Below are 57,671 nucleotides of genomic sequence, written 5' to 3' on the forward strand. Positions count from 1 at the left end.
GGCCGGGGCCGGCACGAACAGCACCATGATGGCGACGAGGGCGGGCCCGCCGACGGCCGAGGAGTTGTAGGAGAGCGCGTCGTAGGCGAAGGCCCGCCGCTTGTCCGGAATGGCGTCGGAGACGAAGCTGGAGAGCCCGCCCATGAAGAACGGGGCGACCGCTCCGGCCACGGCCAGCGCGGCGAAGACGACCGGCAGCGGGATCTGGCCGAGGAACGCCGTGATCGCGAAGGCGATGGCGGTCAGCACGCCGGACGCCGCGATGAGCAGGCCCGGCCTGCGGGCGCGGTCGAGGGCCGCGCCGACCAACGGGGCGGCCACCACGCTCGGACCGAGGGAGACCGAGACCAGGGCGCCGCCGAGGAGGACGTCTCCCGTTTGCTGCACCGCGAGGATCGGGATCGCCACGGCGGAGCCGGCAATGGCCAGTCTCGGCGGCGCCGACGCAGCAAGATATCCGAGGGCGCTCATGAGAGTGGAAGGGCTCCTTTCGGCCTGAAAACAGCAGGTTGTCGACCCGCCAGTCGAATGCGTGCTGGCTGTGCCGAGCACGCCCCGTGAGCTGACAGCAATGGATTCGTACCTTTGACTGTCGGATTACGTGGGGTCTGCTCGGCACAGCCAGCAATCGGTCCTCGTGGGCTTGGGTCGCTTAGGCCCAGATGTCGCCGACGGTGAACCCTTCGGTAAAGGGGTCGTCTTCGTCCAGGACGATGGTGCTCTTGGCGAAGATCCAGCTGGTTCCGGTGACGGTGGGAACGACTGCCTTCTTGTCACCGATGCTTGCTTCTTCCACGAGGCGTCCGGTGTAGACGTTCCCGAGGATTCCCTGGTGGCGGAAAGGCTGGTCGAGCGCCAGCTCGCCTTTGGCATGGAGTACGGCCATTTTCGCGCATGTTCCCGTGCCGCACGGGCAACGGTCCAGGCCCCCGGTCCAGGTGGCGGGGTCGTCCCAGGAGAACTCGCCGGATGCCATGGTCACCACGTTCTTCCAGTCAGCGTTCGGGTCGTCTGTTGGACCCGAGAGCTGTGTAATGGTGATGCCCACCCCTGGGTAGTCCGGGTGTTCTACCGGCAACTGCTCGATTGCAGCCTCGCGGATCATCGAGGAAATCCGGGCGATCTCAGCTCCGTGTTCGGGAATGAGTTCGAGTCCGGGGAACTGGCGGACGTCGGCTATGACGTAGAACATTCCGCCCCATGCCACGTCGACGGTTACTTTCCCAAGGTGCGGCACGTCGATTTCGGCGTCGAGGTGCGCGGCAAACGCCGGGACGTTTTTGAAGGTCACGTTCTTGACCTTGCCGTCCTTGCACTCGGCCTTTACTTTGATGAGCCCGGCCGGCGCTTCCAGGGTGAGTTCGGTGACAGGTTCCTTCATGGGCAGGATCCCGGTTTCCAGCAGTACGGTCACTACGGAGATCGTGTTTCCGCCGGACATGACCGGGTACTCGATTTGCTCCATGATGATGTACCCGGCATCAGCCTCGGGGTGCGTCGGAGGAACCAGGATGTTGCAGCAGTGCGGCGGGTAGCCTCGAGGCTCGCGCAGGAGCAGCTTGCGCAGTGCATCATCCTTCTTTTCCAGCCAGTGCATCTTTTCGTACACCGAGTCACCCGGAATGTCCGGGATCCCGCCCGTGACGACCCGCATGGGAGTTCCCGCATGAGTATCGACGACTTGAATTTCCCGTGTGTAAGCCACGGTCTTCTCCTATCAGCTCTTGAGTGAAGCGGCCTGGCTGTTGAGTGAACCGGCCTGGCTCAGTTCCAAGGAACGGGTTTCCGGTGCCATGAGCACGGCGACGATGAGTCCCACCAGGGAGATTCCCGCACAGACGAGCATGGTGTTGCCGATACCGATTGCCGCCAAGGACAACGGAACAAGGTAGGTGCCGGTCGCGGCGCCAATGCGGGAGACGGAGGTGCAGAGCCCCATGGCCGAGCCCCGGATTTCGGTGGGGAAGAGCTCGTTCGGGTAAACATATTGGAGCACCTGTGCGCCGCCGATGAATACCGCATAGGAGCTGAACAGGATCAGGGTGAGGACCACTGAGCTATCGGGGAAGAACCCGAGCAGCAGCAGCGCCAGACCGGACCAGAGGAAGCTGTGGATCAGCAGTTTGCGGCGGCCGAGGGGAGCGATGGTCAGGACTGCGAGCAGGCAGCCAATCACGAACATCGAGGTGATCACGATGGATCCGACCGACGCCAGTTCATCCTCCAGGCCCATCAGACCGAGGATCTGCGGGGCGAAGGCGTAGATGGCGAACTGGGGAATGATCGAGCAGGTCCAGAAGACGCTGACGAAGAAGATCCGCTTGCCGTAGCCGGAGTGGAACAGCGCGCTGATCGGCACCTTCGTCGTGGTCTCGGGCTCGGCAAGATCGTCGACGGAGTAGCCGTCGCCGTAGACCTTCTTGATCACTGCCTCGGCTTCGTCAATTCGCCCTTTGCTCACGAGCCAGCGCGCCGACTCGGGGGTTCCGTGGCGCAGCAACATGAAGATCGCGCCCGGTACCGCAGCGCTGGCCAGGGCCCAGCGCCAGGCGTCGTCTCCGCCGATGCGCAGGATCACTTCTCCGACCGCGTAGGCGGCCGCGGCACCGATGAACCACATCATGACGAGGGCCGCGAGAATCGGACCGCGTTGCTTCTTCGGCAGGAACTCCGCGAGCAGCGAGGTGGCCAGCGGGTGATCGGCGCCAATAGCCACACCGAGGAGGAAGCGGAGGGCAATCAGCCACCAGGCGTCTTCCACCCAGAACTGGGCGAGGGAGAACAGGACCATGGCCAGCAGGTCGAGTACGTACAGAAGTTTTCGGCCGATCTTGTCCGTCAGTAGTCCGACGAGGAAGCCGCCGAAGAACATCCCAACCAGCGGGGCGGCAGCGATGAGGCCCTGCTCCATGATGCTGAGGTTGAGGGCGCCGGTCATTTGCAGCATGACTACGCCGATGATGCTGAGGATGTAACCGTCCAGGAACGGTGCGGCCGACGAGTACACGGCCAGCCTCTTGTGGAATGTGTTGAGTGCTACGTCTTCGAGCGAAGTGCGGCTGATGCTCGTCACGTCGATCTCCTTCGATCTGTTAACTGCGCCGGCGCCGGGAACCCGTGCGGTTTGTACGAACGGGAACGGGTTCCCGGCGCCTGCGGTTTGGGGAAGGCCGGGGTTTAGTCCTCGGCGGCGAAGCGGAAGAGCTTCTTGTTGGCGAACTCTTCGATGCCGAAGCGGCCGAGTTCGCGTCCGTAACCGGAGCGCTTCACGCCGCCGAACGGCACGTCGGCACCTTCCAGCCCGGCCTGTCCGATGAAGACCATGCCTACGTCGAGCTGGTTGCCCACGCGTTCGGCGTGCTCGTAGTCCTTTGAGATGACCACTGCGCCGAGCCCGTACGGCGAGGCGTTGGTCAGCTCGATGGCTTCCTCGTCGCTGGAGACCTTGTAGAGCTGTGCCACCGGACCAAACAGCTCCTGCCGGTAGACGTCCGTGTTCTCGCTGATGCCGGCAAGAACCGTAGGCGTGTAGACGTTGCCTTCGGGTTCGTTGTTGCCGACCAGTACCTGTGCACCCTGCTCGATGGCCTGCTGCACCTGTCCCACGAGGGTCTTGGTCGCCTTTTCGGAGGACAGCGGTCCAAAGTCGCCGTTGTCGTACGACTGGGCGCTGATGGCTGCCGTGAACTTCTGCGCGAATTCGTCGTAGTAGGTGTCGCGTACGACGACGCGCTTGGTGCCGTTGCAGGCCTGTCCGGTGTTTTCCATGCGGCCGGCCAGCGCCTGTTCCACGGCGTGGTCCACATCGTCGGTGTCGAGCACGAGGATGACGTCAGAGCCGCCCAGTTCCAGGACGCACTTCTTCAGGTGCCGTCCTGCCTGTTCGGCAATGATCGCTCCGGTGCGTTCGGAGCCGGTCAGTGAGACGCCCTGAACCCGATCATCGGCGATGATCGTTGAGACCTGCTCGTGGGTGGCGAAGACATTGACGTAGGCACCTTCCGGGAATCCGGCGTCTGTGAAGATCTCCTGCAGGGCGAGAGCGGATTCGGGGCACTGTTCCGCGTGCTTCAGGATGACGGGATTGCCGAGGATCAGGTTGGGTACGGCGAAGCGTGCGACCTGGTAGTACGGGTAGTTCCACGGCATGATCCCGAGCAGCACGCCGATGCTCTGGCGGCGCACCAGGGTGCGCAGGCCGTCCTCGACGGAGAGGATCTCGTCGGCGAGCCAGGTCTCGGCGTTGTTTGCGAAGCTGCGGGTGATATCGGCGGAAAATTCGACTTCACCGACCGCCTGGGCGAGCGGCTTTCCCATCTCGCGGTTGATGATGGCAGCGAGGGTGTCCTTGCGCTCGATGAAGAGATCGGCGGCGCGCTGGGCGAGGGCTGCGCGTTCGGCGACGGTGGTGGTCCTCGACCACTGGCGATAGGCGGCCTGAGCGGAGGCGAGGGCCTGCTCGATCTGCGCGTCCGTGGCGTGGGGGTATTCCGTGATGGTTGCCCCACTGGCCGGGTTGATGACGGCGTACGTGCTCATGGGTGATTCTCTTTCGTTGTTGTCAGTACTGATTGAGTGCACCGGCGGCGTTCCCGCCCGGGATTACGGCCGCAGCCCCTGCGAGGCGCGGCTCTCCTCGCGAATGTGGATGAGGGTCGGCCGGTCCGCCGCCAGCGCATCCTTGACCAGTGCTCCGAGATCGGCCGGGTCTTCGAGCTCGACGCCGAGGCAGCCCAGCGAGCGGGCGAGTGCCGGGAAATCGGGGGAATTCAGCGCAACGGAATGCACCGGGTCATTGCGGTCGACCATTTCGTTGTGGATTTCGCCGTAGCCGCCGTTGTCATAGACCAGTACCGGAAGAGCCACCCCGTACTGGGCCGCCGTAGCCAGTTCGGTCGCGGAGAACATCATTCCGCCGTCGCCCTGGAGGACGACCACCGTGGTTTCCGGTGCGGCGATCTTTGCACCGATGCCGGCAGGCAGCCCGTAGCCCAACGTCCCGGCTCCGGTGGGGAAGAGGAAGGAACGCGAACGCTTGGGCCGCAGCACCGCCAGCGCCCCGTTGTAGGCGACCATCGCATTGTCCGCGGCGATGACGGTGTTCTCGGGCAGCACCTCATCGAGCGAGGCCAGCGAGGCCAGCCAGGTCTTCGCGGACCGCTGCTGCGCCTCGATAATCCGTTCCTTGAGCGAGGCGACGCGGCCGGCTGCGGACTCGTCCGCTCGCACCGAGAGTGATTCCAGCGCGATGTCGAGCTGCCGGAGCGTCTCCCGGCTATCGCCCACGAGAGGATGACTGGGATTCGCGTTGGCGAACAATCCGGCAGGATCGACGTCGATACGGATCAGTGTCTTGGGCAGCTTCGGCATGCCGCCGAACCAGTCCGCGGAAGCGAACTCGGTGCCGACTGCCAGCACGGCGTCGGCCCCTTCGATAAGTTCGACGAACTCCGAGAGCTGCATTCCCGAGCCCAGGGCCAAGGGATGGTCTTCCCGGAGGACGCCCTTGCCATTGGTGGTCGTGATGACCGGGGCGCCGAGGCGCTCGGCAACCCGCTGGACCTGGGTTGAGGCGTTTGAGGCGCCCCCGCCCGCGAGCACAACGACGTTCCCGGCCTGGGCGAGTGCAGCGGCGGCACGGTTTACCTCGGCCTCCGGGGCGACCTCATAGGTTCCTGTCGCCAGGGGCACGATATTTTCGACCACAGCGGTCTCATCGAGCAGGTCGAGCGGGACCTCGAGGTATTCCGCCCGGCGGCGGCCGCGGTTCAGGCGGGCAAAGGCCTGCGCGACTGCAGCGGGAATTTCGGCAACGCTTTCGACGCGGTGGCTTTCCTGCACGACACCGGCCATGGCGCCGCGCTGGTCGCGGAACTCGTGCAGCAGCCCGTTGCCGTGGCTGGGGTGCCCGGTGGGCATACCCGGAGCGATCACCAGAATCGGCACCGAATCCGAATAGGCCTGGCCGAGAGCAGTGGCAGCGTTGAGCGCTGCTGGACCGGTCGTGGTGACGACGACGCCGACCTTGCCCGTCGAGCGCGCGTAACCATCGGCGGCGTAACCGGCGCCCTGTTCGTGGCGAGTGGTGATGTTCCGGATGCCGTTGCCCGGCATGGCCGCGAAGATCGGGAGATTGTGCGTGCCCGGGATGCCGAAGACCGTGTCAACCCCGTGCTCGGCCAACGCGGAAACGAGCACCTCGCCGCCTGTGCGGGGTTGCGTCGGTACGGGATGAGTCATGTCGAATGCTCCTTATTAGCCATGGCTGGTTCTTGGTGTACTTGCTTGCGTAGTTGATTCGCCAATATCTGCAAGCCCTTGGATGTCCATCCAGCTTGCGGCAGATGTGGCGGGAATCACTACTGTTTATTTGGATATGAAATCTGCAACCTTCATCACAATTGCCAAGTGAATCGGGTTGGGCGCGTTGAGGGGTTTCCTAGCCTTGCTTGAAGGGTTCGCTAGACACCCAAGGGAGGTGGCAGGCACCCTGTAGCGTTAGCGTCCGCTCACGATGTTGGCGATGCGGGCGAGGACATGCGTCTGCGGGTTCTGGGTCGCGTTCTCTCTGCGGTCTGCGTAGCCGTAGGCAGCATAGAGAGCCTTCGCGCCGATCCAGCGAACCGGTTCAAATTCCCAGTTCCGTGCCTGGCGTCCGACCCAGGGCAACCGGGTGAGCGCGGTTTCTTTACCCAGTAGCAGGTCTGCCACGGTGCGTGCCGCTAGGTTGGTACCGCTGACGCCATGACCGACGTATCCGCCGGCACGGGCAATGCCGGTGGCGCTGTCGTAGTTCACGGCCGCGCACCAGTCCCTGGGAACGCCGAGGACCCCGGTCCAGGTGTGGTCGATGCGGACGTCGCGCAGGATCGGGAAAATTTCGGCCAGTCTGTTCCGCAGGGACTGCACAGTCACCTCCGCGGTGCGACCGTCCCGGTTGAAGCTGGATGCGAAGTTGTAGGGAACCCCGCGGCCACCGATGGCAATCCGTGAGTCTGCGGTCTTATGCATGTAGGTGAAGCTGTGGGCGACGTCGCCCAACAGTTCGCCGCCGGCCCAGCCGATCGATTCCAGCACGCTATCCGAAAGCGGCTCGGTGATGATCATGCTGCTGTTCATCGGAAGGAGCCGCCGGTGCTGACCGGGCAGCGAAAGGCTGTACCCCTCGAGTGCTTCAACGATGTGCTTTGCCCGCACCTGTCCGCGTTCTGTCGTGACGACACGGGGTGCTACGGCAGTCGCCTTGGTGCCCTCGTAGATCGTTACCCCGCGCCGCTCGACTGCGCGGGCGAGACCGAAAACGAACTTGGCCGGGTGGACGCGCACGCAGTGCTGGGTGCCGTAGCCGCCAAGGGCTCCGCGTACCCGCACGCGCTCCTGGATGTCCGCTGCGGAGAGTTCCTGGACATCTTCTTCGCCCCAGCCCTGGTGCTTCATTTCCCGAATATGGGACTTGGCGCGGGCGAGCTGTGCCTGGTTGCTGGCAAAGTGGATGAGCCCGGTTTCGGTGACCGCGTTTCCGAAATCCTCGCTGCGGGCGATCTGGGCGGCTTCGCGGATGGCTCCGAACATCTCGCGCTGCAGGTCACGGGCCGCCTCAGGCCCGTGCGTCGCGGCATAGCGGCGGAACTGGCCGGCCGGTTCCGCGCTCATCCAGCCGGCGTTGCGGCCGGAGGCGCCGAACCCGGCGAATTCCTGTTCGATCACGGCGACCTCGAGGTCGGGTCGTGCCGTCTTGAGGTAATAGGCAGTCCACAGGCCGGTCAAGCCGGCGCCGATGATCGCCACGTCGACGTCGATGTCTCCGTTCAGGGCGGGTCGCGGGGTGGGGCGGCCGCCAGCATCGCGGATCCAGAAGGACACGTCTCCGTTGGTGATGGTGGATGTCGTTTCCGTAGCGCTCATTGTCGCTCCTCTTTCAATAGTGGGTCATTCAGGCGTCCAGCTGGGACGGGAGGCCCGCCGGTCCGGTGCCGGCGCCAAGTGCGTTTCCTACGCGAAAGGGTTCGCGGAGAGGGTGTATTTGGTCTGCAGATACTCATGGATGCCCTCGGCGCCGCCTTCGCGGCCGAGTCCGGAGGATTTCCAGCCGCCGAACGGGGCGCCGGCATTGGATACGACGCCCACGTTGAGGCCCATCATGCCCGTCTCCAGGCGCTCGATCATGCGTTGTCCGCGGGCAAGGTTTTCCGTGTACACGTAGGACACGAGTCCATAGTTCGTGTCGTTGGCCATGCGCACGGCCTGGTCCTCGTCGTCAAAGGTGGAAACGGCGAGTACCGGACCGAAGATCTCCTCGCGAAGGATTTCGGACCCGGCCTGCAGATCGGACAGGACGGTCGGCGCGAAAAAGGTTCCCGGTCCCTCGATTGGGGCCCCGCCGGCATGAAGCGTCGCGCCCCGGGCTACGGCGTCGTCGACCAGGTGCTTCACTTTCGTCACGGCGCGCTCATCGATCAGCGGGCCGACTTCGACGCCGTGGTCCGTGCCGCGGCCGACGGTGAAGGCCCGCGCGTGCCCGGCAAGACGCCGGGCGAACTCGTCGGCGAGCGAATGATGAACGATAAAGCGGTTCGCGGCCGTGCAGGCCTGGCCGACGTTCCGGAACTTCGCCTTGAGCGCGCCTTCGACAGCCCTGTCGAGGTCTGCGTCGTCGAACACGATGAAGGGCGCGTTGCCGCCGAGTTCCATTGAGGTGCGCAGGACACCGCGGGCTGCCTGCTCCAGCAGGCGGATGCCCACGGGAGTGGAGCCAGTGAACGAGAGCTTGCGCAGGCGCGGGTCCCGGAGCAGCGGCTTTGACACTGCGCCCGCCGACGACGTCGTCACCACATTCACAACACCGGAGGGCAGTCCGAGCTCTTCAAGCAACGACACGAAGAACAGTGTTGATAATGGCGCGAGCTCAGGGGGCTTGATGACGACGGTGCATCCCGCGGCGAGGGCGGGCGCGATCTTGCGGGTGGCCATTCCCAGCGGAAAGTTCCAGGGGGTGATCAGCAGGCAGGGGCCTACGGGGTGCTGCGTGATGATCATGCGTCCGGTACCCGTGGCGTTCTGTCCGTAGCGTCCTTGAATACGGGGAGCCTCTTCACTGAACCAGCGAAGGAAGTCGCCGCTGTAGGCGACCTCGGCCCGCGATTCTTCAAGCGGTTTTCCCGTTTCAATCGTCAAGAGAAGGGCGAACTCTTCCGCCCGTTCCTGCAGCAGATCAAACGCGCCACGCAGCAGGTCTGCCCGCCGGCCCAAGGACGTGGCCGCCCAATCCGCCGATGCCGCGTCGGCAGCATCCAATGCGGCTATCCCGTCTGCCCTCGAGGCGTCGGCGACCTGCTTTACGATGCCGCCGGTGGCAGGGTCGCAGACGCCAAGTGTTGCGCCTTCGTCCGCAGGGCGCCATTGGCCTCCAATGAAGAGCCCGTCAGGCACCTGCGCCAAGAGGTCAATTTCATGCTTCACGGAGCCTGCTTCTGTTTCGGGAGTGGATGATCGTGTAGACCTTGACGATGCTGTCGGCGACGACTCAGCGCCCCTTCCAGCCGGGACGCATCAGAACCGTCACCCCGGGCTCCAGCTCCGTGACCGTCCCGTCGCTGTCGACGAGCTGCCCGGAACCTTCGAGGATGTGGATGTACTCCAGGTAGCCGGTGTGATCCGTTTCGAACTCACCGGTGCTGACCCGCCACAACCCCAACTGGTAGGCCGGGGTATCTTCCAGCACCAGGGTGGCTGCAGCCGGCGCACCTTCGAGAACACGCTCATGCGCGATCGGGACCGGGTCCGGCCAGACGATGCTCGAATCCACTCGGGTTGCGGCAAACCGGGACGCAAGATTCATGCGGTTCTCCTTGGAAGATGTTGGTCGTTGTCAGCCTGTTCGGAGAACCACCCTAAGTGAGCCAGGCCACGCTTGTAATAGTCACTAGTGCTGGACAGTTGCCATTTTTTAGACAATTGTTAAATTCATGAGTACGCGCATGACGGTCGCCGACCTTGTCGGCAATCCAAGCCTTGATAGCCATCTGCTTAGCGGGGAGCAGGGGCTTGACCGAACTGTTTTGTGGGCTCATTCCTGCGAGCTGTCCCACCCTGAGCGTTGGCTGGGTCCTCATGAGCTGCTCATGACCATCGGCCTGTGCATTCCGCAGGGTGCGCAGGCGCAGCGGGAGTTCATCGCCGCGCTTGATGAGGCCGGCCTTGCCGGAATTGCCGTAGGCGAGCATGGGCTTGCGCCCCGCCTGACCAACGCCATGCTGGCGGAATCCGATGCCCGCGGCTTTCCGATTCTTGCGACCCATCCGGACACACCGTTCGCGGCTTTTGGCCGCACCGTCGCTGCTGCCAACGCGGACAGTCAGACGATGGGCGTGCTGCTGCTGGCCAAGCTGTATCAAATAGCCGGTCAGCGTGACGCGGCCAGCCGCCGCTCAGGGGCAGATCTAGGCGACCTCTTTGGTACCCGTCTGACGGTCTTCGATGAAGCTACCGGCTGCATTCTCATCGGAGAGGGTCTTCTCGCACCATCGGTTCCGCGGGCTCATTCACTCCGGACCCAGCGGCCTTCCCTGTTTTTTGTTGAAGAAGATTCGGCTCTTGACGGGTTTGCGCTTCTTCATCTGGCCCAGGTCCTCGCGGTCGACGTGAACACCATCATCCAAGAGGCGATGGGCCGCATCAGGGAAGGAGCGGCCGCTGTCGAGCTTGCACTCAATGGACGGAAGGAAGGGCAGGCGGCCCTGTTGGAGGCGTGGGGCGGCACGGGCGGGGCTTTTCGTGCTGTAGTCACCGCGTGCGACGTGGCATTGCGCGTGCCGCTCGCCCTGGCTCTGGCCGGAATTCCCCCGACGCTGACAGAAAGCGCCGACAGGATTGTCCTCGCTGTCCCCGTCCATGAACTCGAGCGGGTCAGAACAATCCTTGGACAGCTGGGAACGACTTCCGGCGTTTCGGCGGAGCACGGTGACGTTGCAGACCTCTCAGGGGCCGTAGCCGAAGCAATGTCGGAATACCATAACGCTCAGGCCCGACAGGAACCGTGGCGGGAATTCAGCGGCAAACAGGTCTCACTGCTCGCTCGATCACGAACCGAAGCCGAACAGATCATTGCTTCGGTGCTGGGCCCCTTGGCATCGGACGAGCCGCGGTCCGTGTCGTTGCGCGAGACCCTATTCACGTATCTGGACAGCGACATGCGTTGGAACGTCACGGCCGATGAACTTCACCTGCACCGTCAGAGCCTCGTTTATCGCCTCGACCAGGTCGAGGCGATAACAAACCGCAGCGTCCGACGCACCAAAGACCTCTCTGAATTCTGGCTTGCGCGGTCCGCATGGAAATTGCTCCACTCATCGGACTAACTTCCTCGATTCACCGCCTTTGACTGACATTCGAAACCTCAAGGGGAAGCTCAGCGGACCATGGGCGGGTTCAACCTACACCTGAGGTCAACAAATCGGACCGGGCGCGCGTTCAACACCTGTAAACGAGGTGAACCGGTCGCTCCTTCATGGCCGGCGCTGAATGCACGGGCATCCGCGGCGAGCTGAACGATCACACTCCGTACATCTGTCTAGATTTCCCGAAGATTCTGCATATTGTCTAATTCCCTTCCGTTGCCTTTGAATCGTAATCTCGGTCACAGTGATTCGCGCAACTAGGGAGCTGGAACTATGCAGGGAACTCAAGGACGTCACTCCGTGGCAGTGCTCGGAGCAGGACTCGCCGGCTTGGCAGCCGCCACGCAGCTGGAAGCGGACGGGATGGACGTCACGGTCTTTGAGGCGCGTGAGCGTGTAGGCGGACGCCTCTGGTCCGAAACGATCGAAGCCGGACGTAAGGAGCCGTGCGTCATCGAACGAGGCGCCGAGTTCGTACTGTCCGGCTACACCTCGATGCGCCGACTCCTCGATGTCACCGGGCTCGACTTGGTGGATACCGGGATGAGCTATTACGTCCGCGCGCTGGCCGACACCCCCGACATCACAACCGACGACGTCGTCGGTGCCGGCCGGGAGGCCGCGGCCATCGCCAAGACCTTCACAAGCCCCCCTTCGGCAGAAGAGGTGCTCCAGCGGCTGGACCTCGAACCGCGCCTGGTGGACGCCTTGCGGGCCCGGATTGAAATATCCACGGCCGTGGCCGCCAGCGACGTCAGCGCTGAGACGCTGGAGAACATTGCCTCTTTCGAGCCGCGCCCAAGCTGGAGGGTCAGCGGCGGCAACCAGGAACTGCCCAAGGCCCTTGCCGCCCGGCTGACCGGGACCATCCGTTTCGGTGAGTTCGTTCAGGCGGTTGAAGCTACGGACGAGGGCTATATCGTGCGGGCTTCTACCGGTTCGAGCCGTTATGACTCGGTTGTAGTAGCACTGCCACTGGCCCTCATTCGCGGTGCGTCCGCCGTTACGATGCCCCTGCCGGAGTGGAAGGTGACTGTGTTGAACCGGGTCCTGCAGGGGGACGCCGCGAAGCTTCACATCCCGCTGCGCGAGGTGCCCGAAACGAGTGCAGTGATGTCTACGAAAGACCGGTTCTGGACGTGGACTGCGATGGATGCCACCGGCTCCGTCACGCCGGTCCTTAACTCGTTCATGGGTTCCCCTGCCGCCCTGGACAACACCCGGGCGGCGGTGAGTCATGACGCCTGGGCCGCCCAAGCACGCCTTATCCGCCCTGATCTGGCCTTTGGGGATCTTGATTCCGCCGTTTCCACGATTTGGCGCAACGATCCGTTGGCCCGCGGTTCCTATGCGGCCTACAGCCCGGCCACGAACCGGGAGGACATCGAGCGGCTCGAACAACCTGTGGGAAACATCTACTTCGCGGGAGAGTACGCAGACCCGGACTTCACTGGCCTGATGGAAGGCGCCATCCGCAGCGGGGAGCGGGCAGCAAACCGCATCCGGGACGCTGTTTTGGCGTCGACTCCCTGAATCGAGGGGTTGGGGACGATTTGGAACCGGCCGTCTGAGACAGGCGGCGGTAATTCGAGGAGATTTTCATGACTGATGTTAGTCCCAGGGGCGGCACTCCGGCGGTCTCGCGAATCGAGACGCGGTCCATCGACTACGTGCCGTTGCACGAACGAGGAGGAAAGCTCTTCGATCAGGCCACGATCTGGTTTGCCGGCAGCGCGCAGCTTCTTAGCCTTGCGACCGGTGCCATCGGCATCTCCATGGGCCTTAATCTGGGCTGGACACTGATCGGGCTGGCCCTTGGAGCGGCGCTTGGCACGATCCCCGTATCAGCACACGCCACTCAGGGGCCGCACCTGGGCCTGCCTCAGATGGTGCAGTCCCGCCCGCAGTTCGGCCGATACGGCGCCTTACTCATTTGGGCCATGGCGCTTGTCGTCTACTGGGGGTACGTGGTTCTGGGAGGCAATCTCCTGGGCGCGACGGCGGCCGAACTGAACCTTGGTACGTCACCGCCAGTCTGGGCGGTCATCACCTGCATCGTCGCCCTGGTACTCGCGATCTTCGGCTACCACTGGCTGCATATCGCCCAGCGGATTATCACGGTTGCGCTGGTCATTGCCATCGTCGTCTATCTGGTGGGCCTGACAGCCGGAGGCCTTGTTCCGGCTTCTGCCTTTGACCTTTCCCAGACCTTCGACCCGGTGTCATTCATGGTGGTTGTCTCTGCTTCCACCGCATACCAGCTGACCTGGGCGTTCTTCGTGTCAGACTACTCCCGGTACATGCCGCCGACGACCCGCAAGTCGGCCATCATCACATTCACGACGGGCGGGCTCTTCTTCGGTCTCTTCTCTTTCATGGCCGTTGGAGCCATCTGCGCCGCCCTGCTGCCCGAAGAAGGTGTGCTCGCCGGTGTGGCTGTCACCGGTGACTACGTCTTCCCTGGTCTGGGGGCCATCCTGCTGGTGACCGGCGGCCTGGGTCTGCTCGGCCTGATGGCAATGTGCGTCTACGGGGGTTCGCTGACACTCATCACCGCGCTCGACAGCATCCGCCCGGTTCGCCCGACACGCCGAATCCGCATAGTGACGATCCTGCTCGTCGGTGTGACGGGGGCAATTGCCGCAGCAGGTCTCCCGGAGGATTTCCTCAATACAAGCTTCGCCGCCGTCCTGGCCATTCTCGGCTACCTCATGGGTCCCTGGACGGCAGTCAACCTGACCGACTTCTTCCTGGTTAGGCGGGGACGCTACTCCGTCCGGGAGATGTTCCGCACGGACGGAGTGTACGGCTTGTGGAACTGGCGGGGGATCCTTGCCTACCTGATTTCGTTCGCCGTCATGATCCCTTTCATGTACCTCAGCTTCTACCAAGGCCCGATCGCTGCGGCGATGGGTGGATTCGATATTGCATTCTTCGTGGGAATTCCCATCGGTGGTGCCGCGTACTGGCTCCTCTGCCGCAACCTTGATCTGGAAGCCGAACTGCGCGTGATCGAACATGCCGACAAAGACCTCGAATCCATTGGTAAACCCGTCGAATAACAGGGCAGCAAAGCTGCCATCCGCTACGAAAGGCGAAAGGAAAACCGTGACCGTCAACGATTGGCAAGAAATCCTCGACCAATGGGTGCAAATCCGAAAGGACGGCCGGGTCGTTCGTACCGGCTATGTAGACGCGGTCACCGACCGGGCGGACATCCTATGGCTACGGGGACACGGAGCCCAGCAGCGCCAGCTTTTCGAAAAGACCGAAGGCTATTTAGTAGAAGCCCTACCCCATCTGTGAAGCCCCAGGGACTGCTAAGACATGCGGCGGTTCAGAAAAATACGACAAAGGCCAGCAGCCGCCACACGATGCTGAAAGGAATCCGATGACAATTCAACTGGAGACAGTCTGCGGCGCCAGCAATGGAACCTCAGCACCTGCGGTCACCGACGAACCGGAGGACCGACACGATTGCCCCTACTGCTGGGGTCCTGAAACAGACTGACCCATTGACCGGTTCCATTGCGGCCGAGGCACTCCGCGGAAGCTTTCCGTCTACCCCATCAAGCCCGGGCGTTTCCGGCCCTAAAACCTCAACGAAAGAAGATTCAACCAGATGAAAGATGTAGTAATCGTCGGCGCCGGTCTCGCTGGTCTTTCGGCCGGGTGGCGGCTGCGTCATTGGGACACGCTGCTGCTGGAGGCGGACGGGCGGGTCGGCGGGCGGATCCGTTCGGAGCGCCGCGGGGACTACTGGTTGAACTGGGGCGGGCATGTCTTCGCCGGTGCCGGGTCGTCCACGGATGCCCTGCTCAGCGAGGTCGGTGTTTCTGCTGTCGAGATCCCCGGGTCGCTGCAGGCCCTGTCGATGAACGGCAAGTTCATCCGCAAGGGGCACATCGCCACGTACCCGTTCCGGATCCCGATGTCCCTGTCGTCCCGGATCGATACGCTGCGCGGCGGGATGAAGGTCGTGGGCGGCGTCGCCAAGTACACCCGGGTGGTGCGGAAGCGGGCGGGGGAGTCCGGGGCGATGCGCCAGCAGCGGATCTACGACTTCCATAACGAGGAATCCTTCCAGGACTACATCGGCGACCTGAGCGAGGACGCGGCCGCGCTGTTCAAGACCACCGTGACCCGGTCGGCCGGCGACATGGACCAGATTTCGGCGGGTGCGGGGATCGGCTACTTCAGCCTGGTGCTGGGCTTCGGCCAGGGACTGAACCGCGGCATCGTGGGCGGGCCGTCGACCCTGACCGAAACGATCGCGGCGTCGCTGGGCGACCGCATCCAGCTCGGTGCCGCCGTGCAGGAAGTCGTGCACAAGAAGAACTCCGTCGTCGTCCGCTACACCCAGGGCGGGGTGGACCGCGAGGTGGAGGCCCGCGCCGTCGTGCTCGCCACCACCGCGGACGTCTCGCACCGCGTCGGCGTGGACCTGCCGGAGGAGCTGCGCGGCGCGCTGAGCCAGATCAAGTACGGCCCGCACGTCAGCACGGCCTTCCTGACCAACGAGACCTCGGCGCGGCCCTGGGATGACATCTACGCCATCGCGGCCCCGAAGCGCTCGTTCGCGATCGCGCTGAACCAGGCCAGCATCGTCCGCGGCACCGAATCGGTGCGCAAGCCCGGCGGCAGCTTCATGACGTTCTCGCCCGCCGGCCTCGGCCGCGCGCTGCTGGAGAAGAGCGACGAGGACGTCATCCAGACCCACCTCGCCGATCTCGACCAGGTCCTCGGCCACGGCTTCGCCGACAGCGTCGTGGAGGCCAAGGCGGCGCGGTGGAAGTCGCCGTATTGCTTCCCGGGCCGGGCCAGGCTCCAGTCCACGCTTATGCGCGGAACCAACCGCGTCTTCCTGGCCGGCGACTTCCTCGGAACCCTCTATACCGAAAGCTCGATCACCTCCGGGTTCTCGGCGGCACAGGAAGCCGCCAGCCTGCTCGCCACCCAGCGCCAGGCGCGGCCGAACCCAGGTGAGGGCCCTGCCGGAATGTCTGAGCGCACAAGTGGCCAGAACTTGGCTAACAGCTAGCCTAAGTGGAACGGTCGACCGATTAGCAGGCAAAGCGAGGAATACGGGTGAAGCAGGTTCCTATCTCCGACGACGACGGCGCCGCGCCCTGCCATTGCGGCTCGGATCCCGGCGATTCCCCCGGGACTCTCACGATCGACCAATTACTACTTCAGAGCCGCATGGGGCTTGAGCGTGTTCACGCTTCGGATCTTGAGCGGGAGATGGCAGCAGGGGCCCTTGTTGTTGACACGCGGCCGGTCGATCAGCGAGACCGGGACGGTGATCTTCCGGGAGCGGTTGTCATTGACCGAAACGTGCTCGAGTGGCGGCTCGATCCTTCCAGCCCCCACCGGCTCCCGTTCGCTGACGACCCCGCTCGGCGGATCGTGGTCGTCTGCAACGAGGGCTACAGCTCCAGCCTCGCTGCACACACCCTGCAACGGCTGGGACTGTCGCGTGCGACCGACCTTATCGGCGGTTTCCAAGCCTGGGCAGCGCTGCGTAGGCGGCCCGCCTGAATAAACGCCTGCGCTGGAGTCATCGCCGATACGAAATCCAGGACTCTGGGCTCCTCGGAACGGGAGCTTCGCCGCTGCCTCTATCCGCGCTGTCTTGACGCGGACAGCGGCTGCTATGCCTGAAGGGCGGGGGAGTCCGGCGCAAAGGGTTTCGCCAGCCACTGCCGCGCCTCCTTCTCCTCTTCGAAGTACCGGCTCGGGTACCCGGGCGCGTGAACGTCCAGGAAGAACTTGGCGATGAGGCGATCCACGCCGGATGGGCCGACAAGTGCCAGTGCCGAGACGTTCAGCCGGGTGGCAAAAGCCCGGAGGGCGTCGCGGCTGAGAGAAGCCATGCCGTTGAGCTGCACCAGCATCGGGCGGCATTCGTTCGGACTCAGTTCTTCAAGCCGGACCAGGAGGTTCCGGGCATCTTCGGTGGTGACGTCCAATCGGGGCTGCCATTCGACACGGATCAGCGAACTATGGTCACAGACCATGACAAAGCGGTCTGGCCCGGCTTTGTCCTCCATGGACACCTCCTTTTTCACGACCTCCAGTAATGCTGCCGTCACAGGTTCTCAAACCGGCTGTGCATTCGGCAGCCCTGATCAATATAAGGGCGCGATCGGGAACTCAACGGCCGCCCATGCAAAAACGCTCGGCTGGGATAACCCAGCCGAGCGTTTTTGGGGTGCTATCCGCGGCCCGTGCAGGCTACGCGAAGTGCTTCGGCAGCGTCGCCTCGTGGGCTTCCTTCAGCTCGGCGAGCGGGAGGGAGAACTGGCTCTGGAAGTCCAGGGCGCCGATCTCCGTGTCCACGACGCCGATCCGGATGTGCGCGAAGCCGCGGGCGGAGCACATGTCCTTGAACCGGACCTCTTCGCTGCGGGCCACGCTAACGACGGCGCGTGCCTGGCTTTCGCTGAAGAGTGCGGTGAACAGGTCCACACTGTCGCGCTCGCAGAGCTCGCCGAGGCCGATCCGGGCGCCCACGCCGAAGCGCAGTGCCATGTCGGCCAGGGCCGCGGCGAGGCCGCCCTCGGAGAGGTCGTGCGCGGCGTCGATCATGCCGTCGCGGGAGGCGTTGACCAGCAGCTCGCCCAGCAGCTTCTCGGCCGCCAGGTCCAGCTTCGGCGGCTGCCCGCCGAGGTGGCCGCGCAGGTTGGCCCACTCGGAGCCGTCCAGCTCGTCAGTGGTCACGCCCATCAGGTAGATGGCCTGGCCGTCCTCGCGCCAGCCCGAGGGGGTACGGCGGGAAACGTCGTCGAAGCGGCCCAGCACGCCGACTACCGGGGTCGGGTGGATGGCCACGCCGCCGGTCTGGTTATAGAGCGAGACGTTGCCGCCGGTGACGGGCACGCCGAGCTCCATACAGGCGTCGGACAGGCCACGCACGGCCTCGGCGAACTGCCACATGACCTCGGGGTCCTCGGGGGAGCCGAAGTTCAGGCAGTCGGTGACGGCCATCGGCACGGCGCCGGTGGTGGCGACGTTGCGGTAGGACTCGGCCAGGGCCAGCCGGGCGCCCTCGTACGGGTCCAGGTAGGCGTAGCGGCCGTTGGCGTCCGTGGAGATGGCGACGCCCAGGCCGGTTTCCTCGTCCACGCGGACCACGCCGGCGTCGTCGGGCATGGCCATGGCGGTGTTGCCCTGCACGTAGCGGTCGTACTGGTTGGTGACCCAGTCCTTGGAGCACATGTTCGGCGAGGACATCAGTTCCAGCACGGCGGCCTTGAGCTCCTCCGGAGAGGACGGCCGGCCGGCGTCCGCGGCGGAGCCGGTGAACGCGTCGCCCTGCACCTTGTCCAGCCACTCAGGCCGATGGAACGGCCGCTCGTAGACCGGGCCCTCGTGCGCCACGGTGCGGGGATCGACGTCGACAATCTTCTCGCCGTCCCATTCGATGATGAGCCGGCCGGTGTCGGTGACCTCGCCCAGCCAGGAGTACTCGACGTCCCACTTGGCCATGATCGCCTCGAACGCCTCGACGTTCTCCGGGGTCACCACGGCCATCATGCGTTCCTGCGACTCCGACATCAGGATCTCGCCCGGGGTCAGGGTCGGGTCGCGCAGCAGCACGCTGGTGAGTTCTATGTGCATGCCGCCGTCGCCGTTGGAGGCCAGCTCGGAGGTGGCGCAGGAGATGCCGGCGGCACCGAGGTCCTGGATGCCCTCCACCACGGAGGCTTTGAACAGCTCCAGGCAGCACTCGATGAGCACCTTCTCCGCGAACGGGTCGCCGACCTGGACAGCCGGCCGCTTGGACGGTTTCGCGTCGTCGAACGATTCCGAGGCCAGCACGGAGGCGCCGCCGATGCCGTCGCCGCCGGTGCGCGCGCCGAAGAGCACCACCTTGTTGCCGATGCCGGACGCGTTGGCCAGGCGGATGTCCTCGTGCCGCATGACGCCCACGGCCAGCGCGTTGACCAGCGGGTTGCCCTGGTAGACGGAGTCGAAGACGACCTCGCCGCCGATGTTCGGCAGGCCGAGGGAGTTGCCGTAGCCGCCGATGCCGGACACGATGCCGTGCACCAGCCGGGCGGTGTCCGGGTGGTCGATCGCGCCGAAGCGCAGCGGGTCCATCACGGCCACCGGGCGGGCGCCCATGGAGATGATGTCGCGGACGATGCCGCCGACGCCGGTCGCGGCGCCCTGGTACGGCTCGACGAAGGACGGGTGGTTGTGGGACTCCACCTTGAAGGTCACGGCCCAGCCGTCGCCGATGTCAACGACGCCGGCGTTCTCGCCGATCCCGACGAGCAGGTGTTCCTTCATCTTCTCGGTGACCTTGTCCCCGAACTGGCGCAGGTGCACCTTGGAGGACTTGTAGGAGCAGTGCTCGCTCCACATCACCGAGTACATGGCCAGCTCGGCCGCGGTCGGGCGGCGGCCGAGGATCTCGACCACGCGCTGGTACTCGTCTTCCTTCAGGCCCAGCTCGGCCCAGGGCAGGTCCGTGTCCGGCGTCTGCGCCGCGTGCGCCACGGTGTCGATGTTGAACTTGCGTCCCTCGACGTGCTCCACGGCATCCGCGGCACCGCCGAAGCTCTGCACATGCTCGTTGCGCAGTTCCTCGGCCGTGGCCAGATGGGTCTCGACGGGGACGTCGGAGGTGCGGTTGGTCTCAGTCATTTACTTGGCACCTGCCACAATCTTCTTCAGTACGGAGATGAACACGCCAAGCCCGTCCGTGCCGCCGCGCAGGTCAACCGGGCCGGCCGCGGAGAAATCGGGGCCGAATCCGGCTTCCGTCGCATGCTCCGGGTGGGGCATGAGTCCGACGACGTTGCCCGCCGCGTTCGTGATGCCGGCAATGTCGCGGCGGGACCCGTTGGGATTGGCGCCGACGTAGCGGAAGGCCACACGGCCTTCGCCCTCGAGCTCGTCCAGCGTCTTCTCGTCCGCCACGTACTGGCCGTCCTGGTTCTTCAGCGGCACCACGATCTCCTCGCCGGCGGCGTACTCGCTGGTCCAGGCCGTGTCGGCGTTCTCGACCCGCAGCCGCTGGTCCCGGCAGATGAAGTGCAAATGGTTGTTCTTGATCATCGAGCCCGGCAGCAGATGCGCCTCGGTGAGGACCTGGAAGCCGTTGCAGATGCCCAGCACCGGCAGGCCGCCCTTGGCGGCGTCCACGATCTGCTCCATCAGCGGGGCGAAGCGCGAGATCGCGCCGGCGCGCAGGTAGTCGCCGTAGGAGAAGCCGCCAGGGATGATGACGGCGTCCACGCCCTGCAGGTCATGGTCGCCGTGCCACAGGCTCACGGCGGTGCCGCCGGCCAGCCGGACGGCGCGGGAGGCGTCCCGGTCATCCAGCGTGCCGGGGAAGGTGATGACGCCCACGCGCGCGCCGGAGAGGCCGCGGTCGGGGGCCGGCGAGAAGTCGCCGATCAGCGGGGTTTCAGACATTATTCGCCGGCTCCGATGGTCGCGTCGACAATGACCTCCACCCGGGTGACGTCCTCGATCACCGGGTTGGACAGCAGGGTGGCGGCGGCGTGGCGGGCCTGCTCGAGGATCTCCTCGGTGACCTCGCCCTCCACGGTCAGTTCGAACCGCTTGCCCTGGCGGACCTCGCCGAAACCGGTCTGGCCCAGCCGCCGCAGCGCGCCGGCAATGGCCTTGCCCTGCGGATCAAGGATTTCGGGTTTGGGCATGACATCAACAACGATCCGTGGCAACGGTCACTCCTGTGTTGGGAACGGGCTCTTTGAACGAAGCGAGGCACGCGGAAACCGCTGCACGGTCTGTGCAGGAAAAGTGCCGTCTCACGCTGACCCAGCGCTCCGCGAGCTTGCACCCTCCATTCTACCGGCTGAAGCAAACCGCGAATTCTACGCCAACGTCGCCTACGGTCAGTAGCATCGGTCTATGGCCGAGAAACCACAATCCATGCTCCTGCCGATCATGGCCGTCGCGGTCGCCGGCGGCCTTGCCCGGCTCGTCATCCGCAAGTACCGCGGCGACCGCCAGGCAGCGCGCGCCGCGCAGGAAGACCTGGCCCGCCGTGTCAGCGAGGCCGTGCGCAAACCCCGTTCCTGAGCGGCCACCTCGCCTGCCAGCAGCAAAGCCGGCTCTGGCACCCGGGAACGGCCCTAAACCTTCCCGGCCGCCCCGCCGAGCAGGTCCTGCATGGCGTTCCACTCGGAGATCTTGCAGCCGTCGGTCAGCGTGAAGGTCTTGTTGACCTCCCGCCCGTCGATGGTGCCGGTGACGTGGGCCTGCTGCGGGCCGCCGTACTGCTGGGTGCAGGAGCGGTTGGGGTCAGGCTGGGTGAAGAAGACGTTTTCGGCATGCTGCACCAGCGCCGCGCAGGCCGCGTCCGGATCCTGGACCGTGGAGCTTTCCATCGGCTGGGAGTCGACGCAGACGAGTGTCTTTTCCTCCTTGTAGTCCGCGCCGGAGGTCGAGACCGAGATCTTCAGCTTGGCGTCCACGGGGGCTCCTTCCGCAGGGCTCGACGGCGGCGCGCTGCCGGGGCCGCTCGAGGCCGGCTGGCTCGCCGGCGGGCTGGTTTCCCCAGGCCCCTCGCCGCCGGGCGCGCAGCCGCTCAGGAGCAGTGCCAGCGCGGCGGGCACGCTCAGCAGGGCCAGTGCCGTCCTTGAGCCAGCGCGTTTGCGGTCCATGTTCTCACCCTTCGATCGTCTCCAGTGCGGCCAGCAAGCGGCCGCGCAGCCATTGCGATTCATCCGCGAAGCCGCGCTGGGCGGCCGCGTACTGCGCGCGGCCCTCGGCGGTTTCGATGCGGATCGGCTCATATCCCCAGGCGGCGAGATCATACGGCGAGGCCTGCATGTCCATCTCGCGGATCCGCCAGGACAGCTCGAAGCAGTCCATGACGAGTTCGCCGGGCAGTGCAGGAGTGAGTTTGTAGGCCCACTTGTAGAGGTCCATGTTGGCGTGTAGGCAGCCGGGCTGTTCCATGTCCCGCTGGTTCTCCCGGCTCAGCCGCAGGGTGTTCAGCGGTGCCGCCTGCGGCGTGTAGAAGCGGAAGGCGTCGAAGTGCGAGCAGTTGATCCGGCTCGCCTCGACCACGCCATCCGTGCCCTCCGCACCGAGCCGCAGCTCCAGGTATTCGTGCCGGACGCCGTTGAGCCGCGACTTGTAGACCATGGCCCATTCGTGCAGGCCGAAGCAGGCGAACCGGGCCGGACGCGCCGCGGTCGCGGCCAGGATGCTCCGGGTGAAGGACACCGTCTCGGTCCGCTCGCGGAGGAACCGCTCGGCGTCGAAGGTGACCGCTCCGCCGTCGTTAATGTCCTGTTCCGCCCGCTCCGCGTCCGTCAGCGCGCGGTAGTACTTCCAGCCGGCGCGTTCCGCCGCGGCTTCGCCGGTGAGTACGACGCCGGCGCCCGGGTGCCAGCGCAGCAGCTGGCCGGGCTTCTGGGTGTAGTAGGTGAAGAGGAAGTCCTCGACCGGGTGCCTGCGCCCCGCCGAGCGGCGCTCCAGGTACGGCTCGGCGAAGCGGGAGGCGCGGCGCTGGTGCGCCTCCTCGCGAGCCTGCCAGTGCTCCGGGCCCAGCACTTCCAGCCGGGTCAACTGCGACTGCATGATTCTATTGTCGCAAAGACGGGCTGCTATATCACTTCCTTAGGCTCGGGGATAGACTTTGACTGGTTATTGGGTGGGACCGTCGTGAACATTCCTGAAAGGGTTCTTTGAGACTATTTCCTCCGCTAATTTGAGCTCACAGATCCCGCCGGTAGTGGCTTCGGCCACGCAGTTGGGGGGAGGGGCCGGCCGAATGGCCGGAACGCCAGCCGCCCGGAGTTGATTCGTTTCCGCGTCGGGCAGCGAGCAGCCGGCGGGTCTGGGGGCCGGACCAAGTTGGTCCGTCCCACAGGGATGAAAGGCGTTCCAATCTCATGACCAAGCAAAGCAGAGGCTTTGTGCGGCGGCGCTCCTTCCGCGCCGCCACGGCACTCGCACTGGGATTACCCCTCGTACTATCCAGCCTGGCAGGACCGGCGGCCGCAGTCGGGCCCGCCGATCCTTCGGGGCAGCCGAGCGTCCAAGCCTACAAAGACGGCCAGTACATCGTGCTGCTCAAGGGCGAACCTTTGGCAACCTACGACGGCGGGGTGGCCGGCATCGCGGCGACCAAGCCCGCCAAGGGCAAGAAGGTGGACGCGGGCAGCCCGCAGGCCCAGAAGTACGCCGCCCACCTGAACCGGAAGCAGCAAGAGGTCGCCGCCGCGGCCGGCACCTCGATGGGGCAGAGCTTCACGACGGCGGTCAACGGGTTTACTGCAGACCTCACCGCGGAGCAGGCGGCGGTCCTGGCCAAGAACCCGCAGGTGCTTTCCGTTTCCGAGAATAAGCAGCTCAGCCCGGACTACTCCAGCACCGAGTTCCTCGGCCTGCCCGGCAAGGACGGCGCTTGGGAGAAGCAATACGGCGGCACGGCCAATGCGGGCAAGGGCGTGGTGGTCGGCGTGATCGACACCGGCTACTACCCGGACAACGCCTTCCTCTCCGGCGAGGAGCCCACGCGGCTGGCCCGCGGCGCGACGCCCGAGGTCGGAGTCCCGTACCTCACCACCGACGGCAAGATCGCCATGCTCAAGGCGGACGGGGAGACGTTCATCGGCGACTGCCAGAAGGCCCAGGGCAGCAGCAACAGCACGCGCGCCTGGACCGGCAAAGAGTGCAACAGCAAGGTCCTCAGTGCCCGGTACTACGCCGAGGACTTCCTGAAGCTCGTGCCGCCGGCCGAGCGCGACCCGAACGAATCGATTTCGCCGCTGGACATCGACAGCCACGGCACCCACACCTCCACCACTGCCGCCGGCAACCACGGCGTCAAGACGAGCGTGGACGGCCGCGACTTCGGCGAGGGCTCCGGCGTCGCCCCCGCGGCGAAGGTCTCGGTCTACAAGATCTGCTGGGAGGACACCAACCCCTCGACCGGCGGCTGCTTCACCTCGGCCTCCGTCGCCGCCATCGAACAGGCCGTCAAGGACGGCGTCGATGTGCTGAACTACTCGATCTCCGGCAACAACAACTCGGTGCTGGATCCGGTGGCCCTGGCGTTCTTCAACGCGGCCGCCACCGGCATCTTCGTGTCCGCCTCGGCCGGCAACTCCGGTCCGACGGAAACCACCGTCAACCACAGCGCGCCCTGGCTGACCACCGTCGCGGCGAGCACGTTCTCGAACGAGCTGCAGGGCACGGTGGAACTCTCCGACGGTTCCAAGTACCGCGGCGCCTCGATCATGAGCTCCGAGGTCCCGCAGACAGCCCTGATCCTCTCGCGCAACGCCGCGGTCAAGGATGACGGGAAGAAGGAGACGGACGAGACCGAGAACGCCCGGCTTTGCCTGCCGGGGTCGCTGGACGCGGCCAAGGCCACGGGCAGGATCGTGGTCTGCGAACGCGGCGTCAACCCCCGCGCGGAGAAGTCCGTGACGGTGAAGGACGCCGGCGGCGTCGGCATGGTCCTGGTCAACGTGCCCACCGGTTCGCTGGACCTGGACCAGCATGCGGTGCCAACCGTCCACATTAACGACGACGGTTTCCTCGCCAAGGTTGCGGCGGACTCCGGCCTGACGGCGGCGCTGGTCAACCACGACACCACCGGCCAGCCCGAGCCTCCGCTGCCCCAGATCGCGGACTTCTCCTCGCGGGGCCCGTCCACGGCGGTCGGCGGCGACCTGCTGAAGCCGGACATCGCGGCGCCCGGCGTCGGCGTGCTGGCCGGCGTCTCCCCGATAGTAGGCGGCGAAAACTTCGGCTTCATGTCCGGCACGTCCATGGCCGCGCCCCAGGTGGCCGGCCTGGCCGCGCTCATGCTGGGCGAAAACCCCAAGTGGTCGCCCGCGGCGGTGAAGTCTGCCATGATGACCACGGCCGCCGACGTGCAGACAGCCGACGGAGCGGCCAATGAGGACAAGTTCGCCACGGGCGCGGGCGAGGTGGACGCTGCTGCGATGGCCGACCCCGGGCTGGTCTACGATGCCGATGTGCTGGACTGGGCGGGCTTCCTGGAGACGGCCTCCGGCGGCGACGTCTGGCCGGACGTGAAGCCCATCGCCGCCAAGGACGTCAACGTTCCCTCCATAGCGCTGGGCACCTTGACCGGCCCGGTCACGGTGACCCGCACGCTGACCGCGCTCGAGCCGGGCAGCTACTCCGCCGCTATCGACGTCCCCGGAGTGGACGCCGTCATCGTGCCTGAGCAGCTCGAATTCACCCAGGCCGGCCAGTCGCTGGATTTCACCGTCACCTTCACCAACGACAGCGCAGAGTACGGCGAGGCCGCGATGGGCGAGCTGACCTGGTCCAGCACCGACCACACCGTCACCGCGCCCGTGGCCCTCACCCCGGTGGCCGCTTTGGCTCCGCCCACCGTCACCGTCGACTCCGCCGCCGCATCCGGCGAGCAGGCCATCGACGTGACCTCCGGGACGGACAACCCGATCGACATCACCGTGGAAGGCCTGGTCAAGTCCAACGCGCTGACCGAGGAGAAGACTCCGGATCCCAACAACATCACCGCGGCCAGTTCCATCACCAGCACGCTCACGGTCCCGGCGGGTGCCACCACGGCAGAGTTCGCGATCAACTCCGCCGCCGAGACCGCGGACTGGGATCTGTACGTGATGACGCCGGACGGCGAGCAGATCGCCGTCGCCACCGCCAACACCAGTGAGAGCCTGACCCTCACGGCGCCCGCGGCCGGCGACTACCAGGTTGTCGGACACCTGTGGGGCACCTCGGACGGCGCGGCCACCGCCACCGGCACGCTCAACACCGTTGCCCTCACCGGGGACGCCGGGAACCTGACCGTAACGCCGAATCCTCTGGAGCTGCCCAACGGCCAGTCCGGCAAGGTCACGGCCAAATGGAGCGGGCTCGGCTCCGGCAGCTGGGTCGGCCTGGTCAAGTTCGGTGACAGCGCCTACACCACCCTGACCATCAACGTCCCGTAGCGCTAGCCGCCGGTTCGTCCGTCACGGAAGGAGCCCCGTCCAAGCGGCGGGGCTCCTTTCTTGCGCGGGCCGGGCCGCTCTCGGTCAGGCGGCGGGGCTCCTTCCGTGCGAGGCGCCGGGCCGCCCTCGGTCAGGCGGCGCGCTGGGCGCGCGTCCGACGCCGTCGCCCTCCCCGCCAGCCCAGCGTCTTCCCGGCTTGGCTTCCCGAGCATTCCCCGGCGTTCGTAGCCTCGCGCCGCGGGCGTCTGATTGCCACGGCTCCCTGAACTCCCCGCGGATCAGCGCTTGTTCCCTGCTTTACCCTTCAAGCAACGACCTGACCTGCGACGATGTCCGGCATGGATTTCAAAGCTGGGGAGTTCGCGTTTGGCTCAGTCGCCAGACGGCGCGGTCAGACGGCCCGCTGGGCGGCGTCGATGAGCCGCCGCATGGAGGCGTTGAGCTCCTGCAGCATGCCGCGGTCCAGCTCCAGCCGCTCCAGCATGGTTCCCGGAACGGCCAGCGCCCGCTCGCGCAGCGCCGCCCCGGCGTCGGTCAGCTCGATCGCCAGTGCGCGCTCGTTGCCGGCGACCCGCTGGCGGGTGACCAGGCCGGCGCTTTCCAGCCGCTTGAGCATGGGGGAGAGCGTCGCCGGCTCCTGGGCCAGCGCCTCGCCGAGCTCCTTCACGGTCCGGGGGCTCTGCTCCCAGAGCGCCAGCATGACCAGGTACTGCGGGTGGGTCAGCCCCAGCCCTTCCAACACGGGTTTGTAGGCGGCGACCACGCTGCGCGAGGCCACGGAAAGCGCAAAGCAGAGCTGGTGCTCCAGCAGCAGGTCCTCCGCGCGGTCCGAGTCAACCGTCACAGCCCATCACGCCCTTCCGAATAGTTAGTGCACTAATTGTTAGCGTAGAGTGGTTCATGCATCCAGTCCAATCGTCGGCACGCGCAGGAAAGGGGTCCCTCCATGGGCCAGAAAAAGTCGGGGGCGCAGCGGTTCATGAACATCACGGGCAAGCTGCGCGTGATCTTCGGCCCTGCGCAGAAGAGCGGCGTGGACCACCCGATGACGGAGGAGAACAAGGAACTCCTCAAGGCGCGCGAGGCTGAGGCCGAGCAGTGGCAGACGATCCGCCGGGCGGACGGCAGCACCTATATCGTGCCCAAGCAGCAGTAGCGGACTACACTTGGATCACCGGATTCTTACCCCGTTAAGAAGGTGATTCAGATGGCTGGGAATTCGAGTTTCATCCGCGGTTTCATGAGGATTACGGCCCGCGCGGCCAAGGTCTGGGGACCTGCGGACAGGATTGACAGTGACACTCCCGTAGTGCACCGGCACGATGATGCCGAGTTGTCCTCCGAGGAGCAGCTGGCGGAAATCGAAGTGGAACGTGATGCAGAAGGCCATGCCTACGCGTTCCGCAAACGCCACGAGACGACCTGACCGGTCGGCCCCCTAACCATCAGGAAAACAACGACGGCGATCCCCGCGTGAGGCGGGCATCGCCGTCGTTATTTTGTGGCCGGTTGGGCCGGACCCGGTCCTAGCGGCCGGTGCCGCCGTAGACCGTGGCCTCGTCCTCGCTGTCCAGGTCGAACGCCGAGTGGACCGCGCGTACGGCGGTGTCCAGCAGGTCCGCGTGGGTGACGATGGAGATGCGGATTTCCGAGGTGGAGATCATGTCCACGTTGACGCCGGCCTTGTGCAGCGCCTCGAAGAACTTGTAGGAGACGCCCGGGTTGGAGCGCATACCCGCGCCGATCAGCGACAGCTTGCCAATCTGGTCGTTGTAGTCGATGCTTTCGAAGCCGACGGTGGACTGGGCGGCGTGCAGCGACTCGAGGGCGTCCTTGCCTTCCACAATGGGCAGGGTGAAGGAGATGTCCGTCTTGCCGGAGCCCTGGGTGGAGACGTTCTGCACGATCATGTCGATGTTGGCGTGCGCGCCGGCGACGATGCCGAAGAGTTCGGCCGCCTTGCCCGGGATGTCCGGGACGCCGATGATCGTTACTTTCGCCTCGGAACGGTCATGGGCCACGCCGGAGATGATGGGCTGTTCCATGGGTTCTCCCTCTTGGATCTTGATTTTGTCGTCGGGGCTGGGCAGGACCCAGGTGCCTTCGTTGGTGCTGAACGAGGAGCGGACGTGGAGCGGCACGCCGAAGCGGCGGGCGTACTCAACACAGCGCAGGTGCAGGATCTTGGAGCCGGAGGCGGCCATTTCCAGCATTTCCTCGCTGGAGATCTTCTCGATCTTCTTGGCGCTGCTTACCACGCGGGGGTCGGCGGTGTAGATGCCGTCGACGTCCGTGTAGATCTCGCAGACGTCGGCGTCCAGCGCCGCCGCCAGGGCCACCGCGGTGGTGTCCGAGCCGCCGCGGCCGAGCGTGGTGATGTCCTGGCTTTCCTGGCTCATGCCCTGGAAGCCGGCGACGATCGCGACGTCGCCCTTCTCCAATGCGGTCTTGACCCGGTGCGGCGAGACGTCGATGATGCGGGCCTTGCCGTGGATGGCGTCGGTGATCATGCCGGCCTGGCTTCCGGTGAAGGACTGGGCGGTCGCGCCGTGTTCCTGGATGGCCATGGCCAGCAGCGACATGGAGATGCGCTCGCCGGCGCTGAGCAGCATGTCCATCTCGCGGGCGCTCGGGTCGGACGTAATCTGTCCGGCCAGGTCCAGCAGCTCGTCAGTGGTGTCGCCCATGGCGGAAACCACCACAACTACATCGTTTCCGGCCGCCTGCGTGTCGACCACGCGCTTGGCGACGCGCTTGATGCCGTCGGCATCGGAAACGGAGGAACCTCCGAACTTCTGAACTATCAGACTCATGCGCTCTCTAAACAACTCCTGGGTGTGGCCTGCCGGCAGCCTAAGTCGGCAAGCAGTGGAAATCGGCCGCCGGATATGTCGGCTGCAGACAGCGGCGGCATGGCCAGTCTAACGCCGCGGCCCGGGCGCGGGAGAATGCGCCAAGCCAGTATGACTTCCCTCGGCGTCGGCCGATCTGGCCCTCCCGGCCCATCGGCCGGCAGGTGGCGCCCGGGCTATGATGCCTTGGCATGCGGGATTCGTTCGGGAGGTGCGGTGGCCAATTCGTCGTCCGGTGAGTCCGTCATCCACCGATTCGTCAAGATCGTCAGCGCCTTCGATGATACGCACCGGTCCCTGACGGTGGCCGATCTGGCCCGGCGCACCGACCTTCCGGCCAGAACCACGTACCGCCTGGTCAATGACCTGCTGCTCGAGGGGCTGCTGCAGCGGGAGCGGGGCGGCCAGGTCCGGATCGGCAACCGGCTGTGGGAACTGGCCTCGCGGAGTTCGCCGATGTCCGGTCTGCGCGAGGCGGCGCTGCCCTTCATGGAGGACGTCCAATCCGTGGTCCAGCACCACACCACACTGGGCATCCTGGACGGCAACGATGTGCTGTACATCGAACGACTGGTGTCCGACTCATCTGCCGTGAACATCACCCGGCTGGCGGGACGCCTGCCGATCCACGGGACGTCTTCCGGATTGGTACTGGTGGCTTTTTCGCCCGCCAGTGTCCAGGAGCAGTTGCTGTCCCGGCAGCTGACACGGTACACCGACTTCACCATCACGGATCCGGCCGAGCTCCGGCGCCACCTTGCGGAGATCCGCCAGCGCGGCTTTGCCGTCATGGCCGGCATCATCGTGCCCGAGTCCAGCGGAATCGCCGTGCCGGTCTTCGGGCCGGACAACGCCGTGGTCGCCGCCCTCAGCGTCGTGGTGCCGCGGCAGGAGGAGAACGTTCCGGCGCGCGTCCAGGTCCTCATGACGGCCGCCCGCGGGATCTCCCGCGCCTTGGGCTGGAAGGGCAAGCTCCAAGGGGCGGTGCGGCGCAGCCAAGGCGGCTGAGATTGCCGTTGAATGGCAATCGTGTGTCGCCCGTCTCGCCCGCGGCGGCAGACTGAAGCGACGCGGATCACAGTAGTTAGCGGCATCGCGGCAGCGCCTTCTTCCAGATAAGAACCGGCCTGATTTGTGCTGCCCGGAAACAACGCTGCCGCGTTGGACAACTATCTGAACCAGCTCTCCAGGAGGAGCCCTCATGAACCAGCCCTTGGGCCGGGTAGCCGGCAAGACTGCCATCGTCACCGGTGCGCGCGGCGATCTCGGTGGCGCCACCGCGCGCCTGCTGGCCGAGCATGGCGCGAAGGTCGCCAGTCTTGATGTCGCCGGCATCCCGGCCGCCGTCGAACACCCGAACGTCACGGAGTTCGACGTCGACGTCACCCGCGAGGGCAGCGTTGCCGAAACGCTGGCTGCCGTACGGGAAGCGCTTGGTACTCCGGACATCCTGGTCAATGCCGCCGGCATCATCGGTCCTTCGGGTCCGTCCCACACGGCGGCCGAAGCCGAGTTCGACCTGCTCTTCAACGTCAACGTGAAGGGCGTCTGGCTGATGACCAAGCACACCGTGCCCGCCATGATCGAGGCCGGCAACGGCAGCGTCATCAATTTCTCTTCCATCCACGGCATTACCGGCGGCAGGAACGTGCCCCTCTATCACGCCACCAAGGGCGCGGTGCGGCTGCTGACCAAGTCCGACGCAGCGGCCTACGGCACGTCCGGCATCCGCGTGAACTCCATCCACCCGGGTTCGATGAACACCCGGATGAGCCGCCGCTCGGCGGAGCAATCCCCGATGGGGGCCGAGGCGTACTACCAGCAGCTGGTCGGCAGCAATCCGCTGCCCCGCCAGGGCGAGCCGGATGACATCGCCTATGCCGTGCTCTACCTGGCCTCGGACGAATCCCGCTTCACGACCGGCGCCGAATTCGTCGTCGACGGCGGCTACACAGCGGTCTGACCCGCGCTACAGAAAGGAAAGACCATGAAATTCCTGACCGGGAACCCCTCGGATACGTACGACGTCGTTGTGGTCGGCTCCGGTGCCGGCGCCCTCACCGCAGCGGCCACGGCGGCGCGCGCGGGCAAATCCGTGATCGTGCTGGAGAAGGCCGCGCTGCTCGGCGGCACGTCGGCCATTTCCGGCGGCATGCTCTGGGTCGCAGACAACCACCACGCCAAGGAAGCCGGCCTCACCGATTCCAAGCAGGCCGCCGGCGAATACGTCCGCGCCGTTGCCCGCGGCCGCGGGCGCGATGAGCTCATGGACGCCGCCCTCGAGCACGGGGACACCATGCTCCGCTTCGTCGAAGACGAGCTCGGCGTGAAGTTCATCTTCCTCGACGACTTCCCCGACTACCGCCAGGACCTGCCGGGCGCCGTCGAGGGCGGACGCACCATCGAGCCGGAACTGTTCAACAGCAGCGAGGCCCTCGGGACGCTGAAGGCCCACGTCCGCTCCGACGGCCGGGCGCCCTTCACGATGCAGGAATACGAGACCTGGGGAGCGTTCACCAAGTTCCCGTGGCCGGAACTGGAGCGCCGCCAGGCCGATGGTTTCGTCGCCAAGGGCCAGGCGCTGGTGTCCATGCTGCTGGCCGCCTGCGTCCGGGAAGGCGTGGCCCTGGCGGTGGAGGCCCGGGCCGAGCGCCTCCGGATCGAAGACGGGCGGGCCGCCGGGGTTGTGCTTGCCGGCGGGGAAAGCCTCACGGCCAATGACGGCGTTGTGCTGGCCACGGGCGGCTTCGAATGGGACAAGAAGCTGGCCGACTCCATGCTCGCCTCGCGCCTCTACACCCAGTGCTCACCGCCGTCGAACACGGGCGACGGGCTGAAGATGGCCCAGCGCATCGGCGCGATGACCCGCGGGACCCGGGAAGCCTGGTGGGCCCCCATGTCCATCACCGGCGACACTCGCGACGGCGAGCCGATCGGCACCCTGCTGCGCTTCGAGCGCCAGGGGCCCGGCTCGATCATGGTCAACCGCCACGGCGAGCGGTTCGCGAACGAATCGCAGAACTACAACGACCTGGCACGGTGCCTGCAGTCCTGGGACTCGCCGAACAACCAGACGCTGAACACACCGGCGCACGTGGTCTTCGACCACTCGTACCTGGAGCGCTACGGAATCCTTGCCCACCGCGCGGGCCTGCCGACCCCGGAGTACCTGGCCGAGGGGGCCACGCTGGAGGAACTGGCCGCGAAGATCAACGTGCCGGCCGGCAGGCTCGCCGCCACCGTGGCCAGGTTCAACGAACACGCGGTCAAGGGCGAGGATCCGGACTTTGGCCGCGGCGAGAGCGCCTACGACAAGTACTGGGGCGACTCGGATTGCCCGTGGCCCAACCCCTCGCTCGGCCCGTTGCAGACCGGCCCGTTCTACGCGCTCGAGGTAGTCAACGGCGCGTTCGGCACCAACGGCGGCATCGCCACCGACGGCGAGGCGCGCGTGCTGGATGTCGACGGCCGCCCGATCCTGGGTCTGTTCGCCGCCGGCAATGCCACGGAGTGCGCCTATGCCGCCGGCTACCCGGGCGCCGGCGCAACCCTGGGCCCGATCATGACGATGGGCTACCTGGCCGGCCGCACCCTGGCCGGCGAGGACCCTGCCTACGCCCCTGCCCGACGGACCGAAACCCTGATTGGAGCCGACGCATGATCCGCCACACCGTCCTGTTCAAGTTCAAGCCTGACTTCCCGCCGGCCGACAAGCAGACCTGGATCGCCGGACTCGACCGGATGGCCGGCAACATCCCGGGCATGGTCAGCCTCACCCACGGCCCGGATGTGCTCAACCAGGAGCGCTCCTTCGACTACGCCATTGTCGCCGATTTCGAGCGGGTCGAGGACATCGACGTGTACAACACGCACCCGTTGCATGAGCCGCTCAAGGCTTACTCATTCCCCAACAGCGAGCAGATCCTCTCGGTGGACTTCCACCTCTAGCCCCTCCCATCCACCAGGACACAGCCGTCCTTAGGAGACCGCCATGGAAACCATGCACCCTTCCCAGACAGCACCCAAGAAGACACCGGGCAAGGCCGCCCTGGCCTCGTTCCTGGGCAGCACGCTGGAGTACTACGACTTCTTCATCTACGGGACTGCCGCCGCCCTGGTGTTCCCGCACCTGTTCTTCCCCTCGGACAACCCAGCGATCGGCCTCATCGCCGCCTTCGCCACCTTCGGCGTCGCCTACATCGCCCGCCCCATCGGTGGCCTAGTGATGGGGCACTTCGGCGACCGGCTCGGCCGCAAGAAGATCCTGCTGGTGACCCTGAGCGTCATGGGCCTGGCCTCGCTGGGCATCGGCCTGCTGCCGACCTACGAACAGATCGGCATCTGGGCGCCCGTCCTGCTGGTCGCCGGCCGCCTGGCGCAGGGTTTCTCCGCCGGCGGCGAGTCCGCCGGAGCATCCACGCTCACCCTGGAGCACTCTCCGGAAGGCCGGCGCGGCTTCTTCACGAGCTTCGTGATGACCGGCTACGCCGCCGGCATGGTGCTTTCCACGCTGGTCTTCATCCCGGTGTCGGCACTGCCCGAGGACCAGCTGATGAGCTGGGGCTGGCGCGTTCCGTTCTGGCTTTCCGTCGTCGTGCTCGCCCTCGCGTACTGGGTGCGGACGCACCTGGACGAAACCCCGGTCTTCGAGGAGGCCCACGAGCAGCGCGAAGTCAAGAAACTGCCGCTGAAGGACGTGCTGAAGTACCAGAGCGCCGACGTGCTGCGGGTCATCGGAATGTCCATCATGTCCGTGATGCAGACGATCTTCACCGTCTTCGGGCTGTCCTACGCGACCGAAACGGCCGGCTTTGACCGTGCCTCCATCCTGACCGTGAACGCGGTCGCCATCGGCCTGACCATGTTCGTCATGCCCGTGGCGGCGAAGATCTCGGACCGTGTGGGCCGCCGGCCCATGGTGCTCACAGCGGCCATCGGCTGCGCGCTGACCATCTACCTGTACTTCTGGACCCTCTCGACCGGGAACATCGCCCTCGTCTTCGCGGCGGCCTTCCTGAACATGACGCTGCTCTACTCGGCGTTCAACGGCATCTGGCCCAGTGCCTTCGCGGAGCAGTTCGCGGCGCCGGTCCGCTACTCCGGCATGGCGCTGGGCAACCAGCTGGGCCTGGTCATCGCCGGCTTCGGCCCGATGATCGGCGGGCTCCTGATGACCGAAGGATCCCACGGCTGGGTGCCGGTGGCAGTGTTCGGCACCGTCTGCATGCTGATCTCCGCGGTCGCCGCCTACTCCGCCCGGGAAACGGCCCATACCCCGATCGACGAGCTCGGCGAGCCCTACCTCAGGGCCGTGGCCGCTGAACAGGCCGCGCGGGAGGCCCGGCCCGCACCGGCCGCACACTGACCCGACCAGGGCGGGCGGCCAAGATCCTGGCCGCCCGCGCCGGTCAAGGGCCTCGACAGGAAGAAGGGATGGCACATGGAGCGACAGACATTGGCCGGGAAGACCGCGGTGGTCACCGGCGGAGGATCCGGCATCGGGGAGGCGATCGCGCGGACGCTGGCCGAGGAGGGCGCCGCCGTCGTGGTCGCCGACGTGGACACGGCCGGCGAAGTGGTGGCCAAAGCCATCAACGACGACGGCGGCCGCGCGGCTTTCATTGCCGCGGACGTCACCAGCGAGCCATCGGTCGCGAGGCTGATGGATCAGGCCGTCACACGTTTCGGCGGGCTGGACATCCTGGTGGCCAATGCGGGGATCGCGGAGGCCAAGGCCCCGATGCACGAGCTGGACCTGGCCGCCTGGCAACGCGTGCTCGACGTCAACCTGACCGGAGTCGCGATCTGCAACAAGCATGCGGCAGTGGTCATGGTGGCTGCCGGCCGCGGCTCCGTCATCAACATGGCCTCGATCCTGGCACATGTGGGGCAGGCCAACAGCCAGGCCTATTCGGCGGCCAAGGCCGGCGTCGTCAACCTCACCCGCAGCGCGGCCCTCACCTACGCGCGGCAGGGGATCCGCTTCAACTGCGTGTCGCCCGGCTACGTGGACACCCCGCTGGTCGCCGGCCTCCCTGACGAGGTGCGGGCACGCATGGTGGAGCGCCAGCCGATCGGCAGGCTGGCCCGGCCCGAGGAGATCGCCCAGGTGGTCGCCTTCCTCGCCAGCGACAGGTCATCGATCATCACGGGCGCGTGCATCAATGCCGACGGCGGTTACACCGCCATCTGACGAATTGCCGTTCATCGGCAAGGACACTCACCGTGCGGTCACCCAACCGGTTGACTGCCGGATACAGCCATACCCGAAGGAGAGCAGTACATGGAGAGCAAGCCGGTCGAATGTGACGTCCTGGTCGTGGGATCCGGCGTGTCCGGAATGGCTGCGGCGCTGAAGGCCGCCAGCCAGGGACTGAGCGTCATCGTGGCGGAGAAGGAGAAGTTCTTCGGGGGCACGACGGCGATATCCGCCGGCTGGGCCTGGGTGCCGGGCAACAGGGCCGGCGTGGAGCAGGGGGACACCCGGGCGGAAGCCGAGGAGTACCTGCGGAACCTCGCACCGGACACCTACAACGCGGAGGGGGTCAGGCAGTTCCTGGACACAGTGCCGGAGGCGCTGTCCTTCTTCGAGAACGAAACCGACGTCGAATTCGTCTACCCGGAGAAGGCCCCCGACTACCAGATGGACCTGCCGGGCGCGAAGCTCGGCGGCCGCGCCATCCTGCCCAAGGACACCGACGCGAGGATCCTGGGAGACAAGCGGCTGAAGATGCAGCCGTACATGTCCTCCTACACGGTGTTCGGCTACATGCCCCAGGTCGGGCCCGACATCAACGAGTTCTTCCACGTCAATCAGTCGGTGAAGTCCTTCGTGTACGTGGCCAGGAAGCTGCTGCGCACTTGGTTCGACGCGGCCCGGTACAAGCGCCCGGTCCTGCGCTCGAACGGCAATGCGCTGATGACGCTGATGGTCAAGAGCGCCCACGACGCCGGCGTGCGGATGTGGGAAGCCACACCGGTCCAGCAGCTGACTACCGACGATGCGGGTGCGGTGGACGGCGCAGTGCTCGGCGGGAAGCACGCCGGTCGTGTCCGTGCGAGACTGGGCGTGATCCTTGCATCCGGCGGCTTCTCGGGCGACAAGGAGCTGCGCAAGCAGTATTTCCCGCACGATCCGAACGGCGACAACCATTTCACCCCGACGATCGGGCACGGCGGCGACGCCGTCTCCCTGGCCAAGCAGGTCGGCGGGCACGTCGACGACGGCGTCCATTCCGTCGGCTCCTGGGCGCCGGTGACGGTCTTCAAGTACCTCAACGGACGCGAACGGCTGTTCCCGCACCTGCGCGCCATCGGCCTGCCGGGCCTGATCGCCGTGGATAGGGATGGCCGGCGCTTCGGCAACGAGGCGCTGAGCTACCACGACTTCGGCGGCCAGATGATCCGCCACAACGCCGGCCAGCAGGACACCTACGGCTGGGTGGTCGCGGACGAGAAGACCATGCACAAGTACGGGATCGGCTACGCCAAACCCTGGCCGATGCCGCGCGGCTACTTCTACAAGACCGGCTACCTTGTGAAGGGCGAGTCGCTGACGGATCTGGCGGAGAAGATCGGCGTTCCGGCCGCGAACCTTGCCGAGACGGTGCGGGACTTCAACAAGGGCGCCGAAGCAGGCGAGGACCCGGCTTTCGGCCGCGGCTCCACGGAATACAACCACTTCCGCGGCGACATGGAGCACAAGCCGAACCCGAACCTGGCCCCGCTGGACGAAGGCAAGTTCTATGCCGCCAAGATCCGGATGGGTGACCTGGGCACCTTCGCCGGACTCGGCGTCAATGAGCGCTCCGAGGCCACCAGCGAAGACGGCCGGACCATCCCCGGCCTGTACGCAGTCGGGGCAGCCGCGGTCTCCGTCTTCGGCGGCGGCTACCCCGGGTACGGCTCTCACATCGGCCCGGCGATGGTGTTCGGTTACCGCGCCGGACGCGACATTGCGAAGCATGCAGCGGCCCGCGGCGTGAACCGCATCTAGCCGCAGCCACCCCGTTGACGGCGGTTCCGCGCCTAACGCGCGGAGCCGCCGTCGTACTTGTGCCGGGGGAGCACGCGGGCCGCCGACGTAGGCTGGTGGAGGCAGGAAAGGAGCGTGCCATGGCGAACTCGGAGTCGGGCGAGTCGGTGATCGACCGGGTCGTCAGGATTCTGGGTGCCTTCCAGAAGGAGGCACCGCGCCTGACCATGAGCGAGCTCGCCCGCACGGCCGGCCTCCCCGGCAGCACGACCCACCGGCTCGCCAGTGACCTCCTCTCGGCCGGCCTGCTGGAACGGGACAAGGACGGGCGCCTGAGCGTCGGCATCAAAATGTGGGAACTGGCCGCCCGCTCCAACTCGGTGGAGGAATTCCGGCGAAGCGGCCTGCCGGTGCTTGAGGGCGTGCACGCCGCGGTCCGGCAGCATGTCTCCCTTTCCATTCCGCGCTTCGACAACTTCACCGTGCTCTACCTCGAACGCCTGGACCAGCACGGCAGCGTCGTCAACCTGGCGGAGGTGGCCGGCCGCCTGGACATGCACAGCACGTCGGCCGGGCTGGCCATGATCGCCCACGCTCCGCTTCACGTCCAGAGCCGCTTCCTCGACACGCCCTTCGAGCAGACCACGCCGGCCACCGAGACGGATCCGGCAAAGATCCGGGCCCATTTGGCGCTCATCCGGGAACGCGGCTTCGCCCGGCTGCCCGGCGTCCTGGTCGTCGAGAACGTGGCCTATTCGGTGCCCGTTCTGGGCGCGGGAAACGCGGTCATCGGGGCAGTGACCGTGGTTGCTCCGCTGGTTGAGGATGCACCGCAGCTAATTGTCCCGGTCCTGGTGGCCGCGGGGCGTTCGCTCTCCCGGATCATGGGTGCCGAACGCCGTCCCTACGGCGCCCGGCCGTGGCTTCACGGCCGCGATATGCAGTTACGCGATATGCAGTAATAGGCCTGCCGCCGCAACGAGGCAAAATCTTTCCATTGAACGGGCAACTGCCCGCCGCCTGTGAGCTCGGTCGCATAGCGTTGAGGCACGCAAACACTCCCATGAACCGCAGCCTCGCACCGCTCACCAGCAGTGGCCCCGTCCCCGGCCAGGAACGGCCCGAAGGCTCCGGCTCCCCTTCCCCTGCAGGGCGCCTTCCTTATCGTGCCCTGCCCGACGACCGGAGGCATCATGACCTTCATCGGCTCCCGTACCGAGGTTGACCACGACCGGCATCTGGAGGAAGCCGGCGGCGACCCGGGCCCCCGGCGCCAGCCGCGCAAGGCGGCACTCGCCTCATTCCTCGGCTCTACGCTCGAGTACTACGACTTTTTCATTTACGGCACTGCCGCAGCGCTGGTTTTCGACAAGCTGTTTTTCCCGGGCGGCGACCCGGTGGTCGCGCTGATCGGTTCGATGGCGACATTCGGCGTCGGCTACCTTGCCCGGCCGCTGGGCGGCATCGTCATGAGCCACGTGGGCGACCGTGTCGGCCGCAAGAAAGCGCTCATGATCACGCTGGTCATCATGGGCGTGGCATCGCTGATGATCGGGTTCCTGCCGACCTACGAGCAGGTCGGCTGGTGGGCCACGGTGCTGCTGCTCATCGGCCGATTGGCACAGGGGTTTTCCGCCGGCGCCGAGTCTGCGGGGGCATCGACCTTGACCGTCGAGCACTCGCCGGAGGGACGCCGCGGCTTCTTCACGTCCTTCGTCATGACGGGCTACGCGTCCGGCATGGTCCTGTCCACCCTCGTCTTCATCCCGGTGGCAGCGCTGCCCGAGGAGGCCTTGATGGCTTGGGGCTGGCGGGTGCCGTTCTGGCTGTCCGCGGTGGTGCTCGTCCTGGCCTACTGGATCCGCACACGGCTCGACGAGACTCCGGCCTTCGAGGAAGCCAAGGACGGGGCGGTCCAGGAGGCCAAGGCGCCGGCCATGATCGTGCTCCGGACGCAGTGGCGGGACGTGCTGCGCATCGTCTTGATCACCATCTACTCGGTCATGCAGACCATATTCACCGTCTACGCCCTGGCCTATGCCACCGGGCCGCAGGTGGGGATAGACCGTGCCACGATGCTGATGGTCAACGCCGTGACTGTCGGCCTGTCGATGTTCACCATCCCGCTGGCCGGACGGCTCTCCGACCACATTGGGCGGAAGCCGGTCCTGCTGTTCGGGGCGGTGGGCTGCTCGCTCACGGTCTTTGGCTACTTCTGGGCCATCAGCCAGCAGAACATCGGGCTGGTGTTCCTCTTCGGGTTCCTGAACATGTCGCTCTTCTACTCCTGCTGGAACGGCGTCTGGACCGTGTTTTTCCCGGAGATGTTCGCGGCGCCGGTCCGGTACTCGGGCATGGCCATCGGCAACCAGTTCGGACTGATCCTCACGGGCTTCGCCCCGACTATCGCCACCCTGCTTGCCGGCGACAGCATCAACGGCTGGGTCCCCGTCGTCGTTTTTGCCCTGGTCTGTGCAGCCATATCCAGCATTGCCATTGCGACTGCCCGGGAGACCGCCTTCACCCCTCTACAGGAACTGGGAAAGCGGCGCTGATACCAGGGGGCCGGGTTGCCGGCGCCTCGATCCAACCGGACCGCGGCCGTAACCAAGCGGCAGGGCCATGCCAAACGGCCTGAGGAAGGTCCTGGCGGAAAACATCAATCACAGCATGGACTGCCCAGAGGCAACGCTGCTTCGGCTGTCCGCCACATGAAGGGAACACCATGTCATTGCCAAAGCCGGCCTCGACCAGGCCCCGCAACAATGCGAAGGTTGCCGCCGTCTCGGGGTTCGTGGGAAGCGCCCTGGAGTATTACGACTTTTTCATCTTCGCTTCCGCCGCAGCCTTGATTTTCGGCGAGCTGTTCTTCGCGCCCGGTCCGTCGTCGATGCTGCTGTCCTTTGCGACGGTCGGCGTCGCGTACGTGACCCGGCCGCTCGGGGCAGTCATCTGCGGGCACCTCGGCGACAAGTTCGGCAGGAAGAAGGTGCTGCTCGGCACCCTCATGGTAATGGGCACATCGACGTTCCTCATCGGGTGCCTGCCGACCTACAGCCAGATCGGGATGGCGGCACCCCTCCTCATCGTGCTTCTCCGGCTGCTGCAGGGGCTCTCCGCTGGCGGCGAATCGCCCGGCTCGAGCTCGCTCACCCTCGAGCATGCCCCCGGCCACAAGCGCGCCTTCTACACGAGCTGGACGATGAGCGGCATCATGTTCGGCATCGTGCTCTCCACCCTCGTCTTCATTCCGGTGGCCTCCATGCCGGAAGAGGACCTGCTCGCGTGGGGCTGGCGCATCCCCTTCCTCGCCAGCGCCGTCGTCACCGTCATTGCCCTGGTACTCCGGCGCCTGCTCGAAGAACCCCAGGTTTTCGAGGAGGTCAAGGAGAGCGCGGAGGTGGTGAAGGTGCCGCTGGTCAGCCTCTTCCGGCATCACTGGGTCACCGTCGTCCGCATCACCGCCATGTCGCTGTTCACCATCATCAACACGATCGTCAACGTCTTCGCCCTCTCCTACGCCACATCGGTCGCCGGCATTGAGAAGGGCACGGTGCTGACCGTCATCGCGGTAGCCAACCTGGCGGCGGTTGCGTTGGGCCCGCTCGCAGGGATGCTCTCGGACCGCGTCGGCCGCAAGCCGATCTTCCTAAGCGGACTCGTCCTGCAGATGGTGATGATCTTCGTGTTCTTCTCGGCGCTGTCGGCGGCGGACATCCCGCTCATCTTCGTGACCGGAGTCTTGCTGATCGGCGTTGCCTACACCGCCTCGAATGCGCTCTACCCGGCATACTTCCCTGAGCAGTTTCCGGTCAAGGTCCGCTACTCCGGGATGGCGATCAGCCTCATGCTGGGGCTGCTGCTCGCCGGTTTCGCCCCGGCGATCTCCGAGGCCCTCATCGGAGGCGACCACTCCAACTGGATTCCGGTGGCCGCCTTTGCCGCAGGCGCCTGCCTGGTCTCCGCCGTTGCGACCATCGCCAGCCCGGAGACGTACCGGACTCCGACCGAACTGCTCGGCGTGAAGTGCTCCGGGGAACGAGCCGGCACGCCGGCCAGTACGGCCGGCGCGGAGGACACCGCGATCCGCGACACGGCTATCGAAGTCGGTGGACGCCCGGACGGCGCCAAATGACCTGCGCCGAGCCAGGAACAGTACCAAGCTCCATGGCAGAATCACGCTGCCTAGTCATCGGGGCGGCCAGCGGTATCGGCCTGGCCACCGTGGAACGACTGAGGAAGGCAGGTGCAGCCGTTGTCGCAGGCGACCTTCCATCCGCAGGCTGGCCGGACGGAAACGGCGGCCTCTCAGTGCCCATTGACGTGACGGATGCTGGCTCGGTCCAGACGGCCGTTGCCTCCGCCAGGAAAACCCTGGGCGGGCTCGACGCCGTCGTGAACTGCGCCGGCGTCCTCGGTCCGGTGGCCCCGGCCGCAACGACGTCGCTGGAAGATTTCGAACACATCGTCAAAATCAACTTGACCGGGGCCTTCCTCGTTTCCCGGGCCGCGTTGCCCGCCATGGCCGAAGCGCGCTATGGCCGGTTGGTCCATATTTCCTCCACGGCAGGCAAAGAGGGAGTCGCCAACATGTCGGCTTACTCAGCCAGCAAGGCCGGCATCCTGGGCCTCGTTAAATCACTCGCCAAGGAATATGCCCGCGCCGGAGTGACAGTGAACGCTGTGGCCCCCGGAAACATCCTGACTCCACTGTTCCTGGAAGTGCCCGAAGAGCAGCAGCGGCAGCAGGCAGCCAGGATTCCGATGGGCCGGTTTGGGACGGCCGAGGAAGTAGCTGCCCTGATCGAATACATCGTCTCGCCGGACGCCTCCTACACCACCGGGTTCGTTTTCGACCTGTCAGGCGGTCGCGCTACCTACTAGACCGGCGGCCGTCCGGCCTTCGTCCGGCGGTGCTTTCCGTTCAACGGGCAACCTCCGGCGTGGAGACTTTTCGCTTCCTAGGGTTGAAAGCAGCAAGTGTCCCTCCACACATTCCACTTCGAAAGGCGATTTCCGTGATTCAGCAGGTCCCCATGGAGCAGCGCAGGCTGCGGGTCGGCATCGTGGGCTGCGGCATGATCAGCCGCAACCATCTGGCGGCATTCTCGGCCCTGGAGACGGTCGAGCTGGTCGGCGTCTGCGATGTGGACCTCGCACGTGCCCGCAGCACGGCAGATGCCTGGAGCATCGGCGCCGCCGTGGACTCGGTCTCCGCGCTGCTGGCCCTCGGCCTGGACATCGTGTCCGTCTGCACGCCGCACCCGACCCACGAAGCGGTGGTGCTCGAAGCCGCCGCCGCCGGCGTCCACGTCCTGTGCGAAAAGCCGATCGCGATCGACCTCGCCGCGGCGGAACGGATGGCCGCCGCCTGCGACTCAGCCGGCGTGAGGCTCGGGGTCCTCTTCCAGCGGCGTTTCTGGCCGGCCGCGCAGCGCATACGGGCAGCCATAGACGACGGCACGCTTGGTGTGCCCGTGCTCGGCCACGCCTCGGTGCTGCTGCACCGCGATCCGAGCTACTACGCAAAGGACACTTGGCGCGGAACCTGGAAAACCGACGGCGGCGGCGTGCTGATGACGCAGGCGATCCACTACATCGACCTGCTGCAGTGGTACATGGGTAGCATCTCCGAGGTCTACGGCGCAATCAACACCTTCAAGCACCGCGGAAACATCGAAGTGGAAGACTCGGCCACCGCCGTCCTCAAATTCACCTCGGGCGGTATGGCCACGATCTCTGCGAGCACGGCCGCCACCCCGTCCCTCGGCGTGCAGATCCGGATCACCGGGTCCACCGGGGCCACCGCCGAACTAAGCGAATTCCCCGAGGGCACTGACGGACGGGTCACCATCATGGCCGCCGGCGGCACCGTCGACTCCACCGCGGTGCATCCGGCGGGGGCCGAGCCGAACGTAGAGCTGTCCGCCATCAACGGCCAGCTGATCCCGCACCATGCCAGCCAACTCCGGGACTTCGTGACTGCGGTACTCCACGGCGCCGACCCCGCAATTACGGGACGCGACGCGAACAACGCCTTGCGGATCCTGCTGGCCGTCTACGAATCCGCCCGCAGCGGCATGCCGGTCCGCTTCGCGCCGTTCCCTGCGGACGCGCCCACGGCCCCGGAAGACGTTGTTGCCCAGCCGGCCACCGTAGCCGCGGCCCGCTGAACAGCCCTCGCATCTGCAAGGAGAACATTATGAAACCCACCCTCACCGGAGGATCCGAACGGGCCCGCCGTCCGCTTGAGCTCGGCCGCCACGGGCGCCGCCCGATTGTGCTGCGCAACCGCCTCGCATCTTCGCCGATGGAGCGCAATTACGGCACCACCGACGGCCGCATGACCGAGCAGTACCTCGACTACCTGGTCACCCGGGCCCGCGCCGGACTCGGCCTGGTCACGACCGAGGCGACCTACGTGCGTGCCGATGGCAAAGGCCGCACGCACCAGCTTGGCCTGCACACCGACGCGACCATCCCGAGCCTGAAGGCGTTCACCGATGCCGTCCACGCCGAAGGTGCGCTCGCCGCCGTCGAAATCAACCACGGTGGCCGCACGGCTCAGAAAGCGGTCTCCGGGTTCAGGAATGTGGCCCCGTCGCCGTCGCCCTGCGCGATAGCCGGAGGCGAGACGCCACGCGAACCGACCACAGCGGAAGTCCGTGAACTGGCCGCTGCCTACGGAGAAGCCGCGCGGCGCGCGGTCGAGGCGGGCTTCGACGTGGTCAATATCCACGGCGGCCACGGCTATCTGATCCACCAGTTCATGTCCCCGCGTACCAACTGGCGGACGGACGAGTTCGCCGCGGGCGAGGCCTTCGTGAACCTGGTCATCGACGAGATCCGCGCCCGTGTGCCGGATGCAGTTGTCGGAATGCGGATTTCGGTCATCGAGGGAGTACCCGGCGGACTGGATGCGGCCGGACAGCTTGCGGTGATGGACAAGGTCAACACCCGGGGGCTGGATTTCATCGACCTCTCTGCCGGCAGTTACGAGGCCGGAGAGTGGATCGTGCAATCCGGCGAGTGGGGGCCCGGGGTGCTGGGCGAGTATGCCCGTGCGTACCGGCGGTATGGCCTGCCGCTCGGCCTGGCCGGCCGCCTGAACTCCCCGGAGATCATCGATGCCGTACTGGCGGAGGGACTGTGCGACTTCGTCTCCCTCGGCCGCGCCGTCCATGCCGACCCGGGCTTCATCCGCGGCGTCCTGCACGGCGCAAGGTACCGGCCCTGCATCGCCTGCAACGTGTGCATTGACAACCTCGGCGTCGGGCAGGTTACCTGCACCGTCAACCCCGCCGTGGGCCGCTCCCGCGTGCCCGTCCCCACCCCGGCCGTGCGTCCGGGAGCCCGCGCCGTCGTCGTCGGAGCCGGGCCGGCAGGACTGACCGCGGCCCGGGAACTTGCCGAAGCCGGTGCTTCGGTCGCCCTCCTTGACTCAGGAGACAGCATCGGCGGGGACTTTGCCTGGGCCGGGCAGATGAAGTCGACGCCGGACTTCCACCGCTACACGGAGTGGGCCGCCGCAGAGAACGAGCGCCTGGGCATCGATGTCCGCCTCGGCACGACGGTCGACCTCGACCGCCTCGACGCACTGGCCGCTGAACACCACGCCGACGCAATCGTCGTCGCCACCGGCGGTATTCGCTCGGTCCCGGCGTTTGCCGGGGCCGGACACCCGCTAGTTTGCGACGTCCGTGACTGGCTCGCCGCACATCCGGGTGTCCTCGACGGGACCGAGCCTGCGCCGCCCGCAGTGACCCTGTGGGGTGCCGACTCGGTGGCCATGAGCGTCGCGGATACCCTCGCTGCCCGGGGGACGGCAGTATTGCTCGTAGGCCCGCAGGAGGTTCTCGCGCCGGACGCCGGACGCCGGGCCAAGATCCTGGCCGTTCCGCGCCTCGAAGCAAACCCCAACGTGCGGATTCTGCTGGATGCCCGCATCGTCGAGTTCGCCGCAGGGCGCGTGCGGGTGGTCGGGCCGGGCGGAGAGGAATGGCTGGAAGCGCCCGGAGAGCTCCTCGTCTCCCGGTCGGTGCTGCCGCTCAGCGCCGCGATCAGCCACGAGGGCCGCGACTCCGCGCTGAGCAAGGGCGCCGGAGCCATGACGACCTTGGCCGGAACCGTCATCGACCAGAAACCCGGCGTCGCTTCCAACGCCATTAAGAGCGGTTACGACGCCGGACAGCGGGCAGCTGCGTGCCTCGCCGGTGCTGATCCGGATAGCGGGGCCACTCCCGCGCTGCCCCGTCAGATGGCGGAACCGGACCTCGCCGCCACGGGCGGTGCACGATGAGCGCGGGACGGCGGGCCCTTGGTATCGCCCAGCTCTCGCTCGTCGGCACGGCTCCGCCGGACCTGGTCCTGCTGGCGGCGCAGGCCGGATTCGATTTCATCGGGGCACGGGTTCGTCCGGTCACCGGGGCGGAGCGGCCGTACGACCTCCAGCCCGGTTCGCCGATGCTGGCCGAAACCCTCGTTCGGATGCAGGACACCGGCGTAGCGGTCCGGGACATCGAATTCCTGCTGCTGGACGGCAGCGACCAGCGCGACGCGTGGCTGCGGATGATGGAGGCGGGAGCGGCCCTGGGCGCCGGCTCGCTGACGGTTGCCGGATGCGACCCGGACCGCATTCGCCTCGCCGACACGCTGGCCCGGATGACCGAAGACGGACGCAGCCACGGCATCGTGCCAACGCTGGAACCCATTTCCTACCAGCCGATCAACTCGCTTCCGGCCGCGGCCGACCTGGCCCGCCAGACCGGCTGCCGCATCATCGTGGACACGCTCCACTTCCACCGGTTCGGCGGCACGCTGGACGAACTGGCTGCCGCCGCCGGCTTGGTGCCCTTGGTCCAGTTGTGCGACGGGCCACGGCAGCCTCCGGCGGACCGCGAGGGACTGGTGCTCGAGTCCCGCGTCGAGCGCGGTGTGCCCGGAGAAGGACAGTTCGGCCTCGCCGAGGTCATCGCGGCTCTGCCTCCGGAACTGCCGGTGAGCGTCGAAGCGCCCTCCGACTCGGCTGTTGCCAGCGTCGGAGAGCTTTCCTGGGCGCGGCGGCTCAAGGCATCGGCGGACCGGGTGCTTGCCGAGGCTGCAGCACTGCACCCCGCGGTCATCGAACGGAAGGCTTGAGGAGTAACCATGACAATGAGCAGGACCGCGCCGCAGGCCAGCCTCGAAATCGCTTCCGGCGCACGCATTCCCATGATTGGCCTGGGCACGTGGCCCCTCGTTGGAGAGGACGCGGCCGACGCCGTCGCCCGCGGCATCGCCAACGGTTACCGCCATCTGGACACGGCGGAGAAGTACGGCAATGAGGATGCGGTGGGAGCGGGAATCCGCCGGTCCGGCGTGGACCGCGGGGCGCTATGGGTCACGAGCAAGTTGAGCGTGTCGGGGCATTCCCGCACCGCTGCCCGCGACGCCTACGGTCAGGCGCTGGAACGGCTGGGCCTGGAGTACCTCGACCTGTTCCTCGTGCACTGGCCGAATCCGCAGGTGGACCGCTACGTCGAAACCTGCGCCGGGCTCCAGGACCTGGTGGACGAAGGACTGCTGCGCAGCTGGGGTGTCTCGAACTTCAAGGCCGCCCACCTGGACGCCGTAACCAACGCTGGACTGAAACCTGCGGTCAACCAGGTCCAGGTGGATCCGCATCATCTGCAGCGCAGCCAACTGGTGCACAACGCGTCGCTCGGTATCGCAACGGCGGCCTACAGCCCGCTGGGACGGGGCGGAGACTTCCTGTCGCATCCGGCCATCGTGGAGCCCGCGGCCGCCTACGGAAAGACGCCGGCACAGGTGGTCCTCCGCTGGCATCTGGATTCCGGACGCATCGCCGTCCCCAAGTCCGCCAGCGACGCCCGCCAGCTTGAGAACCTCGACGTCTTCGGCTTCTCCCTCACAGCCGGCGAACGCGCCGCAATCGACACCCTGGACACCGGGGCCGGCCCCCGGCTCGATGCCGACACCTATGGCCACTAGCTAGGACTTCCCCATCCACCCCTTTACTGAAACGGAGCCCATTCGATGAGCGCCCCTACGCATGAGCCGGTCCTTGACGTCGATGTCCTTGTCATCGGGTCCGGGGCCGGTGGCCTGGCCGCCGCAGTGACGGCCGCCTACCACGGAATGAAGGTCACCGTGGTGGAGAAGGCGGCAGTCTGCGGCGGCGCCACCTCCTGGTCCGGCGGCTGGGCCTGGACTCCAGGCAACCCCTTGGCCAAGGCCGACGGCGTCGACGAAGACCGGGAGGAGTTCCGCACCTACCTGCGGCATCGTCTGGGGGAGCACTACGACGCCGAGCGCGTCGAAGCCTTCCTCGAAGCAGTGCCCCACATGGTGGGATTCTTCCACAAGCAGACCAGCCTGGAATTCACACCCGGGTCGAAGATCAACGACATCTACGGGAAGACGCCCGGTGCCGGCACCGGGCACCGTTCCGTCGGCCCCTCGCCCTTCAACGCGAGGAAGATCAGGCCCGAGCTGCGTGCCAAGATGCGCCACCAGCTGTATGAAACCTCGTTCCTTGGAATGGGCATCATGGCAGGGCCGGACCTGGCGAAGTTCCTCTCCGCTTCCCACGGCAGCATTCCCGGCCTGCTCCATGCCGCCAAGCGCTTCCTGCCGCATCTGTTCGACCTGCTGGTGCACCGCCGCAACATGCAGTTGGTCAACGGTACGGCGCTGACGGGACGGCTGCTGAAGTCTGCCGATGACCTCGGCGTCGACATCCTGGTCTCGACCCCTGCCCGCAGACTGCTCACGGACGATTCCGGCGCCGTCGTCGGGGCCATCGTCGAAGGCCCGGAAGGTCCGTGCACCATCAACGCCGCCCGCGGCGTCGTGCTCGCCACCGGGGGCTTCCCCCAGGACATCGAACGCCGGCGCCGGCTTTTCCCTAAGACTCCGACCGGGCGCGAGCACTGGAGCCTTGCCCCCGACGAAGCCCGAGGTGACGGGCTGTCCATGGCGCAGGAGGTGGGCGCCCGCTTTAGGACGGACCTGAAGTCCGCCGCTGCCTGGTGCCCGGTCTCGCTGGTGCCCTACCGGAACGGCCGGACTGGTATCTTCCCGCACATCATGGACCGGGCTAAGCCGGGCAGCATTGGCGTGCGTCGCGACGGCAAGCGGTTCGTCAACGAGGCCAACGGCTACTACGACTATGTGGACGCCCTGATCGAAGCGACGCCGGACGGCGAGCCGGTCGAGTCCTGGCAGATTGCCGACGCCCGCTTTGTCCGGAAGTACCCCCTCGGCATGGCCAAGCCGCGGCCCGTGCCGCTCTTTCCTTATCTGCGGTCCGGTTACCTCAAGAAAGGTGCCACCGTGGTGGAGCTGGCGGTCGAATGCGGGATCGACCCGGACGGGCTGCGGGAGACGGTCGAGCGGTTCAATGCCCACGCCCGCAACGGAACCGATCCGGATTTCGAACGGGGCGAAACCGCGTTCAACCGCTACGGCGGCGACCCCAAGGCAGGCCCCAATCCTTCGCTGGCACCGCTCGAGAAGGGGCCGTTCTACGCCGTGAAGGTGGTGCCCGGCAGCTTCGGTACTTTCGCCGGCATCGACGTGGACGGCGAAGCTCGAGTGCTCGACGGCGCCGGCCGGCCCATCCCCGGCCTCTATGCGGCGGGAAACGACCAGGCGAGCGTCATGGGCGGCCACTATCCGGCCGGAGGCATCAATCTTGGCCCCGCCCTGACCTTCGGCTACGTCGCCGGTCGCCACCTTGCCGGCGCAACCACCTACGAAGATAACCACACCGCGCCGGCGCGCTCCGCCGTCGTGCGCTGAATTCCAGAGATCGGAAGGAAAACCATGCCCGCTTTTGCCCTGAGCTACACCTACGATGCCACTACGGCGCCAGCCCGTGACGAGGTCCGTCCCCGCCACGTCGAATTCCTCCAGCAGCAGTACGACGACGGCCGCCTCCGCATCAGCGGGCCGGTGGACAGCGGCGCCGGCGCCCTGCTGGTGGTGACCGGCGACGACGAGCAGGACGTGCTCACGCTGATGGACGGCGACCCATTCGCAGAGGAAGGGCTCATCGCCAAGCGCTCGGTCCTTCGCTGGGACGTGTTCTTCGGAAAGGACAAGCTCTGATGCTCCGCGCCCACACTGTCGCCCGCCGAACCATCGAACTGCGCGAGGACCCCCGTCCGGCCCCGCTGCCCGGCCACGCACTGGTTCGGGTCCACCACGTTGCGCTGTGCGGCACCGACCTGCACATCTGGGACGACGACTATCCCGCAGGCCTGCCGCTGGTGCAGGGACACGAGTTCTCCGGCATCGTCGAAGAGGTCTGGCCCGCCGCCGAGGATCCCGCGGCTCCTGCACCGGGAACGCCGGTCGCCGTCAGCCCGATGGTCTACTGCGGCGAATGCGGCCCCTGCCGGGCCGACCGCTACAACGTCTGTGAATCGATATCCTGCCTTGGCTGCTATGAGGACGGGGCCCTGGCGGAACTGGTGCGCGTCCCCCTGGACAAACTCTGCGTCCTGCCCGAGGGACTTCCGCTCGGGCTCGCTGCCTTGGGCGAGCCGGCATCCATCGCGATGCAGGCCGTCAACCGCGGCGAACCGGTGCCCGGCGAGACGGCGCTGGTACTTGGCTGCGGCCCGATCGGCCTGTTTGCCACCCTGTACCTGGCGGAACTGGGCGTCGCCGTGCTGGCGGCGGACACCGTGCCGTCCCGCCTGCAGCTGGCGGAAAGCCTGGGAGCCACCGGGTTCTTGGTGGGCGCGGGACCTTTCCCCACGCCCGGCCAGCAGCAGGCATTCGACCGGGCGTGTACTGCCGCCGGTCCCACGCTGGTCATCGAAGCCACCGGGGTTCCGGCTTCCTTCGAGAACGCAGTTCGCCTCGCGGCCCCGACCGGCCGCATCGTCCAGGTGGGCATTTCCACCCGGTCCGCCCAGCTCTCCCTGAGGGACGTGCCGTTCAAGGAGCTGGACATCCGCGGCAGCCGCAACAGCCGCAACCTGATTCCCGACGCACTGAGCCTCATCGCAGCCCACCAGGACCAGGTGCGCCGTTTGGTTACGCACCGCTTCCAGCTGGCTGACATCAGCGCAGCGTTCCAAGCCATGTCCGATCCGGCCGAGCAGGCAGGCAAGATCGTGGTGGATCTCCCCGCCGCAGACACCGTCCCCGCAGAAGCCCGCCAAGTAGTGGAGGCACGATGACCACGTCCCGGACAAGTCCCGCCGCTGCCCTTGCAGAGATCGCCCCGGACTACGATGTCGTGGTGATGGGCTCCGGGGCCGCAGGGCTCACGGCAGCCTGCCGGGCCGCGGATGCCGGCCTGTCGGTCCTGGTGCTGGAGAAGGCGCGCCAGCTCGGAGGCACCACCGCGGCCGGCGGAGGCGTCATCTGGGTTCCGAACAACCGTCTTGCCGCGGAGGCAGGATTCAGCGACTCCCATGAGGCCGGGGTTGCCTACCTCCGTGCCGCCGCCGGACATGTCATGGACGGCCAGAGTATCGACTGGTATGTACGCACAGCACCCGAAGCCGTCGACTACCTGGACCGGTGCACGCGGGTGTCGCTGACGCCGCTGGCCCGCCCCGATTACCACATGGAGTGGGTGGGCGCGGCGAACGGCGGGCGCGGTCTGGACAACCAGGCTTTCTCGGCTCCGGACCATCCCGGCCTTGCGGATCTGGTTCGCCCGTCGTCGTACTTCCCGCTGCTCACGATGGCGGAACGTGATGAGCTGAATGGCCGTGCCCCCGACCCGGACCTGCTCAGCGCACGCGCCGCCACAGGTGTGCGGACCATGGGCGGCGCCTTGGCGGGCAGCCTCGCCGCCAGCGCTCTGGACAAGGGCGTGACGATTGCCGTCGCAGCTCCGGTGACGGACCTGTTCCGCCGTGAAGACGGTGGGTGGACGGTAGAGGTCGACGGCGGTGCGGCCTCGGTCCGTGCCGCCGCCGTAGTGATTGCTTCGGGCGGCTTCGAGTGGAACGAACGGCTCCGCCGCGCTTTCCTGCCCCTGACCGTGGTCCCGATCGGCGCTCCCTCCAACGAAGGCGACGGCATGGAGCTTGGCCTTGCCGCCGGTGCCTCCGTGGCGGACATGACTGCAGTGTGGGGCGTTCCCGTCCTCACGCCGCCGCGGCAGAGCTATGACGGCAAGCCGTCGGGCAGGATGGGCAACGTGGAGATGACCCTTCCCGGCTCCATCACGGTCAACGCGTCGGGCCGGCGTTTCGTCAACGAAGCGTTGAACTACCATGACGCCAGCCGGGTCCTGGCGAACATCGATCCCCATTCGCTGCGCCAGGAGAACAATCCGGCGTGGCTCGTTTTCGACTCGGACTACCTGGATAAATACCCGCTGGCCGGTTCCACGCCGGGACAGCCGGAGGACTGGATGACGCGGGCGGAAACCATCGGTGAACTCGCGCGGGCTATCGGCGTCGATGCCGCCGCCTTGCAGCAGACCGTGGACCGCTTCAATGCGGATGCAGAGCAGGGCGTGGACACCGAATTCGGGCGCGGTGCCACCCCGCAGGACCGGTTCCTCGGAGACGAATCGAATCACCCGAACCCCTGCCTGGCCCCGCTGCGCCGGGGGCCGTACTTCGCGGTTCCGCTCCGCGCCGGTGTGCTGGGTACGTCGGGTGGACTGGCCACCGACCTGCACGGGCGGGTGCTGGGCCGCGCCGGGCTCCCGATTGAGGGGCTCTACGCCGCAGGAAATGTCTCCGCGGGAGTCTTCCGGAACAACTATCCGGGCGGCGGGGCCACGCTGGGCTCGGCTGTGGTCCGCGCCTACGCCGTCGGTGCGCATCTGGCGGCTGCCGCGCCATCGTGCACTGCCGTGAACGCGTCCGTGTAGGGCAGGCAGTCGGGCGGACCGGGACGCAACGTGCCGGTCCGCCGTCGTGCTTTGCCTAGGTCAGGTTGCGGCGGCCTTCGAAGGCACGGCCCAGCGTCACTTCGTCCGCGTACTCCAGGTCGCCGCCGACCGGCAGCCCGGAGGCGAGCCGGCTGACGGTGATGCCGATGGTCTTGAGCATCCGGGCCAGGTAGGTCGCGGTGGCCTCGCCCTCGAGGTTCGGGTCGGTGGCGATGATGATTTCCTGGATCTGGCCGTCCGAGAGGCGGTTGAGCAGTTCGCGGATGCGCAGCTGCTCGGGGCCGACGCCGCCGATCGGGTTAATCGCGCCGCCGAGCACGTGGTAGCGCCCCTTGAAGGACCGGGTGCGTTCGATCGCGATGACGTCCTTGGACTCCTCCACGACGCAGATCGCGGTCGGGTCGCGGCGCGGATCGCGGCAGATGTTGCAGGTTTCCTGCTCGGACACGTTGCCGCAGACCGAGCAGAACTTCACGCGCTCCTTGACGTTCGTGATCGACTCGGAGAGCCGCTTCATGTCCTCCGGATCCGCCTCCAAGATGTGGAAGGCGATTCGCTGCGCCGACTTCGGCCCGATGCCGGGGAGCCGGCCGAGCTCGTCAATTAGCTCCTGGACGGCGCCTTCGTACACTGATCCTCAATCTCCTGACCTGCTTTAGGAACCGTCGAGGCTCCGTTCTTCCACCAGCCGGCCGCCCAGAATCCGCTCAATCGCGGCGCGGCCCACCAGCCCGGAATCTTCGATGGCTACATCGTCCTCGCTGGGGATGTCCTCGACGTAGCTCAAGCTTATGCCACCGGGCTGACCGTTTTGGGCCGGTTCCGCCGGACGGTTCCGCGCCTCGGCCGCCCGGGCCTGCTGCAGCAGCATCTGGTAGCGGCTCATCGGCTTGCCCGGCTCGGGCTGCGCGGGGACCGCTTCGGGCGCGGGCGGCATGGGGGAGGCAGGTGCGGTGGCGGCGGGCGCAGCGGCAACGGGGCGGTTGACCGACGACGGCGGGGCCGCGGCCGCGGCGGGTCCGCTAACCGGCGGCTGGGCCGGGGCTGGTGACGATACGTTCCGGGCCGGGGCGGCCTGAGGCATCCGGCGGCCGAAGCCCGGATCCTCCGGCGGCGGGCCGTCCCACTCGTCCGAGGGCGGCTCCTCGTCGGCGAAGGGGATGTCGTCATAGGGCGACGACGGAACCGACGCGGCCTCCGGGGACGCATGCGGCAGTTCCCACACCTGTCCCTCGTTCTTCGGCGGTGCGGCAGACCGGGGCGGTTCCCAGACGCGGCCTTCCTGCGCAGACGCGGCCGGCTTACTCGGCTGCGCCGGCTTGGCTGGCTGCTGGGAGGCCTGGGGCTGCCGGTTGGCGAGGTGCGCGAAGACGGGCTGTTCGCCAGGCACGGGCGGCGGCACGTTCACGGGACGAGTCTGCACCTGGGCCGGAGCGGGTGCACCTGCGCCGGCGTGCTGCATACCGCTTGCAGAGTCCGCACTCGCGGCAGACGGAGCCGAGCTGGGTGACCAGTTCGCCGACGCCGCGCTCTGGGCCGAGGGCGCTGTCTGGGCGGACTGGCCGGACGACGCCGTGTTCGCCGACTGGCCCGACGACGCCGTGTGGGCGGACTGGCTCGACCATCCGGAGGCTGCCGAGGGAGCTGAAGGTGCGGTGTGCGCAGACTGGCCGGTCGATGCCGAAACCGTCGATGGGGCAGGGCTGGATGACCAGTTCGTCGACGCTGTGCTCTGGGCCGCAGGTGCTGTCCGGGCGGACTGGCTTGTCGATGCCGGAGCAGCAGAAGCGGCAGAACTCTGAGGCATGCCGGTAGGCGCGGCCGAGGGGGCCGACGACGGCGCTGCTGGGCCCGGCATGCCGGGGGAGTTGGCGCTCGCAGCCGAGGTCGCACTTGCCGCCGAGTAGGCAGGCGACGGGGGGCAGCCGGCAGACATGGCGCCGGGCGCTGTCGATCCGCTGGGTGAACCCGAGCCGGAAGCACCGTAACCGTCAGCCGGGGCGGGGCCGGACGCAGGGGCATTGGCCGGAGTCGGCTCATGGACCGGAGCCGGAGCGGGAGCCCGGGTGGCCGCGGCCAGCGCGTCGTCGACCGGAGCCGGGGCGTTTGTCCGCGGCTCGTCGGAAGCCGTGCTTACCGGGTTGGAGGCAGCGAATGGTGCAGTGGCAGGCTGGTGTTGCGGACCGGCTGCCGGCTGGGGCCGGCTAGCGGCTTTTGGGCCGGACTCACCCGCCGACCCGGAGCCACCGGCCGTGATATCAAGCTGGACGTCGGTCCCGAGTACCTTGAAGATGCACTGCCTTAGCAGGCCAGCGTTCTCCTGTTTGCTCGAGAATGCCGTCATGGCGCCGGTGTTCGAGAAGGCGACCGTCAGGGTCCGGCCGTCGAAGCCGGCCAGTGAGGCATTGGGCTCGACCGTCATCCAGAGGAACTTCTTCTCCGACTTCAGGACGTCCATGATTTCCGGCCAGGCGCGGCGGAACATCTCGACCGATCCTGCCGCGCCGGAGCGCGGGTGACCCGCCTGCTGGCCGGCATCGTGGCGCGGCTGCTGCTGAGCCGCCGCGGGGCCGGACGGCTGGGCGGGCTGTTGGGGCGGCGTCGGCTGCTGGCTCGGTCCGGCTTGCTCCGCGGGACTCTGGGGCGCAGCGGGCCGTTGCTGCTGTGCCGGTCCGGCTGCGCGGTCGCCGTCGACGGGGCGCGGCTGCTGCTGGCCGGCTGCAGGACCGGCTGGCCGGCCGGTGTTCTGCGGCGCCATCGGCCGCTGGTTCTGCGGTGCCTGGCCCATCGGGTTGGGCTGGGATGCAGGCGCCTGCTGTGCCAGTCCACCGGGCCGGCCGCCGTCATTCGGTTGGCTTTCCGGCCGCTGCATGGAATCGGGGGCGGCCCGCGCGGGCTCGGGCTCCGGGACAACGCCCCAGGCTCCGCCCCAGTCGCGGGACGAGTCGGTGGCGGGCTCGGGCACGGCGGGGCTCTGCGGGGAGGCTGACTGGCGCTGCGGGGAGGCTGGCTGGCGCTGCGGGGAAGCCTGCTGGCGCTGCGGTTCCGCTGCGGACCGCTGGTCCTGCTGCGCGGGCGCAGAATTCCAGCCCTGCTCGGCTTGGGCGGTCCGGGCCGCGGGTTGTTCGGGGGCGCCGGGTGCCTGCGGGGCGGCCGGTTCCGATGGGGCAGCAGCGTCGGGTGCTGCCTGCGCCGCCGCAGAGGCGGCCGGCGCCGACTGCTCCGGGGCGGAGGCGGCAGGAGCCGGCTGAACGGCCGCGGGAGCCGGCTGGGCGGCGGGCTGCGCTGCGGCGGGAACGGTGGGCCGTTGGGCCTGCTGGGATTCGGCGGCCTGCCCGCCGGAACGGGCCGCACGGAGCATCTCGCGGACCTGCGCGGCCCCGGAGCCCGCGGACGCGGCACCGCCCCAGCCCGGCGCGCCGGACGCGGAAGGCGAGGCCCCGCCGTCGTTAGTGGCACCGGCGCCCGCCGAAACGGGAGCCTCCGGCACGTCGCCGGCGTAGGAGAGCCGGCGTTCGATCCGGTCGACACGGGCCGCCACGCCGCGCTGGGCCTGGTCCGCCGCGGGCAGCAGGATCCGGGCGCACAGCAGTTCGAGGTGCAGCCGCGGGGACGTCGCGCCGGTCATCTCGGTCAGCGCCTCGTTGGCGATGTCCGCCGCGCGGGAGAGTTCGGAGGCGCCGAGCTGGTGGGCCTGCGTCTGCATCCGGGCGATCTGGTCCTCCGGTACGCCGCGCAGGATCGTGTGCGCGCTCTCCGGCATGGCCTTGACGATGATCAGGTCGCGGAAGCGTTCCAGCAGGTCCTCGACGAAGCGGCGCGGGTCATGCCCGGTCTGGACAACCCGGTCCACCGCGCTGAAGACGGTGGAGGCATCCGCGGCGGCGAAGGCGTCCACCACGTCGTCCAGCAGCGAAGCGTGGGTGTAGCCGAGCAGGGAGACGGCCAGCTCGTAGTCCAGCCCGGCTGCTCCGGCGCCGGCCATCAGCTGGTCCAGCACGGAGAGCGAATCGCGCACGGAACCGCCGCCGGCGCGGATCACCAGTGAGAGCACGCCGGGAGCCACGGGCACGTTCTCCTGGTTGCAGAGCAGCTCCAGGTACTGCATCAGCGGTTCCGGCGGCACCAGTCGGAACGGGTAGTGGTGGGTGCGCGAGCGGATGGTCCCGATGACCTTGTCCGGCTCGGTGGTCGCGAAGATGAACTTGATGTGCTCCGGCGGCTCTTCGACGATTTTCAGCAGCGCGTTGAAGCCGGCCGACGTGACCATGTGGGCCTCGTCGATGATGAAGATCTTGTAGCGGTCGCGCACCGGGGCGAAGGTGGCGCGCTCGCGCAGGTCGCGCGCGTCGTCCACGCCGCCGTGGGATGCCGCGTCGATCTCGATGACGTCCAGGCTGCCCGGGCCGCCGCGCCCCAGCTCGCGGCACGAGTCGCACTCGCCGCAAGGCTCCGGCGTCGGGCCCTTGGCGCAGTTCAGGCAGCGGGCCAGGATCCTGGCCGAGGTGGTCTTGCCGCAGCCGCGCGGGCCGGAGAAGAGGTAGGCGTGGTTGACCCGGTTTTTCTGCAGCGCCGCCATCAGCGGGTTGGTGACGTGTTCCTGCCCAATGACGTCCGCGAAGGAATCGGGGCGGTAGCGGCGGTAAAGGGCTGTACTCACAGTAAGAACCCTATCGGTTGCAGTAGGGGCATTTCACTTCCGGCCGGCTGCATGTGGACAGACGGAAAAGACCCCTCATGCACCTGCCAGAGCCCGCTTACCCTTGCTACCTTCCGGTCCTGGGGGAGTTCACAGGATGACACCACATGAGGGGCCGACAAACAGTTTACCCGAGATAAACGGGCGGCCGAAATCGGCTCAGTCCGCGGCCCCTTCCCGGGCATCCGGCGGCAGGCTGACGTCGATCGGGAAGGTCATGAACGCGGGGGTTTCGTAGGGGTGGGCCTCCACGGCGGCACCAACGACGGCGGGGCGCAGGGAGCGCGGGTAGATCGCCTCGATCCGGGTCTCGGCTACCTCCTCCGGAGTGCCGACGGCGCCGATGGCCGGGGTGGCTCCGGCGAGCGGGGTGAAGCGGCCGGTTCCTTCCGCGCTGAACGAGCAGTGCGAGTAGTTGCCGAGCCGGCCCGCGCCGGCATTACCGATCGCCCGGCGGACCGCGGGTGCGGCGTCGGTCGGGACATAGATGACCAGGCAGTCCATGGGCTCCATGGCGGCCAGTCTGCCACGCGGGAACCGACCGTTTCGAGGGGCTGGTGGCGGGGTGGAAGGGGTTCCGGCAGGGGATGCCGGCGGGGAGGGCGTCACCCGATTCGTTACTTTCGCCCCGGTCGGGTATCCTAGTATCTGCTCTTCATGAGCAATCACCTGGAGGATTCGCCTAGCGGCCTATGGCGCACGCCTGGAACGCGTGTTGGGTTAACGCCCTCGGGGGTTCAAATCCCCCATCCTCCGCGTTTTGAATAGCGAAAGTCCCCCGGAATCTAGCGGATTCCGGGGGACTCGTTTTTGCCATGTTGACAGGATCGGCATTTATGTTGACAGGCCACCCTGCCTCCTAGTCTTTTCCTACCTTCCGATTGGATACTAGAGGTATGGCAAGCATCAGAGAACGCAAGCGGGCA

48 protein-coding genes, 1 tRNA gene, 1 other RNA gene and 1 pseudogene (1 of these 51 running past the window's edge) are annotated in these 57,671 nt (G+C 66.8%); 31 read left to right on the forward strand and 20 right to left on the reverse strand.

From position 1 onward, the window contains the following. The 8 genes and pseudogenes from WFH44_RS16970 to WFH44_RS17005 form a co-directional block, all read right to left on the reverse strand. Positions 1 to 471 (reverse strand): annotated as a pseudogene (locus WFH44_RS16970) (hypothetical protein); the annotation flags it as partial. 181 nt (positions 472 to 652) lie between these two features. Continuing rightward, positions 653 to 1,705, reverse strand: a complete 1,053-nt coding sequence (locus WFH44_RS16975) for a proline racemase family protein (RefSeq protein ID WP_336715230.1) — start codon at positions 1,703 to 1,705, stop codon at positions 653 to 655. Positions 1,706 to 1,717: 12 nt separating this feature from the next. Further along, positions 1,718 to 3,073, reverse strand: coding sequence for an MFS transporter (locus WFH44_RS16980; RefSeq protein ID WP_336715232.1), 1,356 nt, complete (start codon positions 3,071 to 3,073; stop codon positions 1,718 to 1,720). A 104-nt stretch (positions 3,074 to 3,177) separates the two neighbouring features. Then, positions 3,178 to 4,539 (reverse strand): NAD-dependent succinate-semialdehyde dehydrogenase, encoded by a 1,362-nt coding sequence (locus tag WFH44_RS16985; RefSeq protein ID WP_336715234.1) that lies wholly within the window; start codon positions 4,537 to 4,539, stop codon positions 3,178 to 3,180. A 63-nt stretch (positions 4,540 to 4,602) separates the two neighbouring features. Next, on the reverse strand, positions 4,603 to 6,240 hold the full coding sequence (locus WFH44_RS16990) for a thiamine pyrophosphate-binding protein (RefSeq protein ID WP_336715236.1): 1,638 nt from the start codon (positions 6,238 to 6,240) through the stop codon (positions 4,603 to 4,605). Between the two features lie 258 nt (positions 6,241 to 6,498). Beyond that, on the reverse strand, positions 6,499 to 7,905 hold the full coding sequence (locus tag WFH44_RS16995; RefSeq protein WP_336715238.1) for an NAD(P)/FAD-dependent oxidoreductase: 1,407 nt from the start codon (positions 7,903 to 7,905) through the stop codon (positions 6,499 to 6,501). 87 nt (positions 7,906 to 7,992) lie between these two features. Continuing rightward, entirely contained in the window at positions 7,993 to 9,459 is a 1,467-nt protein-coding gene (locus WFH44_RS17000) for an NAD-dependent succinate-semialdehyde dehydrogenase (protein ID WP_336715240.1), read from the reverse strand. A gap of 64 nt (positions 9,460 to 9,523) precedes the next feature. Then, the gene (locus tag WFH44_RS17005) at positions 9,524 to 9,838 is read right to left on the reverse strand and encodes a cupin domain-containing protein (RefSeq protein WP_336715242.1); all 315 of its coding nucleotides are present in this window, start codon (positions 9,836 to 9,838) and stop codon (positions 9,524 to 9,526) included. Between the two features lie 127 nt (positions 9,839 to 9,965). On the opposite strand from WFH44_RS17005, the gene WFH44_RS17010 reads away from it, so the two are divergent. The 6 genes from WFH44_RS17010 to WFH44_RS17035 all read left to right on the forward strand — a co-directional run bounded on the left by WFH44_RS17010 (position 9,966) and on the right by WFH44_RS17035 (position 16,937). Continuing rightward, positions 9,966 to 11,357, forward strand: a complete 1,392-nt coding sequence (locus tag WFH44_RS17010) for a PucR family transcriptional regulator (protein ID WP_336715244.1) — start codon at positions 9,966 to 9,968, stop codon at positions 11,355 to 11,357. 339 nt (positions 11,358 to 11,696) lie between these two features. Further along, positions 11,697 to 12,929 (forward strand): flavin monoamine oxidase family protein, encoded by a 1,233-nt coding sequence (locus WFH44_RS17015; protein ID WP_336715246.1) that lies wholly within the window; start codon positions 11,697 to 11,699, stop codon positions 12,927 to 12,929. A 68-nt stretch (positions 12,930 to 12,997) separates the two neighbouring features. Beyond that, positions 12,998 to 14,458 carry a purine-cytosine permease family protein gene (locus tag WFH44_RS17020; protein ID WP_336715248.1) on the forward strand — a complete coding sequence of 487 codons (1,461 nt, stop codon included), beginning with the start codon at positions 12,998 to 13,000 and terminating at the stop codon, positions 14,456 to 14,458. A 46-nt stretch (positions 14,459 to 14,504) separates the two neighbouring features. Beyond that, entirely contained in the window at positions 14,505 to 14,702 is a 198-nt protein-coding gene (locus WFH44_RS17025; RefSeq protein WP_336715251.1) for a hypothetical protein, read from the forward strand. A gap of 316 nt (positions 14,703 to 15,018) precedes the next feature. Then, entirely contained in the window at positions 15,019 to 16,437 is a 1,419-nt protein-coding gene (locus WFH44_RS17030; protein WP_336715253.1) for a flavin monoamine oxidase family protein, read from the forward strand. A gap of 161 nt (positions 16,438 to 16,598) precedes the next feature. After that, positions 16,599 to 16,937, forward strand: coding sequence for a rhodanese-like domain-containing protein (locus WFH44_RS17035; protein WP_336715583.1), 339 nt, complete (start codon positions 16,599 to 16,601; stop codon positions 16,935 to 16,937). A gap of 113 nt (positions 16,938 to 17,050) precedes the next feature. On the opposite strand, the gene WFH44_RS17040 is transcribed toward WFH44_RS17035, so the two are convergent. The 4 genes from WFH44_RS17040 to purS form a co-directional block, all read right to left on the reverse strand. After that, a complete protein-coding gene (locus tag WFH44_RS17040; protein ID WP_336715255.1) occupies positions 17,051 to 17,449 on the reverse strand; it encodes an STAS/SEC14 domain-containing protein in 399 nt (132 codons plus the stop codon). 184 nt (positions 17,450 to 17,633) lie between these two features. Further along, complete coding sequence (gene purL, locus WFH44_RS17045; protein ID WP_336715257.1) at positions 17,634 to 20,051, reverse strand: phosphoribosylformylglycinamidine synthase subunit PurL; 2,418 nt, start codon at positions 20,049 to 20,051, stop codon at positions 17,634 to 17,636. Continuing rightward, positions 20,052 to 20,825: a phosphoribosylformylglycinamidine synthase subunit PurQ gene (gene purQ, locus WFH44_RS17050; RefSeq protein WP_336715259.1), complete on the reverse strand. Its 774-nt coding sequence runs from the start codon at positions 20,823 to 20,825 to the stop codon at positions 20,052 to 20,054. It abuts the gene before it with no gap. After that, the gene (gene purS, locus WFH44_RS17055; RefSeq protein WP_262107643.1) at positions 20,825 to 21,097 is read right to left on the reverse strand and encodes a phosphoribosylformylglycinamidine synthase subunit PurS; all 273 of its coding nucleotides are present in this window, start codon (positions 21,095 to 21,097) and stop codon (positions 20,825 to 20,827) included. Before purS ends, purQ begins: the two co-directional genes overlap by 1 nt. A 190-nt stretch (positions 21,098 to 21,287) precedes the next feature. Between purS and WFH44_RS17060 the strand changes: the two genes are divergently transcribed. Next, positions 21,288 to 21,458 (forward strand): hypothetical protein, encoded by a 171-nt coding sequence (locus WFH44_RS17060; protein WP_336715260.1) that lies wholly within the window; start codon positions 21,288 to 21,290, stop codon positions 21,456 to 21,458. Between the two features lie 53 nt (positions 21,459 to 21,511). Here the strand turns inward: WFH44_RS17060 and WFH44_RS17065 are convergent, their stop codons facing one another. Continuing rightward, a complete protein-coding gene (locus WFH44_RS17065; protein WP_336715261.1) occupies positions 21,512 to 22,042 on the reverse strand; it encodes a serine protease inhibitor in 531 nt (176 codons plus the stop codon). Between the two features lie 4 nt (positions 22,043 to 22,046). After that, positions 22,047 to 22,967: a 3-methyladenine DNA glycosylase gene (locus WFH44_RS17070; RefSeq protein ID WP_336715263.1), complete on the reverse strand. Its 921-nt coding sequence runs from the start codon at positions 22,965 to 22,967 to the stop codon at positions 22,047 to 22,049. Between the two features lie 314 nt (positions 22,968 to 23,281). On the opposite strand from WFH44_RS17070, the gene WFH44_RS17075 reads away from it, so the two are divergent. Next, positions 23,282 to 26,347 (forward strand): S8 family serine peptidase, encoded by a 3,066-nt coding sequence (locus WFH44_RS17075; RefSeq protein ID WP_336715265.1) that lies wholly within the window; start codon positions 23,282 to 23,284, stop codon positions 26,345 to 26,347. A gap of 391 nt (positions 26,348 to 26,738) precedes the next feature. Here the strand turns inward: WFH44_RS17075 and WFH44_RS17080 are convergent, their stop codons facing one another. Next, entirely contained in the window at positions 26,739 to 27,191 is a 453-nt protein-coding gene (locus WFH44_RS17080) for a MarR family winged helix-turn-helix transcriptional regulator (protein WP_336715267.1), read from the reverse strand. A 102-nt stretch (positions 27,192 to 27,293) separates the two neighbouring features. Here WFH44_RS17080 and WFH44_RS17085 point away from each other — a divergent pair, with 102 nt between their 5' ends. Together WFH44_RS17085 and WFH44_RS17090 are read left to right on the forward strand one after the other, a co-directional pair. Further along, positions 27,294 to 27,503, forward strand: coding sequence for a hypothetical protein (locus WFH44_RS17085; protein WP_264796434.1), 210 nt, complete (start codon positions 27,294 to 27,296; stop codon positions 27,501 to 27,503). A gap of 51 nt (positions 27,504 to 27,554) precedes the next feature. Then, on the forward strand, positions 27,555 to 27,773 hold the full coding sequence (locus tag WFH44_RS17090) for a hypothetical protein (protein WP_264796435.1): 219 nt from the start codon (positions 27,555 to 27,557) through the stop codon (positions 27,771 to 27,773). A gap of 100 nt (positions 27,774 to 27,873) precedes the next feature. Here WFH44_RS17090 and WFH44_RS17095 read toward each other — a convergent pair whose 3' ends face one another. Beyond that, on the reverse strand, positions 27,874 to 29,160 hold the full coding sequence (locus tag WFH44_RS17095; RefSeq protein ID WP_336715269.1) for an aspartate kinase: 1,287 nt from the start codon (positions 29,158 to 29,160) through the stop codon (positions 27,874 to 27,876). 255 nt (positions 29,161 to 29,415) lie between these two features. Here WFH44_RS17095 and WFH44_RS17100 point away from each other — a divergent pair, with 255 nt between their 5' ends. The 19 genes from WFH44_RS17100 to WFH44_RS17190 all read left to right on the forward strand — a co-directional run bounded on the left by WFH44_RS17100 (position 29,416) and on the right by WFH44_RS17190 (position 52,025). Continuing rightward, the gene (locus tag WFH44_RS17100; protein WP_336715270.1) at positions 29,416 to 30,207 is read left to right on the forward strand and encodes an IclR family transcriptional regulator; all 792 of its coding nucleotides are present in this window, start codon (positions 29,416 to 29,418) and stop codon (positions 30,205 to 30,207) included. 193 nt (positions 30,208 to 30,400) lie between these two features. Next, on the forward strand, positions 30,401 to 31,162 hold the full coding sequence (locus WFH44_RS17105; protein ID WP_336715271.1) for an SDR family NAD(P)-dependent oxidoreductase: 762 nt from the start codon (positions 30,401 to 30,403) through the stop codon (positions 31,160 to 31,162). A gap of 24 nt (positions 31,163 to 31,186) precedes the next feature. Further along, on the forward strand, positions 31,187 to 32,860 hold the full coding sequence (locus tag WFH44_RS17110) for an FAD-dependent oxidoreductase (protein ID WP_336715273.1): 1,674 nt from the start codon (positions 31,187 to 31,189) through the stop codon (positions 32,858 to 32,860). Then, on the forward strand, positions 32,857 to 33,147 hold the full coding sequence (locus WFH44_RS17115) for a Dabb family protein (protein ID WP_336715275.1): 291 nt from the start codon (positions 32,857 to 32,859) through the stop codon (positions 33,145 to 33,147). Before WFH44_RS17110 ends, WFH44_RS17115 begins: the two co-directional genes overlap by 4 nt. A 43-nt stretch (positions 33,148 to 33,190) precedes the next feature. Continuing rightward, positions 33,191 to 34,564: an MFS transporter gene (locus tag WFH44_RS17120; protein ID WP_336715277.1), complete on the forward strand. Its 1,374-nt coding sequence runs from the start codon at positions 33,191 to 33,193 to the stop codon at positions 34,562 to 34,564. A gap of 75 nt (positions 34,565 to 34,639) precedes the next feature. Then, complete coding sequence (locus WFH44_RS17125; RefSeq protein ID WP_336715279.1) at positions 34,640 to 35,392, forward strand: SDR family NAD(P)-dependent oxidoreductase; 753 nt, start codon at positions 34,640 to 34,642, stop codon at positions 35,390 to 35,392. A 90-nt stretch (positions 35,393 to 35,482) separates the two neighbouring features. Then, positions 35,483 to 37,195 (forward strand): FAD-dependent oxidoreductase, encoded by a 1,713-nt coding sequence (locus tag WFH44_RS17130; protein ID WP_336715281.1) that lies wholly within the window; start codon positions 35,483 to 35,485, stop codon positions 37,193 to 37,195. Positions 37,196 to 37,314: 119 nt separating this feature from the next. Then, positions 37,315 to 38,136, forward strand: a complete 822-nt coding sequence (locus WFH44_RS17135) for an IclR family transcriptional regulator (protein ID WP_336715283.1) — start codon at positions 37,315 to 37,317, stop codon at positions 38,134 to 38,136. A 231-nt stretch (positions 38,137 to 38,367) separates the two neighbouring features. Next, the gene (locus WFH44_RS17140; RefSeq protein ID WP_336715284.1) at positions 38,368 to 39,729 is read left to right on the forward strand and encodes an MFS transporter; all 1,362 of its coding nucleotides are present in this window, start codon (positions 38,368 to 38,370) and stop codon (positions 39,727 to 39,729) included. 170 nt (positions 39,730 to 39,899) lie between these two features. After that, the gene (locus tag WFH44_RS17145; protein WP_336715286.1) at positions 39,900 to 41,309 is read left to right on the forward strand and encodes an MFS transporter; all 1,410 of its coding nucleotides are present in this window, start codon (positions 39,900 to 39,902) and stop codon (positions 41,307 to 41,309) included. Positions 41,310 to 41,341: 32 nt separating this feature from the next. Then, positions 41,342 to 42,058: an SDR family NAD(P)-dependent oxidoreductase gene (locus WFH44_RS17150; RefSeq protein WP_336715288.1), complete on the forward strand. Its 717-nt coding sequence runs from the start codon at positions 41,342 to 41,344 to the stop codon at positions 42,056 to 42,058. A gap of 134 nt (positions 42,059 to 42,192) precedes the next feature. Beyond that, entirely contained in the window at positions 42,193 to 43,347 is a 1,155-nt protein-coding gene (locus WFH44_RS17155) for a Gfo/Idh/MocA family protein (protein ID WP_336715290.1), read from the forward strand. A 29-nt stretch (positions 43,348 to 43,376) separates the two neighbouring features. Next, positions 43,377 to 45,473 carry an oxidoreductase gene (locus WFH44_RS17160; RefSeq protein WP_336715292.1) on the forward strand — a complete coding sequence of 699 codons (2,097 nt, stop codon included), beginning with the start codon at positions 43,377 to 43,379 and terminating at the stop codon, positions 45,471 to 45,473. Next, complete coding sequence (locus WFH44_RS17165; RefSeq protein ID WP_336715294.1) at positions 45,470 to 46,312, forward strand: sugar phosphate isomerase/epimerase family protein; 843 nt, start codon at positions 45,470 to 45,472, stop codon at positions 46,310 to 46,312. The genes WFH44_RS17160 and WFH44_RS17165 overlap by 4 nt, the downstream gene beginning before the upstream one ends. Before the next feature lie 9 nt (positions 46,313 to 46,321). Further along, the gene (locus tag WFH44_RS17170; RefSeq protein ID WP_336715296.1) at positions 46,322 to 47,164 is read left to right on the forward strand and encodes an aldo/keto reductase; all 843 of its coding nucleotides are present in this window, start codon (positions 46,322 to 46,324) and stop codon (positions 47,162 to 47,164) included. 45 nt (positions 47,165 to 47,209) lie between these two features. Then, positions 47,210 to 48,976 carry an FAD-dependent oxidoreductase gene (locus WFH44_RS17175; RefSeq protein WP_336715298.1) on the forward strand — a complete coding sequence of 589 codons (1,767 nt, stop codon included), beginning with the start codon at positions 47,210 to 47,212 and terminating at the stop codon, positions 48,974 to 48,976. Positions 48,977 to 49,000: 24 nt separating this feature from the next. Continuing rightward, entirely contained in the window at positions 49,001 to 49,285 is a 285-nt protein-coding gene (locus tag WFH44_RS17180) for a YciI family protein (protein WP_336715300.1), read from the forward strand. Continuing rightward, positions 49,285 to 50,367 (forward strand): zinc-dependent alcohol dehydrogenase, encoded by a 1,083-nt coding sequence (locus WFH44_RS17185; protein ID WP_336715301.1) that lies wholly within the window; start codon positions 49,285 to 49,287, stop codon positions 50,365 to 50,367. Before WFH44_RS17180 ends, WFH44_RS17185 begins: the two co-directional genes overlap by 1 nt. Then, entirely contained in the window at positions 50,364 to 52,025 is a 1,662-nt protein-coding gene (locus WFH44_RS17190) for an FAD-dependent oxidoreductase (RefSeq protein ID WP_336715303.1), read from the forward strand. Before WFH44_RS17185 ends, WFH44_RS17190 begins: the two co-directional genes overlap by 4 nt. Positions 52,026 to 52,080: 55 nt before the next feature. Here WFH44_RS17190 and recR read toward each other — a convergent pair whose 3' ends face one another. The 4 genes from recR to WFH44_RS17210 form a co-directional block, all read right to left on the reverse strand. After that, positions 52,081 to 52,677 carry a recombination mediator RecR gene (gene recR, locus WFH44_RS17195; protein WP_336715305.1) on the reverse strand — a complete coding sequence of 199 codons (597 nt, stop codon included), beginning with the start codon at positions 52,675 to 52,677 and terminating at the stop codon, positions 52,081 to 52,083. 24 nt (positions 52,678 to 52,701) lie between these two features. Next, positions 52,702 to 56,706: a DNA polymerase III subunit gamma and tau gene (locus tag WFH44_RS17200; protein ID WP_336715307.1), complete on the reverse strand. Its 4,005-nt coding sequence runs from the start codon at positions 56,704 to 56,706 to the stop codon at positions 52,702 to 52,704. A gap of 63 nt (positions 56,707 to 56,769) precedes the next feature. Beyond that, positions 56,770 to 56,865: signal recognition particle sRNA small type (gene ffs, locus WFH44_RS17205), an RNA gene on the reverse strand. Positions 56,866 to 56,904: 39 nt separating this feature from the next. Then, positions 56,905 to 57,258 (reverse strand): hypothetical protein, encoded by a 354-nt coding sequence (locus WFH44_RS17210; RefSeq protein ID WP_442892928.1) that lies wholly within the window; start codon positions 57,256 to 57,258, stop codon positions 56,905 to 56,907. A gap of 158 nt (positions 57,259 to 57,416) precedes the next feature. Here WFH44_RS17210 and WFH44_RS17215 point away from each other — a divergent pair. Both WFH44_RS17215 and WFH44_RS17220 read left to right on the forward strand, forming a co-directional pair. Continuing rightward, positions 57,417 to 57,501: transfer RNA gene (locus tag WFH44_RS17215), tRNA-Ser, on the forward strand. 140 nt (positions 57,502 to 57,641) lie between these two features. Next, positions 57,642 to 57,671 carry the 5' portion of a tyrosine-type recombinase/integrase gene (locus WFH44_RS17220; protein ID WP_336715309.1) on the forward strand. It continues 1,113 nt past the right edge of the window, so only the first 30 of its 1,143 coding nucleotides appear in the window; its start codon is at positions 57,642 to 57,644; the stop codon falls past the right edge of the window.

The sequence above is a fragment of the Arthrobacter sp. USHLN218 genome, from assembly GCF_037144715.1.
Classification (GTDB): Bacteria; Actinomycetota; Actinomycetes; order Actinomycetales; family Micrococcaceae; genus Crystallibacter.

Coding starts and splice junctions, on each gene's coding strand:
- WFH44_RS16985 (WP_336715234.1), bottom strand. CDS start 4,539: ATGAGCACGTACGCCGTCATCAACCCGGCCAGTGGGGCAACCATCACG.
- WFH44_RS16990 (WP_336715236.1), bottom strand. CDS start 6,240: ATGACTCATCCCGTACCGACGCAACCCCGCACAGGCGGCGAGGTGCTC.
- WFH44_RS16995 (WP_336715238.1), bottom strand. CDS start 7,905: ATGAGCGCTACGGAAACGACATCCACCATCACCAACGGAGACGTGTCC.
- WFH44_RS17005 (WP_336715242.1), bottom strand. CDS start 9,838: ATGAATCTTGCGTCCCGGTTTGCCGCAACCCGAGTGGATTCGAGCATC.
- WFH44_RS17010 (WP_336715244.1), top strand. CDS start 9,966: ATGAGTACGCGCATGACGGTCGCCGACCTTGTCGGCAATCCAAGCCTT.
- WFH44_RS17020 (WP_336715248.1), top strand. CDS start 12,998: ATGACTGATGTTAGTCCCAGGGGCGGCACTCCGGCGGTCTCGCGAATC.
- WFH44_RS17030 (WP_336715253.1), top strand. CDS start 15,019: ATGAAAGATGTAGTAATCGTCGGCGCCGGTCTCGCTGGTCTTTCGGCC.
- WFH44_RS17035 (WP_336715583.1), top strand. CDS start 16,599: ATGGGGCTTGAGCGTGTTCACGCTTCGGATCTTGAGCGGGAGATGGCA.
- WFH44_RS17040 (WP_336715255.1), bottom strand. CDS start 17,449: ATGGAGGACAAAGCCGGGCCAGACCGCTTTGTCATGGTCTGTGACCAT.
- purL (WP_336715257.1), bottom strand. CDS start 20,051: ATGACTGAGACCAACCGCACCTCCGACGTCCCCGTCGAGACCCATCTG.
- purQ (WP_336715259.1), bottom strand. CDS start 20,825: ATGTCTGAAACCCCGCTGATCGGCGACTTCTCGCCGGCCCCCGACCGC.
- WFH44_RS17060 (WP_336715260.1), top strand. CDS start 21,288: ATGGCCGAGAAACCACAATCCATGCTCCTGCCGATCATGGCCGTCGCG.
- WFH44_RS17065 (WP_336715261.1), bottom strand. CDS start 22,042: ATGGACCGCAAACGCGCTGGCTCAAGGACGGCACTGGCCCTGCTGAGC.
- WFH44_RS17070 (WP_336715263.1), bottom strand. CDS start 22,967: ATGCAGTCGCAGTTGACCCGGCTGGAAGTGCTGGGCCCGGAGCACTGG.
- WFH44_RS17075 (WP_336715265.1), top strand. CDS start 23,282: ATGACCAAGCAAAGCAGAGGCTTTGTGCGGCGGCGCTCCTTCCGCGCC.
- WFH44_RS17085 (WP_264796434.1), top strand. CDS start 27,294: ATGGGCCAGAAAAAGTCGGGGGCGCAGCGGTTCATGAACATCACGGGC.
- WFH44_RS17090 (WP_264796435.1), top strand. CDS start 27,555: ATGGCTGGGAATTCGAGTTTCATCCGCGGTTTCATGAGGATTACGGCC.
- WFH44_RS17095 (WP_336715269.1), bottom strand. CDS start 29,160: ATGAGTCTGATAGTTCAGAAGTTCGGAGGTTCCTCCGTTTCCGATGCC.
- WFH44_RS17105 (WP_336715271.1), top strand. CDS start 30,401: ATGAACCAGCCCTTGGGCCGGGTAGCCGGCAAGACTGCCATCGTCACC.
- WFH44_RS17110 (WP_336715273.1), top strand. CDS start 31,187: ATGAAATTCCTGACCGGGAACCCCTCGGATACGTACGACGTCGTTGTG.
- WFH44_RS17115 (WP_336715275.1), top strand. CDS start 32,857: ATGATCCGCCACACCGTCCTGTTCAAGTTCAAGCCTGACTTCCCGCCG.
- WFH44_RS17120 (WP_336715277.1), top strand. CDS start 33,191: ATGGAAACCATGCACCCTTCCCAGACAGCACCCAAGAAGACACCGGGC.
- WFH44_RS17125 (WP_336715279.1), top strand. CDS start 34,640: ATGGAGCGACAGACATTGGCCGGGAAGACCGCGGTGGTCACCGGCGGA.
- WFH44_RS17130 (WP_336715281.1), top strand. CDS start 35,483: ATGGAGAGCAAGCCGGTCGAATGTGACGTCCTGGTCGTGGGATCCGGC.
- WFH44_RS17135 (WP_336715283.1), top strand. CDS start 37,315: ATGGCGAACTCGGAGTCGGGCGAGTCGGTGATCGACCGGGTCGTCAGG.
- WFH44_RS17140 (WP_336715284.1), top strand. CDS start 38,368: ATGACCTTCATCGGCTCCCGTACCGAGGTTGACCACGACCGGCATCTG.
- WFH44_RS17145 (WP_336715286.1), top strand. CDS start 39,900: ATGTCATTGCCAAAGCCGGCCTCGACCAGGCCCCGCAACAATGCGAAG.
- WFH44_RS17150 (WP_336715288.1), top strand. CDS start 41,342: ATGGCAGAATCACGCTGCCTAGTCATCGGGGCGGCCAGCGGTATCGGC.
- WFH44_RS17160 (WP_336715292.1), top strand. CDS start 43,377: ATGAAACCCACCCTCACCGGAGGATCCGAACGGGCCCGCCGTCCGCTT.
- WFH44_RS17165 (WP_336715294.1), top strand. CDS start 45,470: ATGAGCGCGGGACGGCGGGCCCTTGGTATCGCCCAGCTCTCGCTCGTC.
- WFH44_RS17170 (WP_336715296.1), top strand. CDS start 46,322: ATGACAATGAGCAGGACCGCGCCGCAGGCCAGCCTCGAAATCGCTTCC.
- WFH44_RS17175 (WP_336715298.1), top strand. CDS start 47,210: ATGAGCGCCCCTACGCATGAGCCGGTCCTTGACGTCGATGTCCTTGTC.
- WFH44_RS17180 (WP_336715300.1), top strand. CDS start 49,001: ATGCCCGCTTTTGCCCTGAGCTACACCTACGATGCCACTACGGCGCCA.
- WFH44_RS17185 (WP_336715301.1), top strand. CDS start 49,285: ATGCTCCGCGCCCACACTGTCGCCCGCCGAACCATCGAACTGCGCGAG.
- WFH44_RS17190 (WP_336715303.1), top strand. CDS start 50,364: ATGACCACGTCCCGGACAAGTCCCGCCGCTGCCCTTGCAGAGATCGCC.
- WFH44_RS17210 (WP_442892928.1), bottom strand. CDS start 57,258: ATGGAGCCCATGGACTGCCTGGTCATCTATGTCCCGACCGACGCCGCA.